Here is a 57,480-nt window from a genome sequence, read left to right on the forward strand (position 1 = left end):
TATTAGAAAAATAAAAGGAAGATGGAAAAAGGTTATAAGTGAAACTTATGTTAATTAATAACATTCTTTTTATTTACTTATGTATAATATTATATTAAGATAGATGGTGAAGGGAATAGAGGATGGGGTAAGTAAATCCTTTATACATAGAATTTTAAGGGGGTAAAAGCAATGACTAAAAAAGACGTTTTTAACGCTCGTTCGTCATTCGATCTTAATGGCAGCACATATAATTATTACCGCTTACAAGCTTTAGAGGAAGCAGGTTTAGGTAACGTATCTAAGCTGCCGTATTCAATTAAAGTATTATTAGAATCTGTTCTTCGTCAGGTAGATGGCCGTGTCATTACAAAAGAACACGTCGAAAACCTTGTAAAATGGGGAACAAAAGACATCAAAGATATCGATGTTCCTTTCAAACCATCTCGTGTTATTCTTCAAGATTTCACTGGAGTTCCAGCGGTTGTAGACTTAGCGTCACTTCGTAAAGCAATGGCTGATTTAGGAGGAGATCCTGACAAAATCAATCCAGAAATTCCAGTAGACCTCGTTGTCGACCACTCCGTACAAGTTGATAAAGCAGGTACAGCTGACTCATTACGAATTAATATGGACCTTGAGTTTCAACGTAATACAGAGCGCTATAATTTCTTAAGCTGGGCTCAAAAATCATTTAATAACTATCGTGCAGTTCCACCAGCTACTGGTATCGTGCACCAAGTAAATTTAGAATATTTAGCAAACGTTGTTCACGCTGTTGAAGAAGATGGTGAATTCGTAGCTTTCCCTGATTCTCTAGTAGGTACTGACTCTCATACAACAATGATTAATGGTATCGGTGTTTTAGGATGGGGTGTTGGCGGTATTGAAGCGGAAGCAGGTATGCTTGGTCAACCTTCTTATTTCCCAGTTCCTGAAGTAATCGGTGTTAAACTTGTTGGTGAATTACCAAACGGCACTACAGCTACAGACTTAGCGTTAAAAGTTACGCAAGTGCTTCGTCAAAAAGGAGTAGTCGGAAAATTCGTTGAATTCTTCGGTCCTGGCGTAGCAGAACTTCCATTAGCTGACCGTGCAACAATTGCTAATATGGCTCCTGAATACGGTGCAACATGTGGGTTCTTCCCAGTTGACGCAGAAGCATTAGCATACATGCGTTTAACAGGAAGAGATGAAAAAGACATCCAGGTTGTCGAACAATATACAAAAGCAAACGGTTTATTCTTTACACCAGAAAATGAAGATCCAATTTTCACTGACGTTGTTGAGATTAATCTTGCTGAGATTGAAGCAAATCTTTCAGGTCCAAAGCGTCCGCAAGATTTAATTCCACTTTCTCAAATGCAAACAGAATTCAAGAAAGCTTTAACAGCTCCTGTTAGCAACCAAAGCTTCGGACTTGATGCTAAAGACGTGGATAAGGAAGTTACATTTAAGCTTGCAGACGGTTCAGAAACAACAATGAAAACAGGTGCCATTGCCATTGCGGCTATCACAAGCTGTACGAACACATCAAATCCTTACGTATTAGTAGCAGCTGGTTTAGTTGCGAAAAAAGCGGTAGAAAAAGGATTGGATGTTCCAGCTTACGTGAAAACTTCTTTAGCACCAGGTTCAAAAGTAGTAACGGCTTACCTGCAAAATTCAGGGCTGCTTCCATACTTAGATAAAATCGGCTTTAACATCGTAGGTTATGGCTGTACGACTTGTATCGGTAACTCTGGTCCATTAGAAGCTGAAATTGAAGCAGCGATTGCAGACAGCGACTTGCTTGTAACGTCTGTTCTTTCAGGAAACCGTAACTTTGAAGGACGTATTCATCCATTAGTAAAAGGTAACTATCTTGCTTCTCCGCCGCTTGTTGTAGCATATGCATTGGCTGGAACGGTAGATGTAGATTTACAAAAAGATCCAATCGGCATTGATACAGACGGCAATGAAGTATTCTTTAGCGACATCTGGCCTTCTCAAGATGAAATTAAAGAAGTTGTTAGCCGTACCGTAACGCCTGAATTATTCCGTAACGAGTATGAGCGTGTATTCGATGATAACGAGCGCTGGAATGAAATTAAAACAAGCGAAGATGCTCTTTATACGTGGGAGAATGATTCAACATACATTCAAAACCCACCGTTCTTTGAAGGCTTATCAGAAGAACCAGGTGAAGTAGAACCGTTAAATGATCTTCGCGTAGTAGCGAAATTTGGTGACTCAGTGACAACGGATCACATTTCACCAGCGGGTTCAATTGCAAAAACATCACCTGCAGGTCTTTACCTTCAAGAAAACGGTGTAGAACCAAAAGACTTTAACTCATATGGTTCTCGTCGTGGTAACCATGAAGTGATGATGCGCGGTACGTTTGCAAACATCCGCATTAAAAACCAAGTAGCTCCTGGTACAGAAGGCGGCTGGACAACATATTGGCCAACAAATGACGTAATGAGCATTTATGATGCTTGTATGAAATACAAAGAGCAAGATACAGGTCTTGTTGTACTTGCAGGTAAAGATTACGGCATGGGAAGTTCTCGTGACTGGGCAGCAAAAGGCACCAATCTTTTAGGTATTAAAACAGTAATCGCTGAAAGCTTTGAGCGTATTCACCGTTCAAACCTAGTATTAATGGGTGTTTTACCTCTTCAATTTAAAGATGGTGAAAGTGCGGATACATTAGGTTTAACTGGAAAAGAAACAATTGCAGTAGCAGTTGATGAAACAGTAAAACCACGTGATCTTGTAAAAGTAACAGCAACTGATGAAGCTGGAAACAAAAAAGAATTTGAAGTACTCGTTCGTTTCGATAGTGAAGTTGAAATTGATTACTATCGCCACGGTGGTATCCTTCAAATGGTGCTTCGTGATAAATTACAGTCTAAAACACATGCGTAAGGTATAAAGTAAAAGAGCGGTTCTCGTGAGCCGCTCTTTTTTTATGTAAACGCACCGTTTTCGACAAAAAGTGAGAGGAAAATATGCTATATTATAAAAGAAAATGCCCTATAAAAGGATTATTTTAGTAGATATTGCACATATCTATTAGTACATAAATTATCACTTTTTAGAAGAAATAAAGGAGCCGATCATATGGTTAAAAAAATAATTGCGGTCTTGCTTCTAGTAGGCTTTCTTAGCTATGCACTTTGGCAAGGGCTTTCTCCAAATGAAGCATCCGATAATTCTAACTTAAGCGAATACAAGGATTTAAATATCAAAAAAGGCGATAGTGCTCGTCAGGCTTCGGGTCAAGCTTATGGGTTGGGACCAAAAGATACAGCGCCTCCGTTTACACTTTCAGATACGAACGGGAAATCTGTTCAATTATCGGACTTTAAAGGAAAAAAAGTCATTTTAAACTTTTGGGCAACATGGTGTCCGCCGTGTCAAAAAGAAATGCCCGATATGCAAGCGTTTTATGAGAAATATGGAAACGATGTACAGCTGCTTGCGGTTAATTTAACTTCGTCAGAAGGTAGTAAACAGGCAGTATCTAAGTTTCTTAAAGAAAAACAATTTACGTTTCGTGTATTATTGGACGACCAAGATAGTGTAGGAAGTAAAAAATATCGGGTCTCCACCATTCCGACATCTTATTTTATAGATGAACAAGGGAGAATTGTTCAACGAGTTAATGGTCCAATGACGCTTAAACAGATGGAAACCTTTGCTCAACAAGCAGCGAATTAACTTCGCTGCTTGTTTTATTAAAAATGAAACTTATTTACTTTACCATCGTATACATAGATAAGTCAGTAAATATGTCAAACTTTCTTACAACTTTTTAAAAAGTATGTTTACTTATCTGACAAATTGGTTACAATATAGATAGTTGTATGATATCAGTTTCTTTAGATTTTTCAGATTTTTCATAAAAATTACATAAAGTAGGTGTTGTGACCATGAGAAAATTACGCAAACGTTCATTTGAAGAGTTAGTGCAAGAAAATAAAACACAGCTGTTAAAAGATCAGTCAGAAATTGAACGCATTGAAATGGAAATTGAAAAGCGGTTAGAAGACCGTATGCTTGAAAGAGCTGAATAAGTTTAAAGTAAGTTGGTTAGAGTAACGGTGAGGAGGGGATAAGCATGGGAAATCCTAAAAAACAAAGCAAACCTTTTGTTCCGAATCATATCGGCACTCAACCGAGAGAAGCTGGTGGAAATAACGGAAAACAAATGCAAGATAAATCCGGCAAGCATCCTCAAGTTATTCAAACCAAAGGTGAATGAATAAAAAGTCGCTGAATTCAGCGACTTTTTATTATTTGAATTCTACCGTGAATAAATAAACGTAAGGATTGCTCGAAATAAGCTCTTTGACAACTTCTCCATCATCGGTTGAAAGCGGAGCAACTCGTATGCCACTGCCATCGTCACCAAATAAAGCAGCAACTGGATATGTTTTATTCATTTTTACTGTTTGTTTTTTCTCTAATCCAGTAAAGGAATAGCCGTTCATTTTTTTTGGCTTTTCCGCTTCTATCCCTAGGTTTGTATCGTTGCTTCCCACATTAAACATAACTTTGTGATGATCATCATCGATTCTATATGTAATAGCAAACATGTCAAATTCTTTTGAAACAGTCAACCCTCCTAAGAATAAAGGTTTTTTGGCTTTTCCCTTTTCATAATAAGTAGCTTTTACATGAGCTTCTTTTGCCCCATTAGGAGCTTTAACATCGTATGTAATTATATTGCTTTTGTAGTCTAAGTTTGTCACGGCTAACATTTTTTCTTCATGTTTTGAGTAATGGTGAGACTTGATAGAGGCACTTGTTACCAATTTTGATGCCAATGAGGTTTGAGATATAAAAAATAAGGCAAGCACTGCAATAAAGACTACGCTTAGTAATGCTATCATTCGTTTGGTCATAGCTATTCCCCCTTTGTATGTATATATCACCATATTATGTATGTTTTATATATACATTTTAAATTAACCATAATTATATTATGTAAACTAAAATCATTTTTTTCCACTTATAGAGATGAACAAATCCGGCATACTACAATTGTAACAAAGTTATTTTGAGGAGGAAGATACAATGGCATGGAATAAACCGAATCCAGACGATCGCAGTGATAACGTTGAAAAATTACAAACAATGGTTCAAAATACAATGAAAAACATTGAAGAAGCAGAAGAAGCTGCTGCGTGCAGCACTGAAGAAGAACGTCAGCGCATTCAGCAAAAAAATCACAATCGTGAAGTAAGCATCGAAGCAATGCGCAGCGAAATAAAAGATGAGTCAGAAGCTCGTCAAAATGGTTACGAAGGTACGATTTAATAAGTAAAACAGCGACAATAAGCAGCTAAAAATAAACAGTTTTAGCTGCTTTCTTTATATATTTTTTTAGTAAGGTGAATAATAATACAAACTAGCGAAGAGGTTTATGTAGGTGAAAAAGCACATGAAAAAGAAAGTAGTAAGGATTTTGGTCAGTGTACTTATCGTCTTGATTATTGTGGGCTCTTATCACACTCATAAGCCCCTACCTAAAGGAGTTTCATACGAAAGTAATCCTCACAAAGTAGAAGATGTATTTCTTTTATCAGACCTAACGTATCAAGACCGACAGACGTCTATTTCCGAACAACATATTTTTCAAGCAGTTACTAATGCGATTGATGAAGCAAAAGCTTTTATTATTATGGATATGTTTCTATTTAATGGCTACTATAATCAAGGTGAAACGTTTCCTCACATTAGTGATACGATTGCAAGTAAGCTGATTGAAAAGAAACGAAAACATCCTAATATCGAAATAATTTTTATTACAGATGAAATAAATACAACCTACGGCTCACATGATTCAAAGTGGTTAGATCCACTGCGGTTAAACGGAATCAAAGTGGTGCAAACCAATTTATCTAAGCTCAGAGACTCCATTCCACTATATTCTGCAGTATGGAGAACTTTTGTTCAGTGGTTTGGTGAAAAAGGAACCGGATGGATAACAAATCCTTCCGGAACCAATGCGCCTAACGTGACGGCCCGTGCTTATTTTAAGTTGTTAAATGTAAAAGCTAATCACAGAAAAGTAGTAGCAACAGATCAAAGCGTTATTATCTCCTCTGCCAATCCTCATGATGCAAGTTTTTATAATTCCAACATGGCCTTTGAAGTAAAGGGGAATATCATTGGAGATGTTGTAAAAAGCGAACAAGCCGTGTCAGATTTTTCTTACGGAGGAAGGTTACCTCTATATAAAAAGAAAGAAAAAGAAAAGGGAGACCTCTATGTTCAGCTGTTAACAGAAGGCAAAATCTATAAGCACGTATTAAATGATTTACGTCATGCTAAAAAAGGCGATGATGTATGGCTTGGCATGTTTTATCTTGGAGATCGAGGCGTAATAAAGGCACTTTTGAAAGCTTCTGAACAAGGAGCAAACGTACGGTTAATTTTAGATCCTAATGAAAATGCGTTTGGAAGAAAAAAGTTCGGACTGCCTAACCGTCCAGTAGCAGCAGAACTTGTAAAGAAATCTAATGGAGATATTAAAATTCGCTGGTATCATACAGGAAAAGAGCAGTATCATTCTAAAACTTTATTTATTCGAAACCAAAGAAATGCAACTATTATTGCAGGAGCAGCAAATTTTACAAAACGAAATTTAGCTGATTTGAACTTAGAAACGGATATTAAAGTATCAGGACCTTCTAACGAAAAGGTTATGACCGAACTAAACGCTTATTTTTACCGCCTATGGACAAATAAAGACTACACATATACACTTCCTTATAAAAGGTATGAAAACAAGATGACGCGGCTGGAAACACTGATATATCGCATTCAAGATGCGCTTAGTCTTACAACATATTGAGTAATAACCAAACTAGTAGGAGTATATTCTCCATATATGGTAAGATAAAACAGGAACAGTGCAAGAGGAGGTAGAATCATGCTAGTATCGAAGAAAGAAATCGAAGTGCGCTATGCAGAAACCGATCAGATGGGCGTTGTGTATCATGCTAACTATTTAGTATGGATGGAAATAGGCCGAACGCAGTTTATCAGTGATTTAGGTTTTAGCTATGCACAAATGGAAAGAGACGGTGTGCTGTCCCCAGTTATTGATATACAGGCGTCCTATAAAAAGCCGCTTCATTATGGCGAGACAGCTGTGGTACATACTTGGGTTGAGAACTATGACGGTCTACGCGTTGTGTACGGCTATGAAATTTTTAACTCAAATGAAGAACTTGCGTTAACAGGAACATCGTCACACGTATGTGTAAAAAAGGAAAGCTTTAAGCCTATTTCTATTCGCCGTAATTATCCGGAATGGCATAAAGCCTATGAAGATGCCAAAAAGCAGGGTTAAGCGTAAGAATAAAAAGCATCGATAAATCGATGCTTTTTATTCTTACGCTTCGTAATGAAAGTCAGGTTCTTTTGTTTCTTCATTATAATTTACGGTCAAATCATGACCATCAAAATACCAAAGGTCTTCATCTTCTACGAAGAATGTTAAACCGTCAACTTTTGTTTCAACGCCAACGTTTTTAGGAGAATCTGTGTTTACACCTAAAGAAAAACCTTTTTGAACGTTGCTGCATCCGCCGTAGCGAACAAAAAAGCGAATTGTTTCGTTTCCTTCTAGCATCATTTCGTCTTTGTACCACGTTGCTGCTGCTTCTGTTACTGTTAATTTCATTAATTATGCTCCTTCCAATACTGCGGATACATTTATTATAGTAGAAAGGTAGATAAATTACCAATATATACGAATCCAGCTAGGAAGGAATGAGATAAAATAAAACGATTTAATATAGAGGCGAATGCTTCATTTCTATATTAAATCGTTTCATTCTTTCATTTGAAATCATATTGTTTTCCAATGGTTTCCCAACAATGAACGCAGTAGCGGCTTCCTTCTAGCTGTGAATCCATTTTCTTATTTCGTTTGCAAATAGGGCATTTTTTCTTCATATTATTCACCTCCTTATTTTAGTATCAGTATAACTAATAAATAAGAAATGTATTCGCTTACACAGTGGTTATAAAAAAAGAAATAAGAGGAAGATCCTCTTATTTCTTTTTACCTGATAAAAATGTGACTTTCGGTTCTGTTTTGTTAAGAATTCGCGTGATGTTTGCTCGGTGTCTGTAAATGACAAACGCTACAATTAAACCAATAATCATAATGAGCATGTAGTCTTGTTTAAATAGCGTGTAGATAAATGTTAATACTCCAGTAACCATTGATGACAGTGATACATACTTCGTTATGTATAAGCAGATAAAAAAACATAATAGCACGAAAACAAATAAAAGAGGTTCATAACATAAAATCACTCCGGCGGATGTGGCCACAGCTTTCCCGCCTTTAAATTTCGCAAAAATAGGAAAAATATGACCAATGACAGCAAATAAACCAATGAAGAGAATGTTTTGATTTGTATCAAATAAAAGCGGTAAAGAAGCTGCTAGGGTGCCTTTTAGAATGTCTCCAAGCGTAACGATAATTCCGGCTTTTACACCCAATGTACGAAATGAGTTGGTGCCGCCTAAATTGCCGCTTCCATGCTCTCGTATATCGATGCCGTATCCTAGTTTTCCAACAACTAGTCCAAAAGGAATAGAGCCTAAGATATAGGCAAGAATAGGTAATAAATAATTCATGTTTGAAAGCTCCTTTATTTCTATATCGTTTCTATTTTACCATGAGATACTTAAAAAAACATAGCTAGTTTTGGGTGAGAGACAATTATTTTTAAAAAAGAAGACGTTTACAAAAATAGAGAAAACGGGTACTATATGCAGGAAATCAACTGTAAATCGCGAATGTTGTTCAGTACATATTATATAGCTAAGAGAGGTAATAGACATGTCCATTAAAATTCCTTCCCGCCAGGAGCTTGGTAAAATATTAAAAAAAAGCAAGCGCATTGCTGTAGTAGGTTTATCAGATAACCCTCATCGAACGTCTTATATGGTTTCTGAAGCCATGCAGCAGCAAGGTTACGAGATTATTCCGGTGAACCCAATAATCGACTCAGCGCTCGGCGTAAAAGCCGTATCTTCATTAAAAGAAATTGAAGGGCATATTGATATCGTTAATGTATTCCGTCGCTCTGAGCATTTGCTTGAAGTTGCAGAAGAGTTTTTAGAAGTAGATGCAGACGTATTTTGGGCACAATCTGGTTTAATTAATGAAGAAGCATATGACCTGCTCGCTAAAAAAGGGTATACTGTAGTTATGGATCGTTGTATAAAAGTCGAGCATGCTTTAACAAAGTAAGATCTATAAGCGGAACAACCAACCCATGCACACTGCTTGCATGGGTTTCACCATGCGTTGAAATAGTAAGTGAGTTTCCGCTACAATAGACGTTGGGCAGCTCACTTTATAATGCTTATAATCCATCAATACACAAGATATTGCTTTTATAATACGGAAATTTGTGCTAAAATCTTGTAAGTACGCAAAAATAGAAACATACGTTCTGTTGATGCGAACACTATAAAATTAAAAGATAGGATACATGATCATTTATTCTTAGACACGAAGCGCAAACGTTTGTGTTTCATACATAATGTAGTAATGTTCGTTGTGATGAAAGGGGTAGTATGAATGGCTCGGAAACAACAATTTAATTATAATGAAGATGCAATTCAAGTACTAGAAGGATTAGATGCCGTTCGTAAACGTCCTGGTATGTATATTGGAAGTACGGATACACGAGGCCTGCATCATTTAGTATATGAAATCGTCGACAACTCTGTCGATGAAGCTCTAGCAGGCTACGGAGAAGAAATTATTGTAACCATTCACAAAGATAATTCAATTTCTGTACAAGATAAAGGTCGAGGTATGCCAACGGGCATGCATAAACTAGGAAAACCAACGCCTGAAGTTATTTTAACCATCTTGCATGCAGGAGGTAAATTCGGACAGGGTGGATATAAAACAAGTGGTGGCTTACACGGAGTAGGTGCATCTGTTGTAAATGCGCTGTCTGAATGGTTGACTGTTACCATTCACAGAGATGGATTTATTTATGAACAGCGTTTTGAAAATGGAGGAAAGCCGGTTACAACGCTAGAAAAAATAGGGAAAACGAAAAAAACGGGAACAACGATTCATTTCAAACCGGATGCCACGATTTTTTCAACAACTGTGTATAATTACGATACGCTTTGTGAACGACTCCGTGAATCGGCCTTTCTGTTAAAAGGATTCAAAATAGAGTTAATTGATAAAAGACATGATCGTCAAGATATCTTTCATTATGAAACAGGTATTCAAGCCTTTGTTTCATATTTAAATGAAGAAAAAGATTCACTTCACCCAGTCGTCTTTTTTGAAGGGATTCATCATAATATTGAAGTTGAATTTGCCTTTCAATTTAATGATGGTTATTCTGAAACCATTTTATCATTTGTTAATAATGTTCGTACCAAAGATGGTGGAACGCATGAATCCGGTGCAAAAAGCGCTATGACGCGTGCATTTAATGAATACGCCCGTAAAGTAAACCTACTAAAAGAAAAAGACAAAAACTTAGAAGGAACTGATATTCGAGAAGGCTTAGGAGCCATCGTTTCCGTTAGAATACCTGAAGAGTTGCTTCAGTTTGAAGGACAAACAAAAGGAAAGTTAGGTACAAGTGAAGCTCGTTCGTCCGTAGATGCAGTCATTTCTGAAAAACTTGCCTATTTCTTAGAAGAAAATCCGGACGTAAGCTCTCTTCTTGTAAAAAAAGCAATCAAAGCTGCTCAAGCGCGTGAAGCAGCACGAAAGGCGAGAGAAGACGCAAGGAACGGGAAGAAACGCAAGCGTCAAGAAACCGTTCTAAGCGGGAAGTTAACACCTGCGCAATCAAGAAATCCTCAGCGAAACGAACTGTACTTAGTTGAAGGGGATTCCGCCGGAGGTTCAGCAAAACAAGGAAGGGATCGCCGCTTTCAAGCTGTGCTGCCACTGCGAGGGAAGGTTATCAATACCGAAAAAGCCAAGCTTCAAGATATTTTTAAAAACGAAGAAATTAGTACAATCATCCACGCAATAGGCGGAGGAGTAGGAGCAGACTTTACAATTGATGATATTAACTACGATAAAATAGTCATCATGACCGATGCAGATACGGATGGTGCTCATATTCAAGTGCTTCTGCTAACGTTTTTCTACCGCTATATGAAACCGCTTGTGGAAGCAGGGAAAGTATTTATTGCTCTTCCACCGCTCTACAAAGTAAGTAAAGGGTCAGGCAAAAAAGAAGTGGTTGAATATTCATGGAGTGATGAAGAACTGCAAGGTGCTATTGATAAGGTAGGACGAGGATATATGATTCAACGCTATAAAGGTCTCGGTGAAATGAACGCAGATCAGCTTTGGGAAACAACAATGAACCCAGAGACGCGTACACTGATTCGTGTTCGTATTGATGATGCTGCTCGCGCTGATCGTCGTGTGACCACTTTGATGGGCGATAAAGTAGAGCCTCGCAGAAAATGGATTGAAAGCAACGTAGCGTTTGGATTAGAAGAAGATCCAAATATTTTAGATAATGAAAATGTATTAACGGTCGCAGAGGAGGATGTACAATGACACAAACAGAACGCTTTTTAGATTTACCTCTTGAGGATGTACTAGGCGACCGTTTTGGTCGATATAGTAAATATATTATTCAAGAGCGTGCACTGCCAGATGCAAGAGACGGTTTAAAACCCGTTCAGCGCCGTATTTTATATGCAATGCACGTAGATGGAAATACAGCAGAAAAAGGTTTTCGCAAGTCAGCCAAAACTGTAGGGAACGTAATTGGTAACTATCACCCTCATGGTGATTCATCTGTATATGATGCCATGGTTCGAATGAGTCAAGAATGGAAAGTTAGAAATGTATTAATCGAAATGCACGGAAATAACGGAAGTATTGATGGAGATCCCCCAGCAGCAATGCGTTATACAGAAGCTCGTCTTTCATCGATTGCTGCAGAACTTCTACGAGATATTGACAAACAAACGGTTGAGTTTGTGTCCAACTTCGATGATACAAGCAGCGAACCAACTGTGTTACCGGCTATGTTTCCTAACCTGCTAGTGAATGGATCAACGGGTATTTCAGCTGGTTATGCTACAGAACTTCCTCCTCATCATTTAGGTGAAGTAATTGACGCAACGATCATGCGAATTGATAAACCAATGTGTACAATTGAAGAGCTAATGACGGCTATTCAAGGTCCTGATTTTCCTACGGGAGGAATCATTCAAGGTGTAGACGGAATTAAGAAAGCCTACGAGACAGGTAAAGGGAAAATTATTATTCGCGGAAAAACAGAAGTGGAGTCCATTCGCGGCGGAAAACAGCAAATTGTCATTACGGAAATTCCATTTGAAGTAAACAAAGCCAACCTTGTTAAGAAAATGGATGAACTTCGTTTAGATAAAAAAGTGGAAGGCATTGCTGAAGTTCGCGATGAAACAGATCGTACCGGCCTGCGCATCGTAGTAGAACTAAAAAAAGATGCAAATGCTCAAGGAGTACTTCACTATCTTTACAAAAATACGGACCTGCAAGTACCGTATAATTTTAACATGGTTGCTATCGCTAAAAAGCGACCAAAGCTTATGAGTTTGGCTAACATTCTTGATGCTTATATTGATCATCAAAGAGAAGTGGTAACAAATCGTTCTAAATACGAACTGCAAAAAGCACGTGAACGTGAACATATTGTAGCAGGGTTGATTAAAGCACTGTCGATTTTAGATGAAATTATTGCTACTATTAGAGCTTCTAAAGATAAGCGCGACGCTAAAAATAATTTAATTGCCAAATATGAATTTACAGAACCTCAAGCAGAAGCGATTGTGTCGCTTCAATTATACCGTTTGACAAACACAGATATTACAGCTCTACAAGCAGAAGCTGAAGAACTAGGTGCTAAAATTAACGAGTTAGAAGACATCTTACATAGCGAGAAAAAACTTTTTAATGTAATCAAAAAAGAATTACGCCGTGTGAAAAAGCAATATAGTACAGAACGCCGCTCAAAAATTGAAGCGGAAATCGAAGAAATTAAGATTAATTTAGAAGTGATGGTTCCATCAGAAGAAGTGATGGTGACAGTCACAAAAGACGGATACGTAAAACGAACAAGCCTTCGTTCTTACGCCGCGTCTAACGGGCAAGACTTCGGTATGAAAGATACGGACCGAATTTTAGCTAAGTATGAAATTAATACAACCGAAACGCTGCTCATCTTCACAAACAAAGGGAACTATTTATATATGCCAGTGCACGAACTTCCTGATATCAGGTGGAAAGACATGGGTCAGCATATCATGAACATTGTTCCAATTGATAAAGAAGAGCAAATCGTACGGGCGATACCGGTGAAAGAATTTAAAGAAAATCAGTATCTGCTTTTCTTTACGAAAAATGGTATGGTCAAAAAATCAGAATTACTTCAATATAAAGCACAGCGCTACTCCAAAGCTCTTGTCGCTGTTAATTTAAAAGGCGATGATGAAGTAGTCGATGTGTATCAAACGGATGGTAAAAAACAAGTGTTCATTGCCACACGCTTTGGCTATGGGCTGCGCTTCCCTGAAGAAGAAATTAATATTGTAGGAACCCGCGCTTCTGGTGTGAAAGGAATTAACTTAAAAGACGATGACTATGTTGTAAGCGGCGTTATCTTCGATGAAGATGAAGCTCTATCAACTGAATTATTTATCGCCACGCAGCGAGGAGCTGTGAAAAAGACAAAAATTACAGAGTTTGAAGAATCAGCACGAGCAAAACGAGGGCTAGTGATGGTTCGAGAACTAAAATCTAATCCGCATCAAATCGCAAAAGTAAAAGTAATTTCTAAAGAACATTACATGGTAGTGGAATCGTCTAAAGGGCAAGTTGAGCAAGTTGATCCATCTACAATGCGAGCTAGCGATCGATACAGCAACGGTTCATTCATATTGGACCAAAGCGAAGCTGGCAATTTAGTTGATATATGGTTGGAAGAAAAATAACAAAAAAGTAGTAAAGTTTTTAAAGCTTTACTACTTTTTTTGTCTAATATTTTTAAAATAAACTATGTTCTAAATAAACAATATGAAAAGAATTCCCTACTCTTTATCCCAAATAAACCTCCTATATTTCCTACACAAGCCTCCAAGAAACTTTTGAATGTTCAAATTGTCCTAAACATATATATAAAGGAATATCTAGGAGGTGTTATATATGAGCTATTTTATTCACGTAACTCCTAAAACTAAACTTTTTGTTCAGGATATTGGAAAAGGGGAACCAGTTCTTTTCCTTCACGGGTGGCCTGTTAATGCTAAAATGTACGAATATCAATTTACAACGTTGCCGGCCTACGGTATTCGATGTATCGCTCCTGATCTTCGCGGATTCGGAAAATCGGATGCGCCTTTCACCGGCTATTCTTACAATCAATTAGCGGATGATATTCGCATGTTAGTAGAAAGGGTGGGACTTAAAAATTATACGCTAGTAGGCTTTTCTATGGGGGGAGCCATTGCCATTCGATATATGAGCAGACATTTAGGATATGGCGTGAAGAAGTTAATTTTATTAGGGGCAGCGGCTCCAAGCTTCATCCAAAAAACTGATTTTCCATATGGACTTCCTGCTGCGGAAGTAAATACAATTATTCAAAATACGTATAGAGATCGCCCTAACATGCTTGAAGATTTTGGGGAAAAGTTTTTTAGTCAGCCCATCAGCTCAGCTTTTAGAGGATGGTTTCAAGATTTAGGTTTAGAGGCATCTGGTCATGGAACGATTAAAACTGCGGTGTCTTTACGAGACGAAGACTTACGGGAAGATTTGAGTCAAATTTTCGCTGAGACATATATATTACACGGAAAAAAAGATCAAATTTGTCCATTTGATCTTGCAAAAGTAATGAATCGTCATATTTCATTTTCTACCCTTATTCCATTTGAAAATAGTGGACACGGCCTTTTTTATGATGAACGTGAGAAAGTAAATGATACTCTTATTGAACTCATCGCTAAAAGCTCAGCCTATAAGTAAGGATACACATTTAAAACCGAATTGGCAGCCAAATAGAAAAAGCAAAAGACCGGCAACTAACGTAATGAAGCGAAGAAGCTTAGGCGTGATAAACTTCTTGTAAAATGAATGCTGCTGGCAATATTTAAATTCCAAAGAATGATGCCAAAAATAATAAAGAAGCTGTGAAAAAAGACAGATAGCCACGTTTGACTTTGAAGGCTTTCGCTTAAGCTTGACCCAAATACACCAAACCAAAACACAATATTTAAAGGGTTCGTAAGAGCAATTAAGAAACCTGTAAAAAACGACTTATCTCTTTTAGTAGAGGGTTTATTTACATCAACTGAAAAGGAACGAGAGACAGCTTGTTTCATACTTTGAAAGCCAATAAATGTGAACATGACAAAGCCAGTTGCATACAGGGCAACAGTAACAGCCTGAATCTGAACAAAAGGCGTTAACCCTATTAAAATGAGGAGCATAAATAAAATATCGGCCGTCATGCCTCCTAAACCAACTAGCCAAGAAGCCCAAAATCCTTTTGTCAAACCTCTTTTAATCATCTCTATATTAATTGGACCTACCGGTGCTGTGAGACTAATACCCAAAATTATTTGTTTTATAGCGATCAAAAACCACTCCACAAACATAGCCTCCTTTCTAACTTGTCCAATAGTAACTTATATATAGAGAGATTAGAGTTTTATAATTTAGAAGCGGCATTTAGTTAAAAATGCTCATAAACTTTCTTTTCTTTAATACACATGTAACGTTGAGTTCCATAAGGAGGGTTTTAATGGCATCAAAAATGCTTTTTCGAGCCAATGAGATTTTAGAGTCAACGCATGTCCCGTTTTGGGGAAAAGATGCTTTTCAATATTTCCAAAGCGATATATTATCAGTAGAAACTCCATTTCCCTGTATATTAGGGGTAGAAGGCTTTAAAAAAGATTTACTGCGTTTTTCATTTGTGACTACTCCTTATAACTATCAAGATATTAGGCATGCAGCATCGGCACTTAGAGAATACATAGATACGTTTAAGGCCATAGGTCGCTATACATCCTTTGTGTTATTCTTTAAGCCTGAACATAAAGAACGCTCAATGGAAGAATATGAAACGATGTTTTGGGATACGCTGACGTTTCTTCATCAAATTGATCAAAAGAAATGGCCGCAAGACATTCCAAAAGACCCAAAAGATGCATTATGGGAATTTTGCTTTCACGGAGAACCTATTTTTGTTGTCTGTAATACGCCTGCTCATTCTTTACGTAAAAGCCGTAAGAGCAGAGGATTTATGATTACATTTCAGCCTCGGTGGGTGTTTGAAGGTATGACAGGAGATTCAAAAATAGGGCAGCACGTACAAAAGGTCGTCCGCGATCGGTTAAAAACATATGATGACGTATCAGCTCACCCTGAATTAGGATGGTATGGGCAGCAGGGAAATCGAGAGTGGAAGCAATATTTTTTACACGATGATAATAACTATACTACCGGACAGTGTCCGTTTAAATTAAAAAGGAGTGAGCAGCATGGACGTAAAAAAAGCCTCTATTAAAAAAGGAGTTGGCGGAAAGTTTGAAGAAGTAATTAAAGAGCTGCTCCCGGCGTATACTGGATACGTTGAAGTACAGCACGATATTGCTTTTCAAACCCATCCGTCTCATACGCATCCAACTGATGAAATTCTTCATATACTTGAAGGGTCTATTTACTTTACAGTTGAACGTGATACGGTTCTATGTCACGCAGGAGATCGGATACATTTACCGAAACAAACCGTTCATTCTTCAAAAGCCGGTCCTGATGGATGCACATACGTTATTTCCATTTTAAAATAAAGATGAAAGAAGATGATGCTTATGCTACGTTCCCGACCAGTGTTACTACTTATCGATGTACAAGAAGGGTTTTATTCACCCCAGTGGGGGAAAAGAAACAATTTAGATGCAGAAAAACATATGATGACGCTACTGCAAGCATGGAGGCGCCAAGATTACCCTGTCATTCACGTGCAGCATGCATCAGAAAATCCTGATTCTCCTTTACATCCAAGTTCAAAGGGATTTCAGTTCAAAGAAGGATTTGGCCCACAAGAAGACGAATACTTAATTCGCAAACACGTGAACAGCTGCTTCATTGGAACAGAGCTAGATAGTTATTTAAAAGCAAATGGCTATGATACGCTCATCTTAATAGGACTAACTACTAATCACTGCGTCTCTACGACTGCCCGCATGGCTGGAAATCTAGGGTATAGGACGTATGTTGTGAACGATGCAACAGCTTGCTTTGATTGTATATCCTACGATGGAAAAACAAGGCTGCATGCAGAAGATGTACATACATTCGCATTGTCTTCTTTGCACAAAGAGTTTGCAACAGTCGTTTCTACAAAAGAGACCCTTCAAGTCCTTCAAACTTTTCAATATGCTCAAAACAATAGCTGATGTGCATGCGCACATCGGTTTTTTATGTAGATTATGTTTCTTAAAAGAAGTAAAATAAAGATAATTCTATACTATAAGGAGTTTGTACATATGATTATTCGTTATGCTAAAGAAGAAGATTTACCTATGCTTGTTGAAATTTATAATCAGTCCGTTCAAACAAGTGCTGCTACTTTTGACTTAACGCCTGTAACAGTAGAACAAAGAAGAGGTTGGTTTAATAACCATATTAGCGATGAACTATTTCCACTTATTGTTGCGGAAATAGATGGGGTAGTAGCAGGCTATGCTTCGCTTTCATCGTATCGAGATAAAGAAGCGTACATTCAAACGGTAGAGTTATCGATTTATATTGATAAAAATCAACAAGGGCATGGCATTGGAAAACAGCTTATGAAACGCATTTTGGAATTGGCTAAAGAACTTAACCATCATGTTGTCATTTCAGGGATTACAAAAGGGAATGATATCAGTATCAAAATGCATGAACAATTTAATTTTACGTTTTGCGGAGAATTTAAAGAAGTAGGCTGGAAATTTAATCAGTGGCAAGATGTTCTTTTTTATCAGCTTATTTTATAAGATGTATGACACCTTTACACATTGCAACGTTTCAGTTTCATGTGTAAAGGTTATTAAAATAATAAGTCATTTTATTATTTTAATACGAAAGGTGTTAGCTATCATGAATACACATTTTCAATATCAACATCTAAAAGTTGTCCCGAAAAGGTGGTCTGAAAAAGAACTGCACATTCAACTGAATAGAATCAAACACAATTCTGAACTATCTACTATAGCAGCAGATCCGCTTTTTCATCTGTTAGAATGTACCCATTCAGGCCTTCAAACCAAACAAGAAATTATAGATTACATCCAAACCATTCCTAATCATCAACTTCCATCTTTTGTAACCCATTTAAGCAGGTTAATTCAGCGTATTTACTATATAGAAGCTGCCGATTACTCTAATCGTCCCCTCAAAGGTTATATGCTAGTTATGAAAAACCAACCCGCCTATATATCTCTTCATTTTGCTGATCAACTCAAATAAAAAAAGCTCTCTATTCAAAAGAATAGAGAGCTTTTTTTATTCGTACTTTTTCACTGTTACTTGGCATTCTTTTAAAGGGATAAGTTTCGACTTTTTCGTCCATTTATATCCTAACCAAACAATTAAGAATAAAGGAAGTCCGATATAAGAAACAAGTACACCGTACCAGTCAATCGAGTCACCCATAAACGCCGAATAGTTTTGGCCTAAAATAACAACGGCACATAAAATAAATGCAAAGATAGGGCCAAATGGGAAAAGTTTCGCATGATATGGAAGTTCACTTAAATCATGACCTTGAGCAACAAATGCTCTTCTAAAACGATAGTGGCTAATCGCAATTCCTAACCAAGCAATAAAACCAGACATACCAGAAGCGTTAAGTAACCATGTGTATACCGCTCCGTCTCCAAAAAATGAAGCACCAAATGCAAGTGTACCGACAAGTGCCGTTGCGATTAAAGCATTAACCGGAACGCCTCGTTTATTAACTTTTGCTAAGAACCTTGGTGCTTTTCCATCTTTCGCTAAGTTCCACAGCATACGCGTAGAAGCATACATACCTGAGTTACCAGCAGATAAAACGGCTGTTAAAATAACGGCATTGATAGCTGATGCTGCAAACGCCAGACCTGCTCGTTCGAATATTAGAGTAAACGGACTTACTCGCACGTCATCACTTGCTAATGAATCAGCTGTGTATGGAATAAGCATTCCGATAACAAAAATAGCTAAAATATAAAATAACAAGATGCGCCAGAAGACTTGTTTAACTGCGCGAGGAACCGTTTTTTCCGGATCTTCACTTTCTCCCGCTGCGACTCCAAGCAGCTCTGTTCCTTGGAATGAAAAACCAGCAGCCATAAAAATACCTAGTACAGTAAAGAATCCACCGTGAATGGGTCCATCACCAAGTGTGAAGTTTTTAAAACCTGGTGCTTCATTGTTAAAGATACCAAAAATCATCATAATACCAATAACTAAAAAGATGATAACCGTTACTACTTTAATTAAAGAAAACCAAAATTCAGATTCACCAAATCCCTTTACAGAAAGGTAGTTAAGCCCAAACATAATTAATAAAAAGAGGGCGCTCCATAAAATAGAAGAAGAGTTCGGGAACCAAAATTTCATAATAAGGGCTCCAGCGGATAATTCAGCTGCAATCGTAATAGCCCAGTTATACCAGTAGTTCCAGCCGAGAGCGAAACCAAAGGATGGATCTACAAACCGAGACGCATACGTACTAAACGAACCAGCTTCAGGCATATAAGCTGCGAGCTCCGCCAGGCTGGTCATCAAAAAGTAAACCATTACGCCAATGATAGCGTAAGCTAAAAGTGCTCCCCCAGGTCCTGCTGTGTGAATTGCTCCACCACTTGCTAGGAATAAGCCGGTTCCAATGGCTCCTCCTAATGAAATCATCGTTAAGTGGCGAGATTTCAACCCACGTTTTAATTCTTGCTGCTCTTGCATAGATAAATACTCCTTTCGAATGTACGGAAAGAGACGGAATAACATAAAAAAAGCCCGCAGTATATGTGCGCGCTTTTTAATCTGAAAACCGCGTCAACCTTCCGTGAAGATAGCTCTTCACATCACTCGCATGATGTGACAGTTCTGTTCCTGTTCGGAGACAGTCCCAGCTTAAATCAACCGAGAAGTGATCTAAACTTCGGCAATTTTTCCTTTCAAGCAACATCATCAATGTTCTCTGCATTTCCGTTACTTTACTATTAAAAACTGCGACCTCTACCTCATCGATTAGGATGAGGGTTTTTTATATTCAATTGACATAAAAGAAGTATATCAAATACTAAAACGATTGTCATTATAAAAAATAGATTCAGAAAATAGAAACATCTTTGAAATCTATCGAATCTATTTTGTAACGTATGGTATAATAAATATTGTTCTTATACTACATAAATATCCGAACGTACCACAGGGGGAGCCGCCGTGCTGAGAGTGAACAAATTGTTCAGACCCTTAGAACCTGTTAGTTAACGCTAGCGTAGGAATGTGGGAATAGTAGCATATATTTGCTTACTCCTGTGTAAACCGTTTGATATGAATGATTCAAAAACAGGGGTGAGAAACGTGAATAAAGCATTACCTTTACAAGCTAAAATTGAAATAGCTATTTTTGCAGCATTGGCACTTCTACTTGATCTTTTGCCTTCCCTTAAAATTGCAACGGCTGTGAGTATTTCGTTCTCCATGGTGCCCATTTTTATTATGTGCTTTCGCTGGGGAGTAAAAGGCGGGGCTCTATCTGGTCTATTATGGGGGCTTTTGCAGTTGGCAACAGGAACGGCTTACATTTTAACGGCGCTGCAAACATTTATTGAATATATTGTTGCTTTTGCTTTTATAGGTTTTGGAGGTATTTTTTCACAATCTATTAAAACAAATTTAGCTAACAATAACAGATCAAAAGCTTTTGTTTTAATTGTTTTATCCCTTATTATCGGCAGCTTCGCACGTTATTTCTGGCACTTTATTGCTGGTATTATTTTCTGGGGATCATATGCACCAAAGGGCATGTCCGCTCTGTGGTATTCTTTTTCAATGAACGGTATTTCAATGGTAGGATCACTAATAGCCTGCTTAATCATTCTTTCACTGTTGATTCCATCCGCATCAAGAATGATTGTAACTAAATCGCACTCATAATAAAAAAGACTAAATCTACCAAGATTTAGTCTTTTTTGTCATTTGTCACCTTTGTTTACACAAAAGTGTGTCAGGTTTGATAACATAGTTAGTGAAATATTCAAAAAACTGTTTTATGATAATCACCATATTCAAACGAGATAAGGGATTGATAGTATGCTACAGAAATGGATAACGAGCATAGGTTTAGATATTGGAACAAGCACAACCAAACTGATTGTAAGCAAGCTGTTAATAGCAAATGAACAAAATCAGTTTACGCTGCCAGGCTGTCAAATTATTGATCGTCGCGTAACGTATGCAAGTTCCATCTATACCACACCTATGGTAGACGACGTTGAAATCGATGTTCAAAGATTAACAGTACTACTAGAAAAAGAGTACAAAAAAGCAGGAATCTCCTTAGATCAAGTGGAGGCGGGTGCTGTCATCATCACAGGAGAAACTGCTCGGAAGCAAAATGCAGAAAGTATTGTTCACTATCTAGCCGAACATGCTGGGAATTTTGTTGTTGCAACAGCTGGTGCCGACTTGGAAGGGATATTAGCAGCAAAAGGATCAGGAGCAATCGAACGTTCTGCTGAAACAAATCAAGTAATTGCCAATATTGATGTAGGAGGAGGCACTGCTAACATCGCTTTATGTCAAAACGGAAAAGTGATAGAAACGTTTACACTGCATGTAGGTGGAAGGTTAATTCGTCTGAATTCAGAAGGTTTTGTAACCTACGTCTCGCCTTATTTAACTGAATTTTTAAAAAATAATTCCTTGATGCTACGAGAAGGCGAAAAAGCCACATTTGAACAGCTTTCATCTATCTGTCAATTACTAGCTGAAGAAACCTTGAATTATGTAAGAGCACTTAAAGAAACCTCTTCGCTGCTCGTTTCCCCTCATACAAGATTTTCTATCCAGCCAGAAACAATCATGGTTTCAGGAGGAGTAGGAGCAATGATGAAGAAACAAAAGCCAAAAACAGTGAAGGAAGTGGCCGTACACGGAGATATCGGTCCGTTGCTAGCGTATCATATTCAATCAATATACGTATCTCAAGCCGCTGAAACAACGCGCGCTACTGTAATTGGGGCCGGCATGCAAAATACAGAAGTTAGCGGATCAACCATATACATTGGGTCTAAACGGCTGCCGCTGAAAAATATTCCGATTATGGAGATACCCGTTCAGCAAGAAAAGGAGTGGAATCCGCAGCTGTTTCAAAAAAGAGCTCGAACGGCATGTATGCATGCTTCAACTATTTTCAGCGCAGAAGACCCTCCCGCTGCTATTGCTTTGTCTCATTTTCCATACTGCAGCTATAAGATGCTTCAAGAATTAGCAAAAATAATAAGTGCTGAATTTATTACTTGTTTTAAAGGAGCTAAATGCCTCGTTGTTCTATGCGAGCAAGATATTGCAAAAGCTTTAGGACAAGCACTGGCTAAACAGAAGAAAGAGTTAGAAATTATCTGTTTAGATCAAATTGATTTTACACATGGAGATTATATCGACCTAGGGTTACCAGTAGCGGGAGAAGCGATCTCTGTTTCTGTTAAAACACTCGCTTTTTCGTCATAATCAACTACATATACAAGGAGGAAACGATGTTTAAAACTACACGATTATTAGGAGAAACATTTTCATTTTATAGCTTAAAAGAAATCATGGCCAAAGCAAATGAAGAACGTTCTGGAGATCAGCTAGCAGGAGTTAGTGCTGAGTCAATGAAAGAACGAATGGCAGCCAAACAAGTCCTAGCGAATATCACGCTCGCTGATATTCGAAATTACCCGCTACTCAGCGCAGATGAAGACAACGTCTCGGCGTTAATCGAAAGTCAGATTGATTCATCGGTTTACGATATTATTAAAAATTGGACAGTAGGGGATTTGAGAGAATACATTTTATCCGATCAACATAGCGGAGAAGATATTCTTGCACTTAGCAAAGGATTAAGCAGCGAAATGATTGCGGCGGCTACTAAAATTATGTCCAATTTAGATTTAATTCAAGGAGCTGCCAAAATAGAAGTCCAAACCACTTGTCAAACGACTATCGGCCAAAAAGGAGTATTGGCTTCAAGAGCTCAGCCTAATCACCCTTCAGATAACTTAAAAGGAATGAGAGCATCCTTATATGAAGCATTAAGCTATGGAATTGGCGATGCGGTTATCGGAATTAACCCAGTTATTGACACAACGGATAATATCTACGCACTTTTAAATGAAACAAAAAATATAATCAATGAATGGTCAATCCCTACTCAAAACTGTGTATTATCACATGTAACGAGTCAGATGAGAGCAATTGAAAAAGGAGCATCCGCTGACTTGATTTTTCAAAGTTTGGCAGGCACAGAAGCCGGTAATGACTCATTTGGAATTTCATTGTCTATGCTCGATGAAGCTACAGCGTTAATTCATGAAAAAGGTACAGCAAAAGGTCCAAATCGCTGGTATTTTGAAACAGGACAAGGTTCTGAATTGTCAGCAGAAGCTCACTATAATATTGATCAAGTAACACTTGAAGCTAGATGCTACGGCTTATCTCGTCACTACAAGCCTTTCTTAGTTAACACAGTTGTCGGATTTATCGGACCTGAATATTTATATAACAGCAAACAAGTCCTACGAGCTGGGTTAGAAGATCATTTTATGGGCAAAATGCACGGCCTGCCTATGGGAGTAGACGTATGTTACACCAACCATATGGATGCTGATCAAAATGATATGGATAATTTAAGTATGCTTCTAGGAACAGCTGGAGTGAACTTTGTAATAGGAGTGCCCATGGCTGATGACTGCATGTTAAACTACCAGTCCCTTAGTTATCATGATATCGCAACGGTACGTCATGTGTTAGAACGTACCCCAACTCCTTTATTTCAAAGGTGGCTTGAAGATCAGGGTATTATGGAAAACGGACGCTTTACATCTAGAGCTGGAGACCCAACTATTTTTATGAATTTGATTTAAGGAAGGTGCTTACTATGATACCAAAGTCAAATCGCAATCCGCTTGAAACACTTAAACAATTTACCCCTGCCCGCATTGGTGTCGGCCGTACAGGAACAAGGCCGCTAACCAAAGATGTTTTATCTTTTCGTACGGATCATGCCGCAGCCGTAGACTCTGTATACGGAGCAGTTTCACAAGATATTTTATCTGAGTTTAACCTTTTCTCCGTGAATACACGCGTGGAGTCGAAAGAACATTACTTAAAACGACCGGATCAAGGAAGATTATTAGCAGATAACGCTAAGAAAGAGATTTTTAAAAACTGCGTTCAGCAGCCTGATGTACAAGTAGTGGTATCAGATGGACTGAGCGCCAAGGCAATCGAAGAAAACATAAGCGACGTGTATCCTGCTTTAATTGATTCACTGCAGTCATATGGGCTTCGTGTCGGGACTTCTTTTTTTGTAAAAGGAGGACGAGTTGCATGTATGGATGAAATTGGCGAGATCATAAAGCCAAAAGCACTTGTGTTATTGATTGGAGAGCGACCTGGACTTGTCAGTGCCGAATCAATGAGTGCTTACATGTGCTATGAACCTAGCAAAGGCAAAAAAGAGTCTGATCGTATGGTTATTTCTAATATTCATAGAAGAGGAACGCCTCCGATTGAGGCAGCCGCACATATCGGTACCATGATTGACAAAATGATCAAGCAGCAAACAAGCGGTGTACATCTTATTGTCTAAACATCAAAAGGAGGAGAAGATATGGCGTTACAAAAACAATTAAAACCTATTCATTTATGGGCTATTTCAGTCGGGATGGTTATTTCAGGACAATATTTTGGGTGGAATTACGGGTTTGAACAAGGCGGGATTATTGGACTTGCAATCGCAACCTTGATTGTAACCGTGTTTTATACGACGTTTATGTTCAGCTATGCAGAGCTTTCAACATCTATCCCACAAGCCGGCGGACCTTCAGCTTATGCAAGAAGGGCACTTGGACCTTTCGGCGGATATATCGCAGGAATCGCATGCTTGCTTGAATTTATTTTTGCTCCTCCTGCTATTGCGGTATCAACAGGAGCATATCTACACTTTCTTATTCCAGCTGTTAATCCTGTATATGCAACGGTAGGCGCCTTTATTTTCTTTGTTTTACTAAATTTAATCGGGGTAAAAGAAGTAGCAGTGATTGAGCTTACAGCTACCATTGTTGCACTAATTGGTTTATCTATTTTTTATGTAGCTGGTTTACCTCATGTACAAACATCGAATATTTTTAATGATCACTCATTTATTAACGGTCCAACAGGGGTACTAGCAGCTATTCCATTCGCTGTTTGGTTTTATCTAGCAATAGAAGGCGGAGCTATGGCGGCGGAAGAAGTGGAAAACCCTAAGAAAAATATCCCTAAAGGGTTTATTGGAGCGATTATTACTCTGGCAACCGCAACGTTATTTACGCTATTTGTAACAGCAGGACTTGGCGGAGGAAGCGGAAAGCTAGCCGATTATCCACTTCCACAGGCGCTGTCTTCTGTATACGGAAATGGTATTTCAACGGTTGTTGCTATTATTGGATTATTCGGATTGATTGCTAGTTTAAATGGAATCATCATGGGGTTTTCAAGACAAACCTATGCGCTCGCACGAGATGGTTACTTCCCTAAATTTCTTGCTAAAACTAATAAAAAAGGAGTTCCTGTCGGCGGCCTGTTGATTCCGGGAGCAATCGGTGTGATTTGCGCAGGATCTGCAACGTTTGCGAATGCACTTATTATCTTATCGGTATTCGGAGCGATGATGATGTACTGTATCAGTTTAGTTTCTCTCTTTATTTTACGCAAAAAAGAACCTAACCTATCTCGACCTTTTAAAGTGAATTACCCGGTAGTGCCAAGCATTGCCTTAGTATTAGGGATTCTGTGCTTATACAGCATCATAAAATACAGTGTTCTTACGACAAATTTAATGTTGTTTGGTGTTTCTCTACCTTTAATTTATGTGATTCTTGGAATTTTCCTTCTTTCAATTATTTACTATGTCTTTTATGGTTCTAGACAGCTTAAAAAAGAAGCAGCCAATTCATATCAAGAAGCATCTATTAAATAAGAAGAAAAACGGCTCGCTGTAAAGGCAAGCCGTTTTTCTTGTGAAATTAAAGGGTTGAGCGTTTTTTTGTAGAATGATATACTAGGTCTGTTTGTTGGAAGAATATACATACATTTATATTAGATAAAGAAGGGGCAATTATGATGAACAAACGTAATACAATCATTATCACGGTTGTTTCATCTATTCTGTTATCAGCCTGTCAGCAAGAAGAAACAATAAAAGACGGAAATACAATGATAGTAGAAAAAGATGCAAAAAAAGTACTAAATGAACCAAAAACACAGGTAGAAAGCATTCAATCAATTGATTTGAATAAAGAAGCAATGAACGGGAAATTTATTACAGCCTGGATGACTGATTACTTTTCAGCGTTCGGAAAAGCAATTGATGACAACTCTTTTAATGATATAAAAGCTTTTTTGAAAGCGGACAGTTCTTTTTATAAAGAGCAGAACCTTCTTGTTGAAAATTTCACACGACAAGGCATTGAGCAGAAGAAGCAAACGTTTCATATTGTCAATTGGTATGAAGAGCCTAACCATGTGTTCAAAATACAAACCCACGAGGAAAGCTTATTAAAGCAGCCAGGTAAAGATCCTTATAGCAAAGTTTGCGACCGCCTTTATACAGCCGTTTACCAAAACGATACGTTAAAGTTATCGAGTGTAGAGCCGTTCGACTTTTCATCTAACCCAAATCCAAGCACTGAAACTCCCACTACACAAACAACAGATTTACACGACTACGATGGAAAATGGACTACTGGCAATGATAACGGATCTCCTATCATTCAATTTCTTGCTACATCCAACTCGGAAGCGACGATTAAAATAAATTCGTACCAGCCACCTAGCAAAATCCGCGTGTCAATCGTTGAACAAAAAAATATTCGCTTTAAAAATAACCAAGCAGCCATTAAATATGAAAATGATGGACAAGGAAATAAAGGAACAATTGTCATTACGCTAAAAGAAAATTCCATTTCGTTACTTGCTAAAACAGACCAAAATAAAAAGGCGAAGTGGGGAATTCCAAGCGGTGATTACGTGCTTGATACGTTTGAGAATTAAAGATCATTTTAAAAACATACTAAATTCGGCATTGAGGAGGACACCTTATGCATAAAAAATGGACGATTGCATTCGTTCTACTGCTACTAATGGTTTTGACGGCCTGTGAAGAAAAAGAAACAGTTAAGTTATCCAAACCAACCGAACCTTCCTCAGATGAAGTGATCCCAAAAGATCAAGCTAAGTCATCTCTTCAGCCTGACCTTGTATCAGAAAAAAAAGCAGAAAAAACTGCGGTTGAGACGATGAACAAAATTTCAAGTACCTACAAAGAGTTAGGCGAAGAGTATGAATGGGAAAATGAATCTAACCCAGCTGATTATGAAACGCTAAAAAAAGCGCTAACGCCATACGCGACATCGTCTTTGATTGCAACAAAGTTAAAGAGTATCTCTACTAACTATTACTGCAAAGAATGTAATATGAGCTTTTTTCCTGATGTAACTCACCTTATTCGCTTTGAACTTATTAACAACCATGGTGGGCAATTTTCCGTGTCGGCCATTGAGCCAATTAGTAAAGAAGGAAGCGGTGGACTGACCATCTACATGAATTTCAAATACGTAAATAAGCAATGGAAGTTAAATGAATGGGATGAAGTCACCTATCATCAAAAATACCTCAACATTACGGCCGATGAATATATCGAATACGTGAAGTCAATTAATCCTTCTAGTGATATTTCATACCAAGGCGAAACCACCCGTACAAATGAAAAAGGGGAAAAGGAAGAAATCTTGGTTTTTAAAGAGAACAATGAAAAATATGCCATTAGCAAAAACAGTTCTCAGCGAATCGACGATTTTAAAGAAGATGAAAAAGAAAAAGAAGAGAAGGAAGAAAAAGATTTTAATTTAAAAAATATCCAAAAAGTTGATCAAGAAACAGCAGATATTTTTATCGAACATTATTTGCGAGATTTAACAAAGTCCATTAACACGAATAAATTTGAACACGTACAGCCTTATATCCAGCGGGATAGTGTTTTATGGAATGATCAAAAGCAGCTTGTGAAAATGCTGTATGAAAGAGACATTCGAGAAGAACTCGTTGATTATTCGGTATTAGACGTTGAATCCGTGAATGAAGAAGAAAGTGAAGCGGTCTATACAATCCGAACAAAAGAAGTCATTTCAATTACAACGAACGGTCAAAGTCAAGAAAAAGAGTATTATCGAACCTATACCGTTTCCTACAACAATAAACAGCTGCACCTGACTAAAATTGAATCAATTTAAAAAACATCACGCTCTGCGTGATGTTTTTTATTTACAGATAGTATAAAAGAGGTTCGCAGGCTATTAAGATAATTCTTTCCGATCATCTGCTCTTGGCAGTTTTTCTATCCATCCTTTTTTGATCATTATTCGTCCAAAAGAAGAGATGGTTTTTAAATCCCTAAAATAAAAATAGAAGCATTACAATGTGCGGCTACATCTATTCTCATACTAGTTATTATAGCCGCAGCATAATACGTAGTAGCTAAATGAAACAAAAATCCTGCATGAAACACCATTAGTTTATCAGAAAAAGGTGCTACGTCAGAATTTGTAATTTCAGCATCCAACAAGCGTGGAGACTGCAGATTTTCTTCTTGAAGTAATGAAGAAAAAATGTTTATATTCTTACTGGATGTATGCAAACACTCATCCATAAAGCTATGGATATCTTTATCTTTAGTTACCTGTTTAAAGCCATTTACAAGCGCTTTAGCTGCAATACTCTTTTTTAAGTTAAAATAAATATTTCCAGCTTCCATTGAGTTCAGCTGTCTTTTGTCTCCGAATAGATCCATAACGTATCCCCATTCTATAATCGATTGACCTCTTTCTGTTGTAGAAAAGTAGGGAGATCGTTGATAAATACCTTTCGATATAAGAATTTCAATAGATTTATTATAAAGATCCATCGCATCAATATTGCATTGATAATAATGGTCATGTATATCTTTGCGTGCTGAAACACTAAAAGATATACTATATCCGGCTAATCCGTGCATAGTCATTTCGTGTATATATACTAACCAAAAGGTGTCCGTAAACAAAGGGGGAGCATCTAGATTTACATCTTTATCAGTAAAGCCAATCGGCAAATCTAACTTTTCAGCTTTAAAAATATTTGTAAGCACATTTAAATGCTTTTCAGCTAGTCCTAAAGTAAATTCGAAAAGAGAGTAAACCTCTGGATCCTTTAACCTTTGCCAACACATATTTGCTAATACAAACGGACATGGTGTCTTGAATGTATTGTGCCCATAAACTTGTAATTTCTGAGGACGTCAATCTAATTTTCTGATTATCCAAAGTCGGTACCTCCAATTATTACCTAAATTTCTAATAGTGTTCTCAAAACATTACTGTTTAACACAGAGTAAAACGCTTTAGTCAACTAACGCAAGATAACTCTTCCTTATCAAGCGTTTATATGATAAAGTAAAGTAACAAGCAGAAAATAGGGATATTTTTACATATAATGGATATTTATATTGGGAATATTGAAAAAAGGCGTTTCAAATTGAGTTTTAAAAGGTTTTTCGAAACTTTTAATGGTATTTATCGGGAATTAAGAAAAGTTCATTATATTTAATTTTGGTTCGTTTAAAAGGTATATCTTTGTTTTCGATAATAAGGAGGGAAAAAATGGAAGAATTTGAATTGTCGCCTGCGAAAAATTCATTTCGACAGCTAAAAGAGCAATGGGAAGAGGCAGAGTTGCTAGATGAAGATAATAACTTGAATTTAAAGCACGTTTCAGATGAAGAATTTATTCAGCTCTTTTTTTTGATGCGTATTGTAAAAAAATCACTTTCTCCTCATACGATACGATCTTACAATCAAGACATGAAAACGATCTTGTCTTTTTTCTATGAACGAGAGATTACATTAAAATCGATTGGATTTATGGAAGTCAAATTATTTAATGAAGAAATGATGAATCAATATGCAAATCGTACTGCCGCAAGAAAACTAGAATTTTTTAGAAGAATGCTAGAGTTTGGACACGCTACTCATTTTTATCCTTCGCTGTATACCACGTGGATTGAAAAACCATCTATTGCAAAAGGACATTATAGCGACAAGGAAAAACAAAATCGTACCGAGTACCGAGAGCTAACCGACCGCGAAGCACAGGTGATTGTAAATGCGTTAGAATCTGTCGTGCGCATTCGCCAGCATGAAAAGGAATTCAAAGCACGAAATCGATTAATGGGAATGCTTTTGTATATGAGTGGAATGCGTTCAAGTGAACTGCTTGGTTTAAATTGGGGAAGTTTTCGCGAAGACCGACGCGGAAATCTTGTTGTAGATGTGATTGGTAAAGGAAAAAAAGAACGAACTATTCCCATGTTTGACGATGTGAAAGAAACGCTTTTCGCTTACCGGCAAGCGTTAAATGAAACCCCCGAACTAAGTCCTTTTGATACCGAACCGCTTTTTTACTCCATTAAAGAGTACTATCGTACGGGCGAAAAGAAGCGATTGTCCTATACAACTTTGTATCGAACGATTAAATCAGCTGTTTATAAAGTAAAAGGAAACGCATCTATTTCTCCTCATTGGTTTCGTCATACTTTTATTACAAACAGTCTAGCTAATGACGTTCCGCTTGCGGTTGTGAAGCAAGTAGTAGGGCATTCTTCCATTGCTACAACGAACGTTTATCTTGAAAAACTTCAAGAGGATACGGTATACGACGCGTTTCGGAAATCCGGCTATCGCTAATTACTTATAATATTTTTATGTAAACTAAAAACACATATATTTTCATTTATACTGCTTATGCATATGAAATAAGTTGTATAAATGAATAAGTTACTTTTCCTACAATATAATGGTAGAAAGTCGGTAAAGGAGGGAGCTACTTATGACGGCTAAACATCCGCTTCACTACCATTTCGGAGAAGTAACGGAGCTTTTTCATTACATATACGAAGTTTGCGAAACAGCAGGTATTTATATTGACTGGAGCGGAACAGCCCAAACCGTTCAACTATACCGAAGCAAAGAGTCTTTTTTATCGGGAGAACGCTACATCGGAGCGATTCAGTATGAGGGAAGCAATCAGTTTCAAAAAAGATGGCCTTCTACTGTCAGTTTAAGATTTCGACGTGCGAACTTATCGTTTATTTTAAAATATTGTTTAGAACAAATTGAAGACTACCGCAAAGACACGAACAAAGAACCCTTCATTAATCCAAATGCAGAATCCATCGCTTTTAAATTCACCTCTTTAACAGATGAAACCAAACAAGTGATTTCAAAAATTAAAGAAGTACTGTGCATTGCCAACTACGTGTAAAACCCCGCAGAATGTTAGCTGTGGGGTTTTGGGTATTTAACGTATGTCTTCTGAGTCTTGAAGTAGTTGTTCAGCGCGGTATTCAAGTTTTTGTAAAGTGTCGGTATAAATCTTTACCTGCTGCTCGTTTAATTCGGACGTTAATTCGAAAAATAATTGTTCTACAGCAGGCACCACTTCTGTTTTTAAGTCCAAGCCATCTTCAGTTATTTGAATAAAAAACGAGCGGCGATCTTCTGGATTTCTGATACGCTGAATCCAATTTTGTTTTTCTAGTAAATCTAAAATTTTAGTCAGCGTCGCTTGATCTTTATCTGCTCGCTCAGCTAATTGTTTCTGCGTACTATATTCAGCTTCTGATACGCGTTTTAAAACGGTCCACTGTTCTGGCGTAATCCCAAAAGGGCGCAAGCGTGCGGCAACTGCTCTGCTTAAGCGCTTACTTGTACGAACTGTGGGAATGCCGAATATTTCTTCTAACGATTCCATATAAAACCTCCTGCATACATACATGCTGTGATTATATCAGCTGTTTTTATTTCTGTAAATTTGTTTGTAAAGGTGACACTTTATAAAAATAAATTTACAGAATAAATTGCAAATACACTAGACTTATTGTGTGTATCCTTGTAATCTAGTGTAAGAATAGTTAAACTTTTTCAAAAACAGTAGGGGGTACACACATCCATGATTAAAGCAGTATTTTTCGACTTAGATGACACGCTACTTTGGGATCAAAAAAGCGTAAAAGAAGCATTCGTTGCAACATGTACATATGCAAGTGAGAAATATAACCTAAAACCTGAAGAACTAGAAGAAGCAGTGCGTAAAGAAGCAAGAGAATTATATACTTCGTATGAAACCTATGAATTTACGCAAATGATTGGCATTAATCCATTTGAAGGGTTATGGGGAAATTTTTTAGACGATCACGATGAATTCCGCAAAATGAAAGATATTGTTCCTACTTATCGCAAAGAAGCATGGACTCGGGGCCTTCGTGCACTAGGAATTCATGATGATGCCTTTGGAGCGGAACTAGCCGAGCGTTTTCCGTTAGAGCGCCGAAAAACACCTTTTGTATACGAAGAAACGTTTGAGGTGCTTGATCAATTAAAAGGAAAGTACAAGCTGTTACTGTTAACAAACGGTTCACCTGACTTACAAAATACCAAATTAGACATTACATCAGAACTAGTTCCATATTTTGATGAGATTGTGATTTCAGGTGCATTTGGTCGCGGTAAGCCTGATCCATCTATTTTCGACCATGCTTTATCACTTATGGATCTAAAGAAAGATGAAGCAATTATGGTTGGAGATAATTTAATGACAGATATATTGGGTTCTTCTCGCATTGGGATGAAATCTGTATGGATTAATCGTCATGATAAAGAGCGAAATGAAGTCATTCCTACTTATGAAATTACCCATTTAAGTGAATTGCATTCGATTTTAGATGAACTAAATTCATAATACTAACAAACAAAAAAGAGACGGAAATCGTCTCTTTTTTGTTATAAAAATAAGCACAGCAGTCTCTGAGGGCCCTACATCCGTTCTCAACCCGGCTGACTTCAGTCATATTTTCTTCTTTCTTCACAGTGTACCAATCTTATCCTTGATTCCTATATAAATACCATGTAGCATAGAATGTAGACTAGTCATTGGAGGAACAACATGAAGAAAATAGTTACTAGCAGCCTTATAAACATGCATTTAAATAGAAAACTATCAGCGGCTATTATAGCTGCCTTTCTTTTCGCTTTGCTTTTTTGTTTTATACCAGGTATAAAAGAGGCAATTCCCAATTTTTCTGTTGAACAAAACAGTCCGCATTTCATCGATTTATTTCCTTTATACCTCTTATTCTTTACACCCTTCTTTTTAATAATGGGGACGTTAGGTACGGTTATTGTTGATTTATTAGTCAGTGCTTTTGTAAAAGAACGTAGTAAAAAAATTGATTTTATCATGTCATTCATATTCCACGCCATTTTTGGGTTTTTAATGTTTGAATTCGGAATGATGGGAGTCATTCTTATTTTTATTGTTGACCGTATTCTTTCAATCCGTAAAGAAAGCTACTCTTATTTATATCCATTGGGGTACTTAGTGCTATCGGCTATTATTGGAACTCTCGTCTATTTCATTTTTGCTATCATTTAATAAAAGAATAATAAAAAAGAGACCTCAAAAAGTTAGATACATCCTAACAATTGAGGTCTCTTTTTTTGCTTTTTTCTTCTTAAAAAAACACTATTTGGGTAAGTTGTTTAGTTTGCTATGCTATCGTTTGATAAATCAAAAAGATATTTAAACAAATGACTAGTGCAGCTATTACCCAAGCTACAGTAGTTGTTGCTTTATGATTAACCAACCCGCCCATGATTTTTTTATTACTTGTGAACATGATAAGAGGTACAAGCGCAAATGCAATTCCGAACGATAAAATAACTTGACTGACAATTAGTGCGCTTGTTGGATTTACGCCAAGTCCGATAATCAAAAGCGGCGGAATAATTGTAATGAAACGGCGAAGGTATAAAGGAATTCTGCGTTTAATAAACCCTTGCATGATGACGTCTCCAGACATCGTTCCGACCGAAGAGCTTGAAAGTCCTGAAGATAATAATCCAACCCCGAACGCAATAGCTGCAAAAGGACCAATTAAATGTTCAAATTGTGTAAAAGCCACGTCCAAATCTTGAACGTTTAGTCCGTTTTTAAAGAATAGAGCGGCTGCTACAATCAGCATGCTTGCATTGATTGCACCAGCAATAATCATGGCAATAACAATATCAATAAATTCAAAGCGAAAAATCGCTTTTTTCTCCGCTTCTGTAGAGCCTACCACACGGCGCTGCGTAAGAGCCGAGTGCAAATAAATCGCGTGTGGCATAACTGTAGCCCCTAAAATTCCAGAAGCTAATAACACGCTGTCTGTTCCATGAAACTGAGGGACAAATAAGCCGTGGACAACACTTGCGCCGTCTGGATGCGCAAGAAACATCTGAGTCCCAAAAGCTAACACCACAATAAAAACCATCGCCGCAATAGCCGCTTCTAGCAGTCGAACACCTCGTCTTTGTAATTCTAAAATAGCAAAGGAACCTACCGCTGCGATAAGTGCAGCTGGGAACAAAGGAATATGAAATAATAAATAAATTCCAAGAGCAGCTCCAATAAATTCCGCTAAATCCGTCGCCATAATGACCAATTCCCCTTGTATCCAAAGCCCAATAGAAACGAACGACGGGAAGTGTTCTTGTGCTATCTCAGGTAAATTCAAGCCAGTTGCAATACCTAATTTAGCCGATAACGATTGAATTAAGACAGCCATTAAGTTAGAAATTAACACAACCCAAAGCAGCATGTATCCATATTGAGATCCCGCTGCAATGTTAGTAGCAAAATTCCCTGGGTCAATATAGGCAACCGCTGCGATAAAAGCAGGCCCTAAAAAGGGCAATAATCGCTTGAGTCCTTTTGTTTTACCCGACAATACATCTTGAGCACTTAGCTGCATAGCTGATAATGCTTTACTGCCGTTTTGATCTTTCATGTCTAGTGCTCCTTTCTTTGATGAACAATAAATAGCCCAAGCTAATTTTTTTATATAAAGTATAAAATGTTTCCTTAATGCAAATTATATGCTAGCAAAGGTTCTTTTGACAATAAAAAAGTTTGATAAAGAATAGAGACGATTTCCACGTGGTTTTTATCCGGTTTGGCATAATTCTTTAAATGCACAGCCGTGACAGGAAGCGGGCGTATCTGCTTGAGGGAAATGCTCAAGCGGAAGAGGCTGATTTACCTCTGAGTGTTCCAAAAAAGTTTTCATATAATCAATGCTTGTATCAATTTTCCAAAGAATCGCTTCAATTTCGTGAAGGGTAAGCTGATACGTACGCGAGCTGCCTGAAAGCAAGTATTCGTTTCGGACTTTTATCCGATCCACAGAAATATTATATTCAGCTAGCACGTAGAGGGCGTATATCGCCAGTTGAAACAAATCATCTTTTGTTTGTTTACTTGTTTTCCAATCAACAATCGTAAATTCTTCTGTGGTTGGATTTTTAAAAAGAGAATGAAAAGGCGCATATACTTTATGATCATACACATTTATGGAACGAAACGACTGATGAGACTCTACTTCCAAAAAAGGTGAAGATAACATGTCGCAAAACGATTTACTTTGTAAAAAGTGATGTACACAAATGTGTACCCGTTTTTGCATGTCTTTAAGATCTTTTTTAGAAATATAGCCATTTTCGTAGAATTCTAAAAGCATCTTATACTGAGCAGGCTTATGATACCAAAGCTCTCCATAGTCAGTAGAATCACGCAGTGCGTTATTTAGTAGTTGCTGCACTTTCTCGACTAAGTTCTGTTCATTCGGGACAAGCTGTGTAGATGTATAGTCAGAAATGGCCTCTGTAATAACTTGACGCACGGCTTGTCCCGCATACATAGACAGAGTAGAAACCTTTTTTAAACGATAAGCTCTCTGAGACTGTGCAGAAGCGCTGTCAAGCCATCCATTGTGTGAGACATAATAATGATATGCATACTTTCGTTTACACTGTGTGATCATTTTGTGCCTAGAGTATGACCATGAAAATTCAGGGAAATCAGTGATTTGAAACAAGCTATTCACATCCTTTTTTCAAAAACTGCGCATAGGTTGGTCTATTAGTGTATTCGTACAGCGGTTAAAATAGACTAAAAATGTGGAGAGTGAATAGCTACGCATGCATATTATTTTGTGGATTCTCTGGAAATATGTATAGATAGAAAAAACTATTTAAAAACTGATTGCTTTTTTCTGCTGCTAGTGTTATATTAATAAAGCGATGAGCTAATTTGTGTAAGTCGAAGGACATGCTTTCGAGCTAAACGTGTGAATGTGGTCACACGGTCCCCGCCACAAACGCATCAAAGACGTCCTGCGTGGACGTCTTTTTCATTTTATAAAAAAAGAGAGCATATTGCTCTCTTTTTTTTGTGGGATTACTTTCTGAAAAAGTTAGGGACTTTTAGCCTTTTGCTACCCTTGCTGGTCAAAGAAGCATTTTTTTGAATACTTCACTACATTTTCAATACTTCTTTTTCATCGTTTTTTATTCCATACATCGTTTCCTGCCTGCAACGGGAGCTTTCTTATCCAATTTTCCCAACCAAACTTAAACATATAAAAACTTACTGTATTTGTACATTTGCCGCATATTGCATTGTTCCTCTTGTAGAGTTAATCACAATATCTACAACGTATAAACCTTGATTTTTAGGAACTTTAAATTCATTATTTTTGACAAACAGCTTGGTTTTTCCACCGTTACTTTTCCATATATGCACACTCATATCACGAATATAAGCGCCGTCTAAGTTGGAAAAATGGAGCTTAACCAATTGTTGCTGCTTCAATGGGATGCTTTTTTGCTGCGATATGTATGTATATAAATCATATACATTTATTTCTTTTTTTGTTGTTGAACAGCCGTTTGACCAGTTAATAGAACCTTTGTGAAGGTGATAGTTATGTTGATTGACCGTCAGCTCAGCTTCAGGTTTATTTTGATCGTATTCTTCTTCTAGAAAGAGAGCGCTGTTCTTAAGTAAAAATAAGAAGAAAACGATAACAACTCCTAGACCGCTTAAGACATCGCTTAAGACATATACACCACATTTTGTGGATTGTACTTTCATAATAAATTCCTTTCACAGACCAATAATTAAGGAGAATATGCACATAAAATTTCCACTTTTTCTATTCTAAACGATTACAAGTAAAATTACATTTATTGCTTTCTTTCTTCATAAAAAACAGGATAATAGTCATGTGTTTTCTATAAAATGTCTCCTTAGATCCAATTTAAACCCATGGAAAAGGAAGACAAATGGAAATTAAAAGAGGGAATCTAAAAAATTTACAGAAGTTGATAAGTGATTTAAAATTATACAGAGGAAAAAAGCATTTCAAAAAAGGGAGATTAGTAGGTTTTTTGTTCTACTTCCGTTTCTTAAAAAGTCGTATTTTTCGTAAGAAACTGTAAAGCCATATTTTATAAAGGTGAACCAATACATATATAAACAAAAGGGACACAGAAAAAGGGGGATCAGCATGCAAATTAGAGAACTAGAATTACATGATGCTGCAAACTTTGTAGATTTACTTAAACAGATTGAAGAAGAAAGTAAGTTTATGCTGTTTGAAAGCGGAGAGCGAAAACTGAGCACAGATCAGCAGGAGAAAAACATCGAAATCTTTAAGCAACAGCCAAACTCTACTATTATTGTAGCGGAAGAAAACGAGATGCTTGTGGGATATATAGCTGCAACAGGAGGTGAAGCTAACCGAAACGCTCACATCGCTGCTCTGATATTAGGTATTCGAAAAACGTTTCAAAATCAAGGGATTGGTACGTCTCTATTCGCTGCTCTTGAAGAATGGGCAAGAGAACACCATATTCACCGTCTTGAGCTCACAGTTGCTGTACAGCATGAGAAGGCTCTTTCTTTATATGATAAAGTAGGTTTTGAAATTGAAGGAACGAAAAAACATTCACTTCGAATTGGCGGTTTGTTCATTGATGAGTACTATATGTCTAAATTGCTGAACTAAAAAAGAAACGACGTTTAAAGACGCCGTTTCTTTTTTAACTTCCTCTGTAAATTTGGTATCCCCACGGTGACACAAGCAAAGGGACGTGATAATGTTCTTGTTCAGAAGACAATCCGACTCGAACAGAAACTTGATTTAAAAAGGGCGGATTTGTTGTTTGAACTTCTTGTTTTTTATAATACTCCCCAATATGAAACAGAAGTTCATACTCTCCCGACTCAAACGCTTCAGAAGAGAAGAGAGGGTTTGCTAACCTCCCGTCTTCATTTGTAGTACCATGCGAAATCTTTATTCGTTTACTTTCTGACTGGATATGATAGAAATCAACTGTGACAAAAGCAGCCGGACATCCGTGAGTAAGGTCTAAAATATGCGTTGTAATTTTAGTCATGCTTGTTTCTCTGTCTCCTTATCTTCAATAATTTTATCGGTTAAACGAAAGAAAGCAATTTTATATACTTCTTCTAACGCTGTATCAAACTCCGTTTGTTCGGTATTTAGTAACCGGCTTTGCATTGCCTCGTAGATATCTTCTTTTTGTTTACCTCGTACTGCCAAAATAAAAGGGAAAGGAAACTTTTCCATATACGTTTGATTAAGAGAAGAAACCTGTTCATACTCATCTCGTGTTAAATTTTGTAATCCTGCTTTGGTTTGTTCTTCAGTAGAAGCAGATGTCATAGCGATATTTGCACCTAGATTTGGATGAGCCTGCAACAACTTAAGCTGTTTTTCTACAGATGCTTGCGCTACAATTTCTTTCATCATTCCATGAAGTTGTTCAACGGAGGAGAAAGGGCGCTTAGAATAAGCCTCTTCTGCAACCCAAGGTGAATGTTCAAATATACCACCAACTAATGAGACAAAATGCTGCTTGCTAAGCTGATTTACATACTGTATAGATACATTGTTCATACTAAACCACCTTTATTTTATTTCTGAATAGTCTGTCTTATCAAGAGAGACAGAAGGTACTTTTCGTTCAACCGATGCGTTAAAAAAGAGATTTAATAAAATTGCAGCTAAACTTCCGGTAATAACTCCATCGCTTACAATCACGCGCAAAGTATTTGGGAGCTGAGAGAATAAATCAGGTACCACCGTTACGCCAAGGCCGAGTGAAAGAGAGCACGCAATAATCAGCAAATTTTCTTGTTTGGCCAAATCAACAGCGCTTAGCATTTTGATGCCTGATGAAATAACTAAACCAAACAACACGACCATCGCTCCTCCTAAAACAGGAGTGGGAATAATGGTTGTAAAAGCAGCAATTTTAGGAACAAGCCCCAGTAATACGAGAATGAAGCCGGCTACTACCACTACATTTCTTGTTTTTACTTTCGATAATTGAACCAGTCCTACATTCTGAGCGAATGTATTGTAAGGGAAAGCATTAAATAGCCCTCCAAGAACAATGGCGATTCCTTCGGCACGGTAGCCTTTTGTAAAATCTTTTTCAGTTAATTCTCGATCACACAGCTTTCCTAACGCTAAAAATACGCCTGTAGACTCAATAATAATGACCAAGCATACGAGAATCATCGTTAAAATGGGCCCGATTTCAAAAGTGGGCATCCCAAAATAAAAAGGAATGGGAATGTGAAACCAAGAAGCTTCATTAAAATTAGTGAAATCAACTTTCCCCATTAACACAGCGGCTATTGTTCCAGCTACAATTCCAATCAACACAGAAAGAGAACGAAGAAAACCGCTGGAAAATCGATTTAAAATTAAAATAAGCGCTAGAACACCAAAAGAAAGAAGAAGATTAGAAAGAGAACCAAAATCTTTACTTCCCACTCCTCCTGCCATATTTCGGACAGCGGATGGTACAAGCGATAAACCAATCATCGTAACAACCGTTCCTGTGACAACTGGAGGAAAAAATTTAATAATCTTGCCTAAAAAACTTGCTGCCAGTACGATGAAAATACCACCAGCAATAATCGCTCCGTAAACAGCGCTAACTCCATATTGAGTCCCAATTGCAATCATAGGAGTCACCGCTACAAATGAGCTTCCAAGTACAACAGGAAGCCCAATCCCAAGCCACCTGTTTGTCCATGCCTGCAACAGCGTAGCTAGCCCGCATGTCAATAAATCAATGGCCACGAGATAGGCTAAGTCATGCGCATTCAAATTCAATGCGCGTCCCACCATCAACGGAACGAGAATGGCGCCCGCATACATAGCAAGTACGTGCTGTAATCCCAATGAAGCTAGTCGAAACGGTCGATTTTGGTTATTCACCTAAAAACCTCCTTTAATTATATTACATGTAATGTTAATAAATATTACATTTAAAATGATACATTAATAGTAAAATGTTTTTTAAGGGATGTCATTAGTTAAGTTGACTAAAAACAGAAGGGGAAATATCTGATTTTATACAATGTAGAGAGAAGCAGTGAAGCTATTGTGGAAAAAGATGTTACATTCTTTTTTAGTACCAACTCTTAATAGTAAGTGATATAATTTTTGTATATATTTTCAAATAATAGAGAGAAGAGGAAACATTTATGTATAATGTTGCGGCTCACACATGTAAATTTTTATTAAAAAGGAGGGGAAAGCTTCATGTAAGGAACAGAGAGTATCTGCCAACGGATACAGGCTTTGTTATCGCTTGTTCGCATAAGGGATGGGTAGACGTCGTAGCGCTTGGTACAGCAGTTTTGCCTCATCAAATTCATTTTATGGCAAAAAAGGAGCTTTTTAATCATATACTCACTAGTAATGTATTAAAAAAACTTAACGCATTCCCAGTAGATCGTAACAATCCAGGACCCAGCAGCATTAAAACACCTATTAAATTGGCAAAACAAGGACATATAGTCGGAATTTTTCCCAGCGGCACGCGGACTGAGGAAGACGTGCCGCTGAAAAGAGGAGCAGTCACTATAGCAAGTATGGCAAAGGTTCCTATCGTACCCGCGGTTTACGAAGGACCCACAAATCTAAAAGAGCTATTTTCAAAGGATTCCATTGTCATTTCCTTTGGAAAACCTATCTACCTTGCTGAAGGCAAACTGACAAAAGATCGCCTTTCCGACGCATCAAATCACTTAACAGCTTCGATTCGTGCGTTAGAGGAAACAGCAAAATAACTTCATAGCGGAGGTGCATCATGAAAGATTGGGTACAGAGAAAGTTAAACGATGTGATTAGCGATGATGTGCAGGCAAAAATGAAAGAAAAGATGGCTGAAAGCGGTATAACCGTTCCTATATCCGCTTCTATGCTCATGCGGATTTTTCAAAAGCAAATGACAAAGCAAGATCAAATTCAGCAATTTTCTATTTCGTTTCAAGACTCCTATATTCACGTGAATGGAATTATTAAAAAATTTCTCGTGAGAATTCCGTTTTCCATTGTGCTAGAACCTCTTGAAGCAAAAGAACGTACGCTTTTATTCAAAATTCATGAAATGAAACCTCTTAATCAAAATTGGATTAACTATCGAATTTTTCACAAACCGCCTGTTACTACTTATGAAGAAAAACAAATTCATATCAATCTCAATGAAATTGATAAAGTGAAGGTCATTCCACTAGGAAAAATCAAACAATTTTCAATACAAGATGAAAAGCTCCGAGTAAAAATCGGTCTATAAAACGTTTTAAATAAAATGTAAAAATAGTTTTTTTAGAAAGAAAACCTTTTCAATTCAGCACTTAATTTGATTAGGTGCTATTTCTTTATAATTTTTATAAAATTTTTAGAATTTTTCGTCTCTAACTATTGTGACACGCTTCCTTAAAGTTGTACAATGTAACTTATATAGAGGTTTAAGCGAAAAACCCGTAAATATAAAGAGCAAGGAGAAACAACTATGACAACTTATTCAATCGATGTAACACTAAGTCAAACAAAAAAAGAAAAGCCGCAATCTGATCAATTGCAATTCGGGAAAATCTTCACGGACCACATGTTCATTATGGATTATACAGAAGGCCAAGGATGGCACGATGCTCGTATTGTGCCTTATCAACCTATCACATTAGATCCGGCATCTATGATCTTTCATTACGGGCAGTCTGTTTTTGAAGGGCTAAAAGCATATGTAACAAAAAAAGAGCAAGTATTATTATTTAGACCAGATGAGAACTTCAAACGTTTAAATAAATCAAACGATCGTCTTTGTATTCCTCATGTTGATGAAGACTTAGCGCTAGAAGCGTTAAAACAGCTGATTAAAATTGACCGCGAATGGATTCCTACTGCTGAAGGTACATCACTATACATTCGCCCATTTGTCATCGCAACAGAGCCATACTTAGGAGTAGCGCCATCTGACCGCTATCAATTTATCATTATTCTATCTCCAGTTGGTTCCTATTATAAAGAAGGTATCGCTCCTGTAAAAATTGCGGTTGAAAGCGAATTTGTTCGTGCCGTAGCAGGAGGGACAGGGACAGCTAAAACAGGTGGAAACTATGCTTCAAGCTTAAAAGCTCAGCAGCTTTCTGACTCAAAAGGCTATTCACAAGTGCTGTGGTTAGACGGGGTTGAACGTAAGTACATTGAAGAAGTAGGAAGCATGAATATTTTCTTCAAAATCAATGGAGAAGTGGTAACGCCATCTGTGAACGGAAGTATTTTGGAAGGAATTACGCGTAAATCCATCATTGAGTTGCTAAAACACTGGAATATGCCTGTAACTGAGCGTCGTATTTCTATGGAAGAAATTAAGCAAGCCTATTCCGAAGGCAAACTAGAAGAGGCATTTGGAACAGGGACAGCTGCAGTTATTTCTCCAATTGGCGAACTATTTTGGAATAACGAGAAAATGGTAATCAACGGTGGAAATACAGGAGAAGTATCACAAAAACTGTATGACACTCTAACAGGTATTCAAAATGGTACAGTAGAAGACCCTTTCGGCTGGGCAGTGGAAGTAGAATAAATTTCGATAATCAAATATTTTTTTACGTAAAAGAAGCGGGGCAACCACCGCTTCTTTTTTGTTCGTTACCAAATAGTCCAAAAGAAACAAACTATATTTTGAATATTTCGGCCTATTTATATACTTTTATTGTAAAATAAATATAATTATCCTTATAAAAGCAACACTTTGTCTTTATTGAAATTCACAGCTTTATTTATTCGTTATAAGGGGGAGAACAAAATGCTTTTTTTATCACATGATGAAAAAATCAAACAGCTGGCTTCACGCTTAGCTGAACGACTAGAAAGAGAATTAAACAAAGAAACCTCAGATGAACAAATACACATGCTCATTGGCTATTTGTTTGCTTCTCATTTAATTGAGCACCGTCCTACGGGCTATTATGTAAGATCTCAATACCCTGAGCAATTACAAGATTTATACGAAACTTTACACGTCCATTAACAAGGGGGCTTTTTTGGTTATTTTATATAAATAAGGACAAAATAATACATATTCTCTTTAATAATGGTTATTGCTTCCTTACTTTTTCTTTATCAAAATTGGCAAGATACGGCGTTTAAGTTATCTATCAAGTGATGGATAGACGGGTTGTGTTTTATCGATGACTTTTATATAATGAACGTAGAAAACCCTCTATTTATATCGGAAATATAGGTGTTTTTCATATGAAAAAGATACAAAATGGCAAAATATCTGCGGATGAACATCATTTTTCGCAAAAAAAATTAAAATAATGTAAAAGTTTATGTTAAAATGGCAATGTTGCGTGAACGAATTAACTAAATTTACGCAAGAATGCTATTTACATACGTAAGAAGGAGAGAGATTTAAGATGGCAAAAACGTTAATTTTTGGACATAAAAATCCTGACACAGATACAATCTGTTCTGCAATTGCATACGCTGATTTAAAAAATAAATTAGGTGTAGACGCTGAACCCGTTCGCTTAGGTGATATTAACGGTGAAACGCAATTTGCTCTTGAAAAGTTCAACGCTGAATTACCACGTTTTGTTGATGAAGTATCTAAAGAAACGAATGAAGTTATTTTAGTAGATCACAACGAACGCCAACAAAGTGCAAACGATATTGATCAAGTGCGTGTGCTTGAAGTAATCGATCATCACCGTATTGCAAACTTTGAAACGGCAGATCCTTTATACTATCGTGCAGAGCCAGTTGGATGTACGGCAACAATCTTAAACAAGATGTATAAAGAAAACGGCGTAGAAATCCAACCTAACATCGCAGGTCTTATGCTATCAGCTATCATTTCTGATTCTTTATTATTCAAATCACCAACTTGCACAGATCAAGACGTTACAGCTGCTAAAGAATTAGCGGAAATTGCAGGCGTAGATGCAGAAGAGTACGGATTAGCAATGCTGAAAGCTGGAGCTGACTTAGGCGATAAAACAGCTTTACAATTAATTTCATTAGATGCTAAAGAATTCAGCATGGGCACAAGCAAAGTTGAAATTGCGCAAGTGAATGCAATCGACGTAAATGACGTTTTAGTACGCAAAGTTGAATTAGAAGAAGCAATTACTAAAACAATCGAAGAAAAAGGATTACAACTATTCCTTTTAGTTGTTACAGACATTTTAAACAGCAACTCTACTGCATTAGCATTAGGTTCTGCTGCTTCAAAAGTAGAAGAAGCATACAACGTAACGCTTGAAAACAATACAGCTGTCTTAGAAGGCGTTGTATCACGTAAAAAACAAGTAGTACCTGTATTAACATCTGTATTTGCTTAATAAAAAACGGTTCGTGTCTAAACACGAACTGTTTTTTTGTCTATTTGCACGTTAAGCCAATTTAGTATATCTTCTATCACTTCATCTTTATTTAATTCATTAAGCAATTCATGACGGCACTGTGTAAAAAAACGGTAGCTTACATCCTGCAATCCTGCTTTTTTAAAGTCGTTATATACTTTTAGTACGCCTTTTGTATAGTTGCCTACTGGATCATGTTCTCCAGACACTAAGTAAATAGGCAGATTTGATGGTACTAACTTTATATGAGCTAAATTAGAGATTTGTTTGATTCCTGTTAATAAGTCATAGAAAAATCCTGCTGTGAAAACCCCTCCGCAATAAGGGTCATTTACATATAAATCTACAGCTTTATTATCCTGACTTAACCAATCAAAAGGGGTTCGAGCAGGATGAAATGATTTGTTGTACTGTCCAAAAGAAAGTTTATCAAGCAATGGACTAGCAGATCGTAAGCCTTTTCTTTTTTTCTCTATTTTTGCAGCTATTATGCCACCCTGCAGTGAAAGGGAAGGAATGCTGCCAGTACCTGAGAGCACCACACCATGAATATGCTCTGTATTTAATTGAATATATCTTCTCGTTAGAAAAGACCCCATGCTGTGACCAAATAGAAAAACTGGGAGGTTAGGATTTTCCGTTACAATGCGTTTAGTTAAAGTAATCATATCGAAAACCACGGTGTCAAAACCATTTTCTTCAGAAAAAAAACGTTTTTCTTCATCTTTTAAAGCTGTTTGACCGTGACCGCGGTGATCATTCCCATAGACAATATATCCATTTTGAGTTAATACATCAGCAAAGTATTCATAGCGTCCAATATGTTCGGCCATCCCATGCGCTATTTGGACAACGCCTTTTGCAGATTTATTTTCAATTTTCCATTTTTGTGCAAATATTTCTTTTTCCTGATGACCTCTGTAGTAAAAGGATTGTTTCATTCTCCACATCCACCTTTGGATTTCCTGTAAAATAAGGGATATATGTATATATTATACTAATTTATGTAGGGAATTTTACTATTTTGAAATAAAAAATGATTATTTTGTCATAAACCTTTACAAACCTTTATGTGATTTGTTAAATTAGTATTTATATTAAAAATTATTAAACAATTTAAAAAGATTTAGTTTTTAATAGGTTAGATGAATACGGAGGGAATTATTGTGGCAGAATTAAGAAGTAACATGATCAAAAAAGGATTCGACAGAGCACCGCACCGCAGCCTACTGCGTGCAGCTGGTGTAAAAGAAGAGGATTTCGGCAAACCGTTTATTGCGGTTGTCAATTCATATATTGATATTGTACCAGGTCATGTTCACTTACAAGAGTTTGGTAAAATCGTAAAAGATGCGATTCGCGAAGCTGGTGGCGTACCTTTTGAAATGAACACTATCGGTGTAGATGATGGTATTGCGATGGGACATATCGGTATGCGTTATTCATTACCAAGTCGTGAAATCATTGCTGACTCAGTTGAAACGGTAGTATCTGCTCACTGGTTTGATGGAATGGTATGTATTCCAAATTGTGATAAAATTACGCCTGGGATGTTAATGGCTTCATTACGTCTGAATATTCCGACAGTTTTTGTTAGCGGCGGACCAATGAAGGCTGGCGTAACGAGTGACGGTCGTAAGATTTCTCTTTCTTCAGTATTTGAAGGCGTAGGAGCTCATCAAGCAGGTAAACTTGATGATAAAGGATTGCTTGAATTAGAACAATTCGGCTGTCCGACATGCGGATCTTGTTCAGGAATGTTTACAGCAAACTCGATGAACTGCTTAGCTGAAGCGTTAGGACTTGCTTTACCTGGAAATGGTACAATCTTAGCAGTGGCTCCTGAACGTAAGGAATTTGTTAAAAAATCAGCTAAACAGCTTATGGAATTAATTAAATTAGATTTAAAACCACGTGATATTGTAACAGAAAAAGCAATCGACAACGCATTTGCTTTAGACATGGCGTTAGGTGGTTCTACAAATACAGTCCTTCACACGCTGGCTCTTGCGAATGAAGCTGAAATTGATTACCCGTTAGAGCGTATCAATGAAGTCGCAGAACGCGTTCCTCACTTGGCAAAACTCGCTCCGGCTTCGGATGTATTTATTGAAGACTTACATGAAGCAGGAGGCGTATCGGCTGCTTTAAACGAGCTATCTAAAAAAGAAGGTGCACTTCATTTAGATACGATGACGGTCACTGGAAAAACGCTAGGCGAAAACATTGCAGGATGCGATGTAAAGGATTATAACGTTATTCATCCAATCGATAAGCCGTTCACAGAAAAAGGTGGACTTGCTGTATTATTTGGTAACTTAGCTCCAGATGGCGCGATTATTAAAACGGGCGGTGTTCAAGACGGTATTACTCGTCACGAAGGACCAGCAATTGTATTTGAGTCTCAAGACGAGGCGCTGCACGGTATTGCTAACGGCAAAGTAAAAGAAGGACATGTCGTAGTCATTCGTTATGAAGGACCAAAAGGCGGCCCGGGAATGCCTGAAATGTTAGCTCCAACTTCTCAAATCATGGGAATGGGACTAGGTGCAAAAGTAGCTCTATTAACGGACGGACGCTTCTCTGGCGCTTCTCGTGGATTATCAATTGGTCACGCATCTCCAGAAGCTGCTGAAGGCGGCCCGCTAGCATTTGTAGAAGATGGCGACCACATCGTGATTGACATTGAAGATCGTTCGATGAATGTTCAAGTTTCTCCAGATGTTTGGGAAGAACGAAAAGCAAACTGGAAAGGCTTTGAGCCAAAAGTGAAAAAAGGCTATCTTGCAAGATATTCTAAACTTGTAACTTCTGCAAGCACAGGCGGAATTATGAAAATCTGATAGTACAAAAAAGGCTCTCTACTGAGAGCCTTTTTCTTTACTGAAGTAACTGTGTACAAGAAGATTTTTAAAACGTAAATTCTTTTTTCATTATAATGTGTGGAATACCGTCTTCCATAAATACATCAGAAACAGTCTTATACCCTAATTTATGATAAAATGATTCAGCTTGAACTTGACCGTGAAGCATTGCTTGAGTTAAGCCTTCCTTTTTCGCTGCTTCTTCTAAGCTGGTCACCACTTCTTTTCCAAGTCCATATTTTCTAAATTCTTTTAATACACATATCCGCTCTATTTTGGCGAAACCGTCTACTATGCGGAATCTTCCAGAAGCAGCTGGTTCGTTGTTATAATAAATCAACATATGTTTTGCCGTTTCTTCATGTTCATCAAATTCATCTTCTAACGGCACTCCTTGTTCTTCAACAAACACTGTTTTACGTATATGAAATACGTCTTCAAGCTGCTCTTTTGTTGTAACATGCTTAATTTTCATCGAAAATCCTTCCTTTGCTGCGAATTTATGATTCTTTTTTGTATAATAAAGATATCTAATATAAAAAGAGTATAAAGGAAAAATAAAATGTTGTAAATGCAACAAAAATAAGAGGCTGAAATATTGCGTAAATCATGTTTGATTTCTCGCTATTTGAACTGTATCAGTAGCATTAAATTTAAATGAGGAGCGGAGCATGATCAAAAAATAGCACTTCAGCTTTTAACAAACTTTAGAAAGAATTAAAATCAACTGGAACATGTTAAAAAAGGAAAGAAAAGGGATTATGAAGCGCCATGGCTCTACATAACTTGTAAAAAGAGAAATATTCATAATAGTAGTGGGATGAAAAAGGGGAATGTATCATGCAAATAACCTTAGTGTATAAAGATGAGCAATCGAATAAATTTTGGAAAGTTGAAAGAAGAGACCGCAAGTTAGTGATTCACTTTGGAAAAGTTGATACAGCTGGCCGCATGCAAGTAAAAGAGTTTGCTTCCGCAGAAGCTTGTGAAGCGGAAGCTGAAAAGCTGATTCGTGCAAAATTGAAGAAAGGATATAAGCCTTTAACTTGTTCGATGCACGTAATGAAAGACAGCACGATGTCAGAGGCTCTCTTTTGGGAACTGATAAAAAAGGCGAAGACAAAATTAGATGTCGACGAGCAAATGGAATGGCTCCGCTCCACGCTAGCAAAGCGTTCTGAAAAGGACATTTTCCGCTTTGATCAGCTATTAAATCAGCATTTTGATCACTCCTATACTTCTTCATTGTGGGCAGCAGCTTATATTGTAATGGGCGGTTGTTCAGATGATTGTTTTGATTATTTTAGAGCGTGGCTTTTATATCAAGGGAAAGACATATATTATAAAGCAATTGAATCTCCTGAGACGATGATTTCTGTATTTAAACCACTAGAAGCAGAAGGCTATGCTCCTCAATTAGAAGAATTACTTTCTGTAGCGTGTGAAGCTTATGAAGAAAAAACAGGTTTAGATAACGACTACTATTATGATAAATATGACCAGTTTGATCCAATGTGGTACGATGAGCAAGATTTGGATCTTGATTGGGATGAAGATGATGAGGATGGTTTACAGATGCGATTCCCTGTGCTTTGGAGTCGCTATTGGAACAATCATCTCGAATATTAAAAAGAGGAGATGAAAACCTTTAAACAGATTTTCATCTCCTCTTTTCTTATTTTGATAGAGTACGTGAAGGACCGGCCGAAGACAGTTTTGTTTTTTTGTTTAGCATACTGTTCATAATCATTCCGATTACGATTACCATCATGCCAGCTAAAGCTATCCCTGTTGGCATACGCCCATTTAATAAAAACACTTCTCCAAACACTGTAAAAATCATGCTGCCCGATTGAGTTGCTTCGACAGCTCCCAGCAAAGCTAAATTTTCTTTTGCCAAGTCTGTCGCGTGAAAGAACGTCATCGTCGCAATTACACCTGAACTCATCGCTAATATAAAAGCTTGCGAAAATTGAGGAGCTGTTGGCATACCAGTTGTATAAAATCCATATATCGCATAGATGATACTTAGCGGTATACTGCCGATAGCCATACCTAAAACACGTTGAAATGTATCTAATTTTCCTTTGCAAACTTCCATCATTTTTCGATTTCCAAGCGGATATAAAAAAGCAGCCATGACGACAGGGAGAAAACCCAACACAAACTGTGAAAGCGTGATGTTTTCAGCTTCTTTAACTTGCATGAGAATCACACCCGCTAAAATAAACGTTGAAATACCAAGCGTTTTGAGTGGAATGTTTCCTCTTACTTTTTTGTTTCCGTCTGCAGTTTGAATCGTTACATAGAAAAGTGGAGAAATGAGCGCACCTGCCAAGATCGTTACTTGCCACGTTCCAGCTATAAGCCATGACGGTCCAAAAAGTGAAGAAAAACTTAATAATGAATAAAATCCAATTCCTGCAAGAGTTCCCCAGCCTAACCAAGCGAAAGGATGCTTTTTCATTTCCATCCATAATGGTGTAAACTTCTTTTGTACAAGTACTAAAATGAGTAAAATAGGTAGTGCTAATAAAAAACGAAGAGAAGCTGTCCAAGTCCAGCTTGTTCCAGATACATTCATGGCACGATTCACAATAAATGTAGCAGAAAAGAACATAGACGAGAGAAGCCCCCATAAAATTGCTTTCATACTTTTTCCTCCTAATTAATAAAAATACCTAAATGTACATTATAGTATACTTAGATACGAAAAAAGTGTATCATAATATACAAAAGAAAGGAAGAAAAAAATGCATTCAGAAGAAATGATGAAAAAGGTAGGCAACGAGCTTAGAAAAATAAGAACACAGCGAGAATTCACACTCGATGAATTAGCAGATAGGACAGGAGTCAGCAAACTCACGTTAGGGAAAATTGAAAGAGGGGAGACTAATCCAACCCTAGGAGTAATGTGGAAAATAACAACAGGTTTAAATATCCCTTTAACTAAATTAGTGTCAGTAGAACCTTCAGTGGCTGTATCTAAGTGCGGAGAAGGTTTTTCTCTCAAAGGACCGGACGAAGCGTGGAAAGTAGAATTTATTTTTCAAAATCAAATAGATTCAACTATTGAAATGTACCGAGCCTTTCTTTCTCCTCTCGCTACATACTGTCCCGAACCTCATCATAAAGGATTAATTGAAGTAGCAACGGTAATGGAAGGAAGAATTGAAATGAAAATAGAAGAAGAGCTATACGAGCTAAAACAATTTGACTCTATAAAATTTGAAGGAAGTCATGTACACTCATACAAAAATCTTGAAGAACGTCCCGCTGTTCTGCATTTACTGCTAAAATATGAGGAGTAAAGAGGAGTAAAACGGCAGAGCCGCAGTAAAACGAACCATAAAAAATGATTCGTTTTACTGCGGCTCTAATAGCTGTTTATTCATCAGCTTGTTTTGATAGCTAATATATTTTTTCACTCTAATGATAATTAATGAATATTCTTCAATCAAACGGTGGATAGATTGAATCATACACTCTGGGTAATGATGTTTTTTCTGTAAATATACTTTATATTTTCGAATTTGCCTTTCGAAATATAAAATCACTTGTTCGGGCGTTTTCACCAGTAAAGATTGCATGTATTCATTTACTTGCGTTTCAAGAAACGAATAGCGATTCGTGATAAAAAATGTCTTCATCTTATTTTCCTCCCTATATGTTATTGGTACAAAAAAGAAACCCTTGTGCTAGGATTTCTTTTTTGCTTTTTATTTGAATCAGCTGTGCACAACTTTTAGGCACTGATACTTGAAATCGAAGACTGTCTATATTTTTTTATTTTGCATTTTATATATGTAGGCGTTTCGCCGAAAAGATTTGCTACATGTGCAATAGCTCCATAATACGTTTTAGCATCCGTCATTTCTTTATTCACAATATAGTCATAAAGGGATGATTCAATATCATCAACAAAAGCTAAAATGTGACGCTTTTCGAATAGGAGTTGATAAAGTTCATTAATTAAGTATGGGCTTTGATCAAATTTGTCTTGCAGCTGCTCTACTCGGTACTTTGTCATAGGCACTTCACACAAGATAATGTATCGTAACTCTTCTAAAAATAATTTATTCATCTTCCTCACATCCCTATTCTGTTAATAATTATATAATAGCACTATGCCTTCATATTTGGAAGCGTTTTCAACAGATTAATTTTAATATTTTTTCTCCTCATTTCCTTTCATTTTTTCTTTTCTTACGTGAATTATCTGTAGTATAGTTCGTTTTACTTAAAGACTCTAGCTAATTGTTAAACTACCTGACATACTTTTTTGAAATTTTATTATTGATGTTAAAAACTCTTACATATCTAAGTGGAAATACCTTAAAGATAACGTCCTATGAGTCAGAATAGTCTTTAATTGTGATAAAATAAAAAATGGAAAATACATCATATAGGAGAGAGGCTATGGAAAAAGATCATATTTCAGAGCTCAAGATTTTAAAAGACATTGCCGAAATTTTAAATGAAGGCACTAATTTACATACAATGCTTCACGATGCTCTTTTAAAACTGCTGCAAATTACAGATTTACAAACAGGATGGATCTTTTTTATTGATGAAAATGGAAAACATGAGATGGTTGCTGCTCAGCATTTGCCGCCAGCTTTATTAAATAAAACCGCTCAGCCTATGTGTAACGGAAGCTGCTGGTGTGTTGATCGGTATATGGATGGCCGGCTTCAAAAAGCTTCTAATATTATGGAGTGTAAGAGACTTGAAGATTCTGTCATTCATCAATGGGGAGATACACACGACATTACCCATCACGCAACGGTTCCTTTACAAGCAGGGGATGAACGCTTTGGATTATTAAATGTAGCTGCTCCTCATAAAATTCATTTTGAACAGCGAGAACTTGATCTATTAGGATCCGTCGCTCTTCAAATTGGAACGGCTATCAAACGGATTAAGCTGACTCAATCTCAGCAGGAAGTAAAACTTATTGAAGAAAGAAACAGACTAGCAAAAGATCTTCACGATTCTGTTAATCAGCTGTTGTTTTCAATTAATGTGACAGCCAAAGCAGGAAGCAGCTTAGCAAAAGAGGTGCAGTTAAAAGAGACTTTTTCCTTAATCCAAGAAACAGCTCAACATGCTCAAGTGGAAATGAAAGCATTAATTTGGCAGCTTCGCCCTCAAGGGTTAGAAAACGGCATCGTCAGTGCGTTAAAAAGCTATGGTCAAATGCTAGGGCTTAACGTAAAAGAACAAATTAAAGGTGTGTCCGTTTTGCCTGCTGTGATTGAAGAGGCACTGTGGAGAGTCGGGCAAGAAGCTTTTAATAATTGCCGGAAGCATGCAGGTACAGCAGAGGTACATTTAAACGTAAATATAAGTAAAGAACAAGTGATCATGAAAATTCAAGATAGCGGCAATGGGTTTATGTATAGTGCTTCAGCAGAATTGCCAACGCTTGGGTTAAAAACAATGCATGAGCGAATAAAAAGATTAAATGGAAAACTATCTGTTACAAGCAGCATAGGAAACGGAACGGTTGTGGAAGTATCCATTCCTCTTTCATAACGGAAAGGAGCGCACATGAAAATAAAGATTCTAATCGCAGATGATCACCACGTCGTCCGAAAAGGACTTGTCTTTTTCTTACAGACGCAGCCCGACTTAGAAATTGTAGGAGAAGCTTCTAACGGGGAGAAAGCTTTAAAGTTAGCGACATCCCTAGATCCCCATATTGTTTTAATGGATTTATCCATGCCGGTTCTCGACGGAATCGAAGCAACAAAAGAATTAAAAAAACAAGCACCCCATATAAAAATCATGATTTTGACAAGCTTTTCAGATCAAGATCACGTGATACCAGCACTAGAAGCAGGAGCTTCAGGCTATCAGCTAAAAGAAAGTGATCCAGATGAACTTGTAGCAGCTATTCGAAAGCTAATGAACGGAGAAAATCAGCTTCATCCAAAAGTCACCAAACACTTGCTAACACGGTTAACCAAAAGCAGCGAAAAGAAAGTCAATTTTATTGACCACTTAACAAAACGAGAAAAAGACGTATTAAAAGAAATTGCAAAAGGTAAAAGTAACAAAGAAATTGGTGCTTCCTTACATATTACAGAGAAAACAGTAAAAACACATGTATCTAATATTTTATCGAAGCTTGGTGTTCAAGACCGTACACAAGCTGCTCTATATGCTGTTCAGCACGGAATTTCCTAACCTACGACTTTAGTTGTAGGTTTTTCTCCGTTCATCTCCGTCTATATTGGTAGCTTCCTTTCTATCAATAGCAGGACGAAAAAAAGTTCGATCATCCCTATACTATAAATATAGCCAAACGACAGAGGGGTAGATAAAAATGAACATACTTATTATTAATGGAAGTCCTAGAGAAACAGGCCGAACAACACAAGTGACGAGAGAGCTTCACAAAAGCTATCAAAGTTCTTTTCTAGATTTAAGTAAATTATCGCTTCCTATATTCACAGGTGATAATCATCAGTATGAAACAGAAGAAGTACAAATGCTGATTGAAAAAATAGAAAAAGCAGATGCTATTTTACTTGCGACTCCCGAGTACCACGGAGCTATGAGCGGAGCATTAAAAAACGCGTTTGACTTTTTAAACAGTGCGTATTTTGCGCATAAGCCCGTGGCACTTTTAGCAGTATCAGGAGGAGGAAAAGGAGGCATTAATGCTTTAAACAACCTTAGAACCGTCACTCGCGCTTTGTATGCAAATGTCCTATCTAAGCAGCTGGTATTAGACCCTGCAGACATCATGGAACAAGGGACTTTGCGAAAAAACGCAGCTGACGGAATTCATGAATTAGTTAACGAACTGATTCTTTATACACAAGTATCCAAGCAAATTTTAGAAGCTAAGCAAAATGTGTGATGAAGGCGCTTTATAAAGACCGTCGCTTTCAAGCCGTAGTAGCTGCTAATGTTTTATCCTCTATCGGTTCCGGTGTTACGATGCTTGCAATTCCTTTACTGTTAGTTGCATCTCCAAATGGAAATAAACTATTTGGCATGATTATGCTGATTATGACGGTGATTAGCTTTGTATTTACCCCGTATATCGGCATTCTTATTGATCAAATGTCACGAAAAAGACTGCTGTTAACAGTAGAATTGATAGGTTTTACCACGGTAACGCTATTTGTCATCGTTGGTTTTATGACAGACTATTCAACGATTCACTATGTGATTTTATACGGAACCGGAAACCTTTACTACACGTTTTTTTATCCAACGATTTTTGCTTTAAATCAAGAAGTTTTTTCAAAGGATGCGTTTCAATCATTAAACAGTATTATGGAAATACAAGGTCAGCTATCGAGTATGCTTGCAGGGTCTGTGGCGAGCCTAGTCATTACTCGTTGGTCGCTTCAATGGATTTTAACAGTAGATGCAGCTACGTATATAGCTGCATTCCTTTGTCTATTGACTATCCCATATGAACGAAGCAGCGAACGAAGCGACAAGAAACACACTGCCATGAAAGAAGGGTTAGCATTCATAAAAGAAAATCGCTCAGTATCTATTTTTTCACTGCTTTCTTTTATGCCTTTCATCGCTGTGATGATGACGAACTATTTGTTTCCTATTTATCTAACTCAAGAATTAAAAGCAAGTCCAGCAGCATATGGGATTGGGAGTGCCGTATATGGTTTCGGGGCCTTAACGGCAGGGGTATTCATTGTATCTATTATGAAAAGAACAGGGACAGAGCTAGCGATTATGCTTAATATGAGCCTTTTTGCGATCGGAATATCTATCATCTTCTTTATGAAGTTTCTACCGATTTATTTTTCTATTGTGTTTCTTCTTGCTTTTGCAAATGCAGGTACAAGAGTAGCTCGAAATACGTTTATGATGCAGAAAATACCGAATATCATCGTGGGAAGAGTGGACAGCTGTTTTCGCTGTATCACTTTAGGGATTCGTATTTTACTGATTTCCTTCTTTACGTACGCTACGGCTAACGATCGTATAGGACTGGCTTTTTTAGGGCTTAGTCTGCTTTTATTATCATCCGCTGGAGCAGGCTGGATACTCTACAAAAGAAAACAGCGAAAACAGTCTGCATTGCTTAAGAGTGTTTTATAATGTCTGTTGCATGTTATAATAGAGGAATTGACAAATAATGTTCAACGTTTATGACGTTGAACATTATTTGTTCTGAATAGAAATTAAACAGAAACAGCATTGACTGTTATGCGATTGGAAGATTGTGAAGCGATGATAAATAAAACATTAAACAAAGAACAATTAAAAGATTCGTACTCAAGCAGAACGTACTATAGAGGACACACGTATTACAAGCAGGGACGTGTGCTTGATTTGGAATACAATGAACAGACCACTACGTGGACAGCATCCGTTCGAGGTGCAGAAATGTATACGGTAATGGTTGAACAAAAAGGAAATTCTTTTTATTCATTCTGCGATTGTCCTGCTTATCACGAGTTTTCAGAATGCAAACACGAAGTAGCTGTTTTATTAACCATTTGCGATGAGCGAGCAAAGCCGCAGCCAATTAAAACGAAGCCTTTTCGCCAAAGCAAAGAATACGAAAATGTAAATCATTTTATCGATTTATTTTCGAGCTATCAACAAACAATAAGCGACCACAGGAAATATGCAGATAAAGATCCGTTGAAAGTAGAATTTATTTGCAAGTCTTACTCAGAAGAATTTTTACGTTCAGAAGGAATGTACGTAGCCCTTGAAATGAAAGTGGGCGTCGACCGGACGTATGTAGTAAAAAACATTCAAGAATTTTTAACAGACGCTAAAGAATTCCAAACTCATGAATTTACTAAGCGCTTCGAATATGACCCTGCGGAACATTTTTTTATAGAAGAAGATAAGAAAATCATTGAGTTGCTGATGGATATTATGACGAATGAGTCATTTTATAAGAATTCCTATTCCATGTATCGTTCGTCTGCAAATAACAGAGAACTAATCATTCCATCCATCGTAGCCAAAGAGTTATTTCAATTGCTCAAAGATCGGAACTTTACATTTATTCATGAAGGGTATTCATATGAAAATATTATCTTTGCTGAAAGCTCAGCTCCGTTTTCGTTTCAATTAAACAAACACCCGGCAGCTGGATTTGAGCTAGACTTTACGGAACTTCATCAAGCTTCGTTTTTTGATCGATACGGTTGGTTATTTTTAAATGGGACGTTTTATGAGCTATCTCAAGATCAGCGTATGCTTCTTGAAGGGCTTCGGAAAACGGCACCTTTGAAGCCAGTCGTACCTATTGCAGAAGAGCAGATGGGCAATTTTTTATCTCACGTCGTCCCAGGACTAAAAAAAGTGGGGAAAGTGGATATCGCAAAAGAAGTATCCCATCAGATTATTGCACCTGAACTAAAAGCAAAAGTATTTATTGACCGTGAGGATGAACAGCTGTTTGTGACGCTTCGGTATCACTACGGAGAGATTTCGATTAATCCATTTTCACCCAGGTCTGAAAAATACGATAAAATCTTAATACGAGATTTAGAAAAAGAAGATCGCGTTATGGACTTAATTGAAACGGCCCCTTTAAACATTTATAAAAACCAGCTGTATTTAAATCAAGACGAATCATCTCTATATGAATTTTTGTTTCATATTGTTCCAAAGCTTGATGAAATAGCGGATGTGTATATTACGGATGAGATGAAAGATTAT

At 37.2% G+C, this 57,480-nt stretch carries 59 protein-coding genes, 1 pseudogene and 2 riboswitches (1 of these 62 only partly in view); of the genes and pseudogenes, 41 read left to right on the forward strand and 19 right to left on the reverse strand.

The genetic code is table 11. The annotated features are described in order from the left end of the window. The first annotated feature begins 171 nt into the window (after positions 1-171). From acnA to M3225_RS11305, 4 genes are all read left to right on the forward strand, one after another. Positions 172-2,892: an aconitate hydratase AcnA gene (acnA, locus tag M3225_RS11290; RefSeq protein ID WP_251393336.1), complete on the forward strand. Its 2,721-nt coding sequence runs from the start codon at positions 172-174 to the stop codon at positions 2,890-2,892. 195 nt (positions 2,893-3,087) lie between these two features. Continuing rightward, positions 3,088-3,687, forward strand: coding sequence for a TlpA disulfide reductase family protein (locus M3225_RS11295; protein WP_251393337.1), 600 nt, complete (start codon positions 3,088-3,090; stop codon positions 3,685-3,687). Positions 3,688-3,899: 212 nt separating this feature from the next. Further along, positions 3,900-4,043 (forward strand): FbpB family small basic protein, encoded by a 144-nt coding sequence (locus tag M3225_RS11300; protein WP_013057252.1) that lies wholly within the window; start codon positions 3,900-3,902, stop codon positions 4,041-4,043. Positions 4,044-4,087: 44 nt separating this feature from the next. After that, a complete protein-coding gene (locus tag M3225_RS11305) occupies positions 4,088-4,231 on the forward strand; it encodes an acid-soluble spore protein N (RefSeq protein WP_043982832.1) in 144 nt (47 codons plus the stop codon). A 31-nt stretch (positions 4,232-4,262) separates the two neighbouring features. On the opposite strand, the gene M3225_RS11310 is transcribed toward M3225_RS11305, so the two are convergent. Next, positions 4,263-4,874: a hypothetical protein gene (locus tag M3225_RS11310; RefSeq protein WP_251393338.1), complete on the reverse strand. Its 612-nt coding sequence runs from the start codon at positions 4,872-4,874 to the stop codon at positions 4,263-4,265. Positions 4,875-5,046: 172 nt separating this feature from the next. Here M3225_RS11310 and tlp point away from each other — a divergent pair, with 172 nt between their 5' ends. The 3 genes from tlp (at position 5,047) to M3225_RS11325 (ending at position 7,330) form a co-directional block, all read left to right on the forward strand. Then, positions 5,047-5,289: a small acid-soluble spore protein Tlp gene (gene tlp, locus M3225_RS11315; RefSeq protein ID WP_013057249.1), complete on the forward strand. Its 243-nt coding sequence runs from the start codon at positions 5,047-5,049 to the stop codon at positions 5,287-5,289. A 112-nt stretch (positions 5,290-5,401) separates the two neighbouring features. After that, a complete protein-coding gene (locus tag M3225_RS11320) occupies positions 5,402-6,829 on the forward strand; it encodes a phospholipase D family protein (protein WP_374109819.1) in 1,428 nt (475 codons plus the stop codon). A gap of 78 nt (positions 6,830-6,907) precedes the next feature. Further along, the gene (locus tag M3225_RS11325; RefSeq protein WP_251393340.1) at positions 6,908-7,330 is read left to right on the forward strand and encodes an acyl-CoA thioesterase; all 423 of its coding nucleotides are present in this window, start codon (positions 6,908-6,910) and stop codon (positions 7,328-7,330) included. Positions 7,331-7,372: 42 nt separating this feature from the next. On the opposite strand, the gene M3225_RS11330 is transcribed toward M3225_RS11325, so the two are convergent. Further along, positions 7,373-7,663, reverse strand: coding sequence for a HesB/YadR/YfhF family protein (locus M3225_RS11330; protein WP_013057245.1), 291 nt, complete (start codon positions 7,661-7,663; stop codon positions 7,373-7,375). A gap of 374 nt (positions 7,664-8,037) precedes the next feature. Next, on the reverse strand, positions 8,038-8,631 hold the full coding sequence (gene plsY / locus M3225_RS11335) for a glycerol-3-phosphate 1-O-acyltransferase PlsY (protein ID WP_074680976.1): 594 nt from the start codon (positions 8,629-8,631) through the stop codon (positions 8,038-8,040). Positions 8,632-8,836: 205 nt separating this feature from the next. On the opposite strand from plsY, the gene M3225_RS11340 reads away from it, so the two are divergent. From M3225_RS11340 to M3225_RS11355, 4 genes are all read left to right on the forward strand, one after another. Continuing rightward, positions 8,837-9,250 (forward strand): CoA-binding protein, encoded by a 414-nt coding sequence (locus M3225_RS11340; RefSeq protein ID WP_251393341.1) that lies wholly within the window; start codon positions 8,837-8,839, stop codon positions 9,248-9,250. Between the two features lie 333 nt (positions 9,251-9,583). Continuing rightward, positions 9,584-11,560 (forward strand): DNA topoisomerase IV subunit B, encoded by a 1,977-nt coding sequence (gene parE / locus M3225_RS11345; RefSeq protein WP_251393342.1) that lies wholly within the window; start codon positions 9,584-9,586, stop codon positions 11,558-11,560. Next, positions 11,557-13,983, forward strand: coding sequence for a DNA topoisomerase IV subunit A (parC, locus tag M3225_RS11350; RefSeq protein ID WP_251393343.1), 2,427 nt, complete (start codon positions 11,557-11,559; stop codon positions 13,981-13,983). Before parE ends, parC begins: the two co-directional genes overlap by 4 nt. A 211-nt stretch (positions 13,984-14,194) precedes the next feature. Next, the gene (locus M3225_RS11355) at positions 14,195-15,016 is read left to right on the forward strand and encodes an alpha/beta fold hydrolase (RefSeq protein WP_251393344.1); all 822 of its coding nucleotides are present in this window, start codon (positions 14,195-14,197) and stop codon (positions 15,014-15,016) included. Here the strand turns inward: M3225_RS11355 and M3225_RS11360 are convergent. Next, positions 15,002-15,648 (reverse strand): annotated as a pseudogene (locus M3225_RS11360) (LysE family transporter). The gene M3225_RS11355 and the pseudogene M3225_RS11360 sit on opposite strands and share 15 nt — an antisense overlap. Positions 15,649-15,794: 146 nt before the next feature. On the opposite strand from M3225_RS11360, the gene M3225_RS11365 reads away from it, so the two are divergent. The 5 genes from M3225_RS11365 to M3225_RS11385 all read left to right on the forward strand — a co-directional run bounded on the left by M3225_RS11365 (position 15,795) and on the right by M3225_RS11385 (position 18,508). After that, positions 15,795-16,562, forward strand: coding sequence for a YqcI/YcgG family protein (locus M3225_RS11365; RefSeq protein ID WP_251393346.1), 768 nt, complete (start codon positions 15,795-15,797; stop codon positions 16,560-16,562). Then, positions 16,537-16,845, forward strand: a complete 309-nt coding sequence (locus tag M3225_RS11370; protein WP_251393347.1) for a cupin domain-containing protein — start codon at positions 16,537-16,539, stop codon at positions 16,843-16,845. Before M3225_RS11365 ends, M3225_RS11370 begins: the two co-directional genes overlap by 26 nt. 21 nt (positions 16,846-16,866) lie before the next feature. Next, positions 16,867-17,454, forward strand: coding sequence for a cysteine hydrolase family protein (locus M3225_RS11375; RefSeq protein WP_251393348.1), 588 nt, complete (start codon positions 16,867-16,869; stop codon positions 17,452-17,454). Between the two features lie 90 nt (positions 17,455-17,544). Beyond that, positions 17,545-18,036, forward strand: coding sequence for a GNAT family N-acetyltransferase (locus M3225_RS11380; RefSeq protein WP_251393349.1), 492 nt, complete (start codon positions 17,545-17,547; stop codon positions 18,034-18,036). Between the two features lie 103 nt (positions 18,037-18,139). Continuing rightward, complete coding sequence (locus M3225_RS11385; protein ID WP_251393350.1) at positions 18,140-18,508, forward strand: hypothetical protein; 369 nt, start codon at positions 18,140-18,142, stop codon at positions 18,506-18,508. A gap of 36 nt (positions 18,509-18,544) precedes the next feature. Here M3225_RS11385 and M3225_RS11390 read toward each other — a convergent pair whose 3' ends face one another. Then, the gene (locus M3225_RS11390; protein WP_013057233.1) at positions 18,545-19,984 is read right to left on the reverse strand and encodes an amino acid permease; all 1,440 of its coding nucleotides are present in this window, start codon (positions 19,982-19,984) and stop codon (positions 18,545-18,547) included. 102 nt (positions 19,985-20,086) lie between these two features. Beyond that, positions 20,087-20,271: riboswitch (Lysine riboswitch) on the reverse strand. 174 nt (positions 20,272-20,445) lie between these two features. Continuing rightward, positions 20,446-20,546, forward strand: a riboswitch (TPP riboswitch). Between the two features lie 32 nt (positions 20,547-20,578). On the opposite strand from M3225_RS11390, the gene thiT reads away from it, so the two are divergent. The 7 genes from thiT (at position 20,579) to M3225_RS11425 (ending at position 28,566) form a co-directional block, all read left to right on the forward strand. Next, positions 20,579-21,184, forward strand: a complete 606-nt coding sequence (thiT, locus tag M3225_RS11395) for an energy-coupled thiamine transporter ThiT (protein ID WP_251393351.1) — start codon at positions 20,579-20,581, stop codon at positions 21,182-21,184. Positions 21,185-21,340: 156 nt separating this feature from the next. Next, positions 21,341-22,759 carry an ethanolamine ammonia-lyase reactivating factor EutA gene (locus M3225_RS11400; protein ID WP_251393352.1) on the forward strand — a complete coding sequence of 473 codons (1,419 nt, stop codon included), beginning with the start codon at positions 21,341-21,343 and terminating at the stop codon, positions 22,757-22,759. A 26-nt stretch (positions 22,760-22,785) separates the two neighbouring features. Beyond that, entirely contained in the window at positions 22,786-24,156 is a 1,371-nt protein-coding gene (locus M3225_RS11405) for an ethanolamine ammonia-lyase subunit EutB (protein WP_251393353.1), read from the forward strand. A gap of 14 nt (positions 24,157-24,170) precedes the next feature. After that, positions 24,171-24,884 carry an ethanolamine ammonia-lyase subunit EutC gene (gene eutC, locus M3225_RS11410; protein WP_251393354.1) on the forward strand — a complete coding sequence of 238 codons (714 nt, stop codon included), beginning with the start codon at positions 24,171-24,173 and terminating at the stop codon, positions 24,882-24,884. Between the two features lie 21 nt (positions 24,885-24,905). After that, positions 24,906-26,255: an ethanolamine permease gene (gene eat / locus M3225_RS11415; RefSeq protein WP_028408364.1), complete on the forward strand. Its 1,350-nt coding sequence runs from the start codon at positions 24,906-24,908 to the stop codon at positions 26,253-26,255. 143 nt (positions 26,256-26,398) lie between these two features. Beyond that, entirely contained in the window at positions 26,399-27,328 is a 930-nt protein-coding gene (locus M3225_RS11420) for a TcaA NTF2-like domain-containing protein (RefSeq protein ID WP_251393355.1), read from the forward strand. 47 nt (positions 27,329-27,375) lie between these two features. Further along, positions 27,376-28,566 carry a TcaA NTF2-like domain-containing protein gene (locus M3225_RS11425; RefSeq protein ID WP_251393356.1) on the forward strand — a complete coding sequence of 397 codons (1,191 nt, stop codon included), beginning with the start codon at positions 27,376-27,378 and terminating at the stop codon, positions 28,564-28,566. Positions 28,567-28,718: 152 nt separating this feature from the next. Here M3225_RS11425 and M3225_RS11430 read toward each other — a convergent pair whose 3' ends face one another. Continuing rightward, entirely contained in the window at positions 28,719-29,456 is a 738-nt protein-coding gene (locus tag M3225_RS11430; protein ID WP_374109820.1) for a DUF3231 family protein, read from the reverse strand. 13 nt (positions 29,457-29,469) lie between these two features. Continuing rightward, positions 29,470-29,646, reverse strand: a complete 177-nt coding sequence (locus M3225_RS11435) for a DUF3231 family protein (RefSeq protein WP_308215733.1) — start codon at positions 29,644-29,646, stop codon at positions 29,470-29,472. A gap of 321 nt (positions 29,647-29,967) precedes the next feature. On the opposite strand from M3225_RS11435, the gene M3225_RS11440 reads away from it, so the two are divergent. After that, a complete protein-coding gene (locus M3225_RS11440; protein WP_251393358.1) occupies positions 29,968-31,050 on the forward strand; it encodes a tyrosine-type recombinase/integrase in 1,083 nt (360 codons plus the stop codon). 142 nt (positions 31,051-31,192) lie between these two features. After that, complete coding sequence (locus M3225_RS11445; protein ID WP_013083346.1) at positions 31,193-31,627, forward strand: hypothetical protein; 435 nt, start codon at positions 31,193-31,195, stop codon at positions 31,625-31,627. Positions 31,628-31,663: 36 nt separating this feature from the next. Here the strand turns inward: M3225_RS11445 and M3225_RS11450 are convergent, their stop codons facing one another. Next, positions 31,664-32,116 carry a MarR family winged helix-turn-helix transcriptional regulator gene (locus tag M3225_RS11450; RefSeq protein ID WP_251393359.1) on the reverse strand — a complete coding sequence of 151 codons (453 nt, stop codon included), beginning with the start codon at positions 32,114-32,116 and terminating at the stop codon, positions 31,664-31,666. Between the two features lie 198 nt (positions 32,117-32,314). Between M3225_RS11450 and M3225_RS11455 the strand changes: the two genes are divergently transcribed. Beyond that, complete coding sequence (locus M3225_RS11455) at positions 32,315-33,103, forward strand: HAD family hydrolase (protein WP_251393360.1); 789 nt, start codon at positions 32,315-32,317, stop codon at positions 33,101-33,103. Between the two features lie 204 nt (positions 33,104-33,307). Then, positions 33,308-33,796, forward strand: coding sequence for a hypothetical protein (locus M3225_RS11460; RefSeq protein WP_251393361.1), 489 nt, complete (start codon positions 33,308-33,310; stop codon positions 33,794-33,796). Positions 33,797-33,911: 115 nt separating this feature from the next. On the opposite strand, the gene M3225_RS11465 is transcribed toward M3225_RS11460, so the two are convergent. The 3 genes from M3225_RS11465 to M3225_RS11475 all read right to left on the reverse strand — a co-directional run bounded on the left by M3225_RS11465 (position 33,912) and on the right by M3225_RS11475 (position 37,336). Continuing rightward, entirely contained in the window at positions 33,912-35,192 is a 1,281-nt protein-coding gene (locus M3225_RS11465; RefSeq protein ID WP_251393362.1) for an Nramp family divalent metal transporter, read from the reverse strand. 156 nt (positions 35,193-35,348) lie between these two features. After that, a complete protein-coding gene (locus M3225_RS11470; RefSeq protein WP_251393363.1) occupies positions 35,349-36,278 on the reverse strand; it encodes a PD-(D/E)XK nuclease family protein in 930 nt (309 codons plus the stop codon). Positions 36,279-36,829: 551 nt separating this feature from the next. Next, entirely contained in the window at positions 36,830-37,336 is a 507-nt protein-coding gene (locus M3225_RS11475) for a hypothetical protein (protein ID WP_251393364.1), read from the reverse strand. A gap of 415 nt (positions 37,337-37,751) precedes the next feature. Between M3225_RS11475 and M3225_RS11480 the strand changes: the two genes are divergently transcribed. Further along, complete coding sequence (locus M3225_RS11480) at positions 37,752-38,252, forward strand: GNAT family N-acetyltransferase (protein WP_251393386.1); 501 nt, start codon at positions 37,752-37,754, stop codon at positions 38,250-38,252. A 34-nt stretch (positions 38,253-38,286) separates the two neighbouring features. Here M3225_RS11480 and uraH read toward each other — a convergent pair whose 3' ends face one another. Genes uraH through M3225_RS11495 form a run of 3 tightly spaced genes read right to left on the reverse strand, consistent with a single transcriptional unit; the run spans position 38,287 to position 40,502 of the window. Continuing rightward, a complete protein-coding gene (gene uraH, locus M3225_RS11485; protein WP_251393395.1) occupies positions 38,287-38,643 on the reverse strand; it encodes a hydroxyisourate hydrolase in 357 nt (118 codons plus the stop codon). Continuing rightward, the gene (uraD, locus tag M3225_RS11490; protein WP_251393411.1) at positions 38,640-39,167 is read right to left on the reverse strand and encodes a 2-oxo-4-hydroxy-4-carboxy-5-ureidoimidazoline decarboxylase; all 528 of its coding nucleotides are present in this window, start codon (positions 39,165-39,167) and stop codon (positions 38,640-38,642) included. Before uraD ends, uraH begins: the two co-directional genes overlap by 4 nt. A 12-nt stretch (positions 39,168-39,179) precedes the next feature. Beyond that, positions 39,180-40,502 carry a nucleobase:cation symporter-2 family protein gene (locus tag M3225_RS11495; RefSeq protein ID WP_308215734.1) on the reverse strand — a complete coding sequence of 441 codons (1,323 nt, stop codon included), beginning with the start codon at positions 40,500-40,502 and terminating at the stop codon, positions 39,180-39,182. Between the two features lie 269 nt (positions 40,503-40,771). Between M3225_RS11495 and M3225_RS11500 the strand changes: the two genes are divergently transcribed. The 5 genes from M3225_RS11500 (at position 40,772) to M3225_RS11520 (ending at position 44,923) form a co-directional block, all read left to right on the forward strand. After that, positions 40,772-41,359, forward strand: coding sequence for a lysophospholipid acyltransferase family protein (locus M3225_RS11500; RefSeq protein WP_251393422.1), 588 nt, complete (start codon positions 40,772-40,774; stop codon positions 41,357-41,359). Between the two features lie 20 nt (positions 41,360-41,379). Next, a complete protein-coding gene (locus M3225_RS11505) occupies positions 41,380-41,865 on the forward strand; it encodes a hypothetical protein (protein WP_251393423.1) in 486 nt (161 codons plus the stop codon). 219 nt (positions 41,866-42,084) lie between these two features. Continuing rightward, on the forward strand, positions 42,085-43,158 hold the full coding sequence (locus M3225_RS11510; RefSeq protein ID WP_251393451.1) for a branched-chain amino acid aminotransferase: 1,074 nt from the start codon (positions 42,085-42,087) through the stop codon (positions 43,156-43,158). 222 nt (positions 43,159-43,380) lie between these two features. Then, on the forward strand, positions 43,381-43,605 hold the full coding sequence (locus M3225_RS11515) for a hypothetical protein (protein WP_251393460.1): 225 nt from the start codon (positions 43,381-43,383) through the stop codon (positions 43,603-43,605). 391 nt (positions 43,606-43,996) lie between these two features. Beyond that, complete coding sequence (locus M3225_RS11520) at positions 43,997-44,923, forward strand: manganese-dependent inorganic pyrophosphatase (protein ID WP_251393479.1); 927 nt, start codon at positions 43,997-43,999, stop codon at positions 44,921-44,923. A gap of 17 nt (positions 44,924-44,940) precedes the next feature. Here the strand turns inward: M3225_RS11520 and M3225_RS11525 are convergent, their stop codons facing one another. Beyond that, a complete protein-coding gene (locus tag M3225_RS11525; protein ID WP_251393500.1) occupies positions 44,941-45,885 on the reverse strand; it encodes an alpha/beta hydrolase in 945 nt (314 codons plus the stop codon). A 225-nt stretch (positions 45,886-46,110) separates the two neighbouring features. Here M3225_RS11525 and ilvD point away from each other — a divergent pair, with 225 nt between their 5' ends. Then, complete coding sequence (ilvD, locus tag M3225_RS11530; protein ID WP_216141546.1) at positions 46,111-47,787, forward strand: dihydroxy-acid dehydratase; 1,677 nt, start codon at positions 46,111-46,113, stop codon at positions 47,785-47,787. Positions 47,788-47,854: 67 nt separating this feature from the next. On the opposite strand, the gene M3225_RS11535 is transcribed toward ilvD, so the two are convergent. Next, complete coding sequence (locus tag M3225_RS11535; RefSeq protein ID WP_251393502.1) at positions 47,855-48,283, reverse strand: GNAT family N-acetyltransferase; 429 nt, start codon at positions 48,281-48,283, stop codon at positions 47,855-47,857. Positions 48,284-48,648: 365 nt separating this feature from the next. On the opposite strand from M3225_RS11535, the gene M3225_RS11540 reads away from it, so the two are divergent. Next, the gene (locus M3225_RS11540; protein ID WP_251393504.1) at positions 48,649-49,437 is read left to right on the forward strand and encodes a DUF4240 domain-containing protein; all 789 of its coding nucleotides are present in this window, start codon (positions 48,649-48,651) and stop codon (positions 49,435-49,437) included. Between the two features lie 46 nt (positions 49,438-49,483). On the opposite strand, the gene M3225_RS11545 is transcribed toward M3225_RS11540, so the two are convergent. Next, a complete protein-coding gene (locus M3225_RS11545; RefSeq protein ID WP_251393506.1) occupies positions 49,484-50,461 on the reverse strand; it encodes a DMT family transporter in 978 nt (325 codons plus the stop codon). Between the two features lie 100 nt (positions 50,462-50,561). Here M3225_RS11545 and M3225_RS11550 point away from each other — a divergent pair, with 100 nt between their 5' ends. Continuing rightward, complete coding sequence (locus M3225_RS11550) at positions 50,562-51,119, forward strand: helix-turn-helix domain-containing protein (RefSeq protein WP_013057203.1); 558 nt, start codon at positions 50,562-50,564, stop codon at positions 51,117-51,119. A 54-nt stretch (positions 51,120-51,173) separates the two neighbouring features. Here the strand turns inward: M3225_RS11550 and M3225_RS11555 are convergent, their stop codons facing one another. Together M3225_RS11555 and M3225_RS11560 are read right to left on the reverse strand one after the other, a co-directional pair. Next, a complete protein-coding gene (locus M3225_RS11555; RefSeq protein ID WP_182006799.1) occupies positions 51,174-51,458 on the reverse strand; it encodes a hypothetical protein in 285 nt (94 codons plus the stop codon). 95 nt (positions 51,459-51,553) lie between these two features. Then, positions 51,554-51,892, reverse strand: a complete 339-nt coding sequence (locus M3225_RS11560; protein ID WP_251393513.1) for a hypothetical protein — start codon at positions 51,890-51,892, stop codon at positions 51,554-51,556. Between the two features lie 335 nt (positions 51,893-52,227). Here M3225_RS11560 and M3225_RS11565 point away from each other — a divergent pair, with 335 nt between their 5' ends. The 5 genes from M3225_RS11565 to M3225_RS11585 all read left to right on the forward strand — a co-directional run. Then, positions 52,228-53,346 (forward strand): GAF domain-containing sensor histidine kinase, encoded by a 1,119-nt coding sequence (locus M3225_RS11565; RefSeq protein ID WP_285885480.1) that lies wholly within the window; start codon positions 52,228-52,230, stop codon positions 53,344-53,346. Between the two features lie 15 nt (positions 53,347-53,361). Then, positions 53,362-54,000: a response regulator gene (locus M3225_RS11570; protein ID WP_251393522.1), complete on the forward strand. Its 639-nt coding sequence runs from the start codon at positions 53,362-53,364 to the stop codon at positions 53,998-54,000. 139 nt (positions 54,001-54,139) lie between these two features. Beyond that, positions 54,140-54,679 carry an NADPH-dependent FMN reductase gene (locus M3225_RS11575; protein WP_251393524.1) on the forward strand — a complete coding sequence of 180 codons (540 nt, stop codon included), beginning with the start codon at positions 54,140-54,142 and terminating at the stop codon, positions 54,677-54,679. Then, a complete protein-coding gene (locus tag M3225_RS11580) occupies positions 54,679-55,896 on the forward strand; it encodes an MFS transporter (RefSeq protein WP_251393526.1) in 1,218 nt (405 codons plus the stop codon). Before M3225_RS11575 ends, M3225_RS11580 begins: the two co-directional genes overlap by 1 nt. 132 nt (positions 55,897-56,028) lie before the next feature. Further along, positions 56,029-57,480 carry the beginning of a DEAD/DEAH box helicase gene (locus M3225_RS11585; RefSeq protein ID WP_251393536.1) on the forward strand. Its footprint extends 1,755 nt past the window's final position, so 1,452 of the gene's 3,207 nt are visible here — the first part of the coding sequence; it begins with the start codon at positions 56,029-56,031; the stop codon falls past the right edge of the window.

Origin of the sequence: Priestia aryabhattai (genome assembly GCF_023715685.1) — a bacterium.
In the GTDB taxonomy this organism is placed as follows: Bacteria; Bacillota; Bacilli; order Bacillales; family Bacillaceae_H; genus Priestia; species Priestia aryabhattai_B.

What these genes read in the sequence shown, in the direction of transcription:
- acnA (WP_251393336.1), top strand. Translation starts at nt 172, where the DNA reads ATGACTAAAAAAGACGTTTTTAACGCTCGTTCGTCATTCGATCTTAAT.
- M3225_RS11295 (WP_251393337.1), top strand. Translation starts at nt 3,088, where the DNA reads ATGGTTAAAAAAATAATTGCGGTCTTGCTTCTAGTAGGCTTTCTTAGC.
- M3225_RS11300 (WP_013057252.1), top strand. Translation starts at nt 3,900, where the DNA reads ATGAGAAAATTACGCAAACGTTCATTTGAAGAGTTAGTGCAAGAAAAT.
- M3225_RS11305 (WP_043982832.1), top strand. Translation starts at nt 4,088, where the DNA reads ATGGGAAATCCTAAAAAACAAAGCAAACCTTTTGTTCCGAATCATATC.
- M3225_RS11310 (WP_251393338.1), bottom strand. Translation starts at nt 4,874, where the DNA reads ATGACCAAACGAATGATAGCATTACTAAGCGTAGTCTTTATTGCAGTG.
- tlp (WP_013057249.1), top strand. Translation starts at nt 5,047, where the DNA reads ATGGCATGGAATAAACCGAATCCAGACGATCGCAGTGATAACGTTGAA.
- M3225_RS11325 (WP_251393340.1), top strand. Translation starts at nt 6,908, where the DNA reads ATGCTAGTATCGAAGAAAGAAATCGAAGTGCGCTATGCAGAAACCGAT.
- M3225_RS11330 (WP_013057245.1), bottom strand. Translation starts at nt 7,663, where the DNA reads ATGAAATTAACAGTAACAGAAGCAGCAGCAACGTGGTACAAAGACGAA.
- plsY (WP_074680976.1), bottom strand. Translation starts at nt 8,631, where the DNA reads ATGAATTATTTATTACCTATTCTTGCCTATATCTTAGGCTCTATTCCT.
- M3225_RS11340 (WP_251393341.1), top strand. Translation starts at nt 8,837, where the DNA reads ATGTCCATTAAAATTCCTTCCCGCCAGGAGCTTGGTAAAATATTAAAA.
- parE (WP_251393342.1), top strand. Translation starts at nt 9,584, where the DNA reads ATGGCTCGGAAACAACAATTTAATTATAATGAAGATGCAATTCAAGTA.
- parC (WP_251393343.1), top strand. Translation starts at nt 11,557, where the DNA reads ATGACACAAACAGAACGCTTTTTAGATTTACCTCTTGAGGATGTACTA.
- M3225_RS11355 (WP_251393344.1), top strand. Translation starts at nt 14,195, where the DNA reads ATGAGCTATTTTATTCACGTAACTCCTAAAACTAAACTTTTTGTTCAG.
- M3225_RS11365 (WP_251393346.1), top strand. Translation starts at nt 15,795, where the DNA reads ATGGCATCAAAAATGCTTTTTCGAGCCAATGAGATTTTAGAGTCAACG.
- M3225_RS11370 (WP_251393347.1), top strand. Translation starts at nt 16,537, where the DNA reads ATGGACGTAAAAAAAGCCTCTATTAAAAAAGGAGTTGGCGGAAAGTTT.
- M3225_RS11375 (WP_251393348.1), top strand. Translation starts at nt 16,867, where the DNA reads ATGCTACGTTCCCGACCAGTGTTACTACTTATCGATGTACAAGAAGGG.
- M3225_RS11380 (WP_251393349.1), top strand. Translation starts at nt 17,545, where the DNA reads ATGATTATTCGTTATGCTAAAGAAGAAGATTTACCTATGCTTGTTGAA.
- M3225_RS11385 (WP_251393350.1), top strand. Translation starts at nt 18,140, where the DNA reads ATGAATACACATTTTCAATATCAACATCTAAAAGTTGTCCCGAAAAGG.
- M3225_RS11390 (WP_013057233.1), bottom strand. Translation starts at nt 19,984, where the DNA reads ATGCAAGAGCAGCAAGAATTAAAACGTGGGTTGAAATCTCGCCACTTA.
- thiT (WP_251393351.1), top strand. Translation starts at nt 20,579, where the DNA reads ATGAATGATTCAAAAACAGGGGTGAGAAACGTGAATAAAGCATTACCT.
- M3225_RS11400 (WP_251393352.1), top strand. Translation starts at nt 21,341, where the DNA reads ATGCTACAGAAATGGATAACGAGCATAGGTTTAGATATTGGAACAAGC.
- M3225_RS11405 (WP_251393353.1), top strand. Translation starts at nt 22,786, where the DNA reads ATGTTTAAAACTACACGATTATTAGGAGAAACATTTTCATTTTATAGC.
- eutC (WP_251393354.1), top strand. Translation starts at nt 24,171, where the DNA reads ATGATACCAAAGTCAAATCGCAATCCGCTTGAAACACTTAAACAATTT.
- eat (WP_028408364.1), top strand. Translation starts at nt 24,906, where the DNA reads ATGGCGTTACAAAAACAATTAAAACCTATTCATTTATGGGCTATTTCA.
- M3225_RS11420 (WP_251393355.1), top strand. Translation starts at nt 26,399, where the DNA reads ATGAACAAACGTAATACAATCATTATCACGGTTGTTTCATCTATTCTG.
- M3225_RS11425 (WP_251393356.1), top strand. Translation starts at nt 27,376, where the DNA reads ATGCATAAAAAATGGACGATTGCATTCGTTCTACTGCTACTAATGGTT.
- M3225_RS11440 (WP_251393358.1), top strand. Translation starts at nt 29,968, where the DNA reads ATGGAAGAATTTGAATTGTCGCCTGCGAAAAATTCATTTCGACAGCTA.
- M3225_RS11445 (WP_013083346.1), top strand. Translation starts at nt 31,193, where the DNA reads ATGACGGCTAAACATCCGCTTCACTACCATTTCGGAGAAGTAACGGAG.
- M3225_RS11450 (WP_251393359.1), bottom strand. Translation starts at nt 32,116, where the DNA reads ATGGAATCGTTAGAAGAAATATTCGGCATTCCCACAGTTCGTACAAGT.
- M3225_RS11455 (WP_251393360.1), top strand. Translation starts at nt 32,315, where the DNA reads ATGATTAAAGCAGTATTTTTCGACTTAGATGACACGCTACTTTGGGAT.
- M3225_RS11460 (WP_251393361.1), top strand. Translation starts at nt 33,308, where the DNA reads ATGAAGAAAATAGTTACTAGCAGCCTTATAAACATGCATTTAAATAGA.
- M3225_RS11465 (WP_251393362.1), bottom strand. Translation starts at nt 35,192, where the DNA reads ATGAAAGATCAAAACGGCAGTAAAGCATTATCAGCTATGCAGCTAAGT.
- M3225_RS11475 (WP_251393364.1), bottom strand. Translation starts at nt 37,336, where the DNA reads ATGAAAGTACAATCCACAAAATGTGGTGTATATGTCTTAAGCGATGTC.
- M3225_RS11480 (WP_251393386.1), top strand. Translation starts at nt 37,752, where the DNA reads ATGCAAATTAGAGAACTAGAATTACATGATGCTGCAAACTTTGTAGAT.
- uraH (WP_251393395.1), bottom strand. Translation starts at nt 38,643, where the DNA reads ATGACTAAAATTACAACGCATATTTTAGACCTTACTCACGGATGTCCG.
- uraD (WP_251393411.1), bottom strand. Translation starts at nt 39,167, where the DNA reads ATGAACAATGTATCTATACAGTATGTAAATCAGCTTAGCAAGCAGCAT.
- M3225_RS11500 (WP_251393422.1), top strand. Translation starts at nt 40,772, where the DNA reads ATGTATAATGTTGCGGCTCACACATGTAAATTTTTATTAAAAAGGAGG.
- M3225_RS11505 (WP_251393423.1), top strand. Translation starts at nt 41,380, where the DNA reads ATGAAAGATTGGGTACAGAGAAAGTTAAACGATGTGATTAGCGATGAT.
- M3225_RS11510 (WP_251393451.1), top strand. Translation starts at nt 42,085, where the DNA reads ATGACAACTTATTCAATCGATGTAACACTAAGTCAAACAAAAAAAGAA.
- M3225_RS11515 (WP_251393460.1), top strand. Translation starts at nt 43,381, where the DNA reads ATGCTTTTTTTATCACATGATGAAAAAATCAAACAGCTGGCTTCACGC.
- M3225_RS11520 (WP_251393479.1), top strand. Translation starts at nt 43,997, where the DNA reads ATGGCAAAAACGTTAATTTTTGGACATAAAAATCCTGACACAGATACA.
- M3225_RS11525 (WP_251393500.1), bottom strand. Translation starts at nt 45,885, where the DNA reads ATGAAACAATCCTTTTACTACAGAGGTCATCAGGAAAAAGAAATATTT.
- M3225_RS11535 (WP_251393502.1), bottom strand. Translation starts at nt 48,283, where the DNA reads ATGAAAATTAAGCATGTTACAACAAAAGAGCAGCTTGAAGACGTATTT.
- M3225_RS11540 (WP_251393504.1), top strand. Translation starts at nt 48,649, where the DNA reads ATGCAAATAACCTTAGTGTATAAAGATGAGCAATCGAATAAATTTTGG.
- M3225_RS11545 (WP_251393506.1), bottom strand. Translation starts at nt 50,461, where the DNA reads ATGAAAGCAATTTTATGGGGGCTTCTCTCGTCTATGTTCTTTTCTGCT.
- M3225_RS11550 (WP_013057203.1), top strand. Translation starts at nt 50,562, where the DNA reads ATGCATTCAGAAGAAATGATGAAAAAGGTAGGCAACGAGCTTAGAAAA.
- M3225_RS11555 (WP_182006799.1), bottom strand. Translation starts at nt 51,458, where the DNA reads ATGAAGACATTTTTTATCACGAATCGCTATTCGTTTCTTGAAACGCAA.
- M3225_RS11560 (WP_251393513.1), bottom strand. Translation starts at nt 51,892, where the DNA reads ATGAATAAATTATTTTTAGAAGAGTTACGATACATTATCTTGTGTGAA.
- M3225_RS11565 (WP_285885480.1), top strand. Translation starts at nt 52,228, where the DNA reads ATGGAAAAAGATCATATTTCAGAGCTCAAGATTTTAAAAGACATTGCC.
- M3225_RS11570 (WP_251393522.1), top strand. Translation starts at nt 53,362, where the DNA reads ATGAAAATAAAGATTCTAATCGCAGATGATCACCACGTCGTCCGAAAA.
- M3225_RS11575 (WP_251393524.1), top strand. Translation starts at nt 54,140, where the DNA reads ATGAACATACTTATTATTAATGGAAGTCCTAGAGAAACAGGCCGAACA.
- M3225_RS11580 (WP_251393526.1), top strand. Translation starts at nt 54,679, where the DNA reads ATGAAGGCGCTTTATAAAGACCGTCGCTTTCAAGCCGTAGTAGCTGCT.